Source organism: Paraburkholderia sp. GAS82, assembly GCF_050436285.1.
GTDB classification, from domain to species: Bacteria; Pseudomonadota; Gammaproteobacteria; order Burkholderiales; family Burkholderiaceae; genus Paraburkholderia; species Paraburkholderia phenazinium_B.
The window spans coordinates 57,672-112,966 of sequence record NZ_JBNDLX010000014.1 but is presented as its reverse complement, the minus strand read 5'-3'; the positions used below and the strand labels follow the sequence as shown (position 1 = coordinate 112,966).

Genomic DNA, 55,295 nt, shown 5'->3' with positions numbered 1-55,295 from the left:
CGGACTTCACCCCATTGTCGATCGTGACCCCGGCCTGACTGATCACCACCGCGGCAAGCAGCGAACCGCCCACACCGCCCAACTGGAACTTGCCGAAATTGATCTGGCCGACGTAGTAGCCCACTGCCAGGGAAAGAAACAACGCGATCTCAGGTGACTTATGAAAGATGTTGTGTAGCCAGTCCATCTTGCCCTCGCAATAAATATTGACCGGACTGCCCGGTGTGATGGCCGATGGAAGTCAACGTTGCGGCACTCCCATCTGCGCCCTTGATTGCGCTAGCCATGCGCCAAACCTGCCCCGCGCGTCATACACCGCGCATTCGTGCGATGCGCTTTCGTGCACCGCGCGGCATCAGTTCGACGCGCGGCGTCTGTGCTGCGATTGCTGTCACTGTGGTTATCCGAACTTGCCCGCAAGGCCGACGACCACCGGCCCCATCAACGGCAGCAGAATGTTGGAAAGTGCGTAGGTGATCGTGTAGCCGATCACCGGCGTCGAATTACCGGTGACGCCGACCAGCGCGCTGATGGCCGGCGTGCTGCACTGCTGCCCGGCAATCGCACCGAGCAACATGGGGGCATCCAGTTTGAGAAACATGCGACCGATCCACAGCGACAGCAGCCCAGGAATCAGCACCATCAGGATCCCGACGAACGGCAACGCGACGCCGTATTCGCGAACCAGCTTGATCGCATCCGGCCCAGCTGAAAGACCGACTGCAGCGATAAACGTGGCAAGACCGAAGTCCTTCAGGATCTGCGCGGCGGCGGACGGCAACGAGCCGATCAGCGGATAGCGCGAGCGGATCCAGCCGAACAGCAAACCGGACAGCAGGCAGCCGCCTCCTGTACCCAATGCAACCGAAACACCGCCGATCCGGCCGCCCAGATGTCCGATCGCCATGCCAGCCAGCACGCCCAGTCCGAGATAGACGAAATCCGTTTTCTGGGTAGGCGGCAGCACATAGCCGAGCTGACGCGCACCGCGCGCCACATCCGCCTTCGCGCCAACCAGGGTCAGCACGTCGCCGCGGTTTAGTTCGGTACCGGGTAAGGCAGGAATCCGCGTTTCGAGACGTGTTACCGCGGCGATGTAGACGCCTCGCCCTTGCTCCGGTCCCGCCTGTTCGCGCAGTTGGGCAACGCTTTGACCGTGCACCTCGCGCCGCGTCAACACCACGTCCACCCGCTCGACCGGCAGCGCGCCAAAGCGCGCATCGGCGACCTCCGTGCCGATTGCCGCAGCCGCCGCGACCAGCGCCTCGCGGCGGCCGGCCACCAGCACGAGATCGTCGGCTGCCAGCAGCACACCAGGGGCGATGGCCACACTCGCGCCGTTCCGGTCGACCTGTTCGACTGTCAGATTGGAACCGTAACGCTGTTCGAGCACCCCGATCGACAATCCCGCTGCGGGACCGACGCGAAACGCCCGCCCCACCAAAGCAGGCGCACCCATCCGTTGTCCTTCGTCTAGCGCACCGTCACCGCCGAGCTTGTGCCACACGCGTTCCGCTTCTTCGCGCAAATTGACGCGCAGCAGCAGCGGCGCAAACTGGCTTGTAAACAGCACGACTGTGATCAGGCCAAACAGGTAGCTGACGCTATAGGCGGTCACGATGTTGGCTTGCAGACGCGCCGTTTCGGCGTCGGCAAGACCAAGTTTGGAGATCGCCTCGGAAGCCGTGCCGATCACTGCCGACTCCGTGGCAGCGCCGGCCAGCAACCCGGCGGCGGTACCCGCATCGAGACGCAGCGCGAACACCGCGACCATGATGAGGATCAGCACGGAAACGATTTCGACTATCGACAGCAGTCCATAGCGCCAGCCACGTCCGATGTTGGCGAAAAACTGCGGACCGCCGGTGAAGCCCAGCGCGAAGATGAACAATGCAAAAGCGATATTTTTCAGATCGGGCGCGAGGCGGGCGCCGGTTTGACCCAACAGTAGCGCCACGATCAACGTACCGCAGACACCGCCAAGCTGAATGGGTCCGATCTTGAATGAGCCAATGAAATATCCGAGCGCAAGGCTCGCGAACAACGCGATTTCCGGTTGCGACCTGAGCAATTCGCCGATCATGTTCCGGTTCGTCTCTTTACGGTGAATTCAGAATATTTATGAGAAAAAATAGCCTTGAAATTCTCAAAAGCCCATTTCGGGATATTTTTGAGCCAGGACGAGCTACTACATCAAAGGGGCGCAACATCCACCATTCGATTCAGGTTTTATTGCACCTTCGTGACGGGCCATGAAGACGTTTAACGCCGTCATGCGGCAGCGCGGTGAAGACGTGCAGTAAAGCTCATATTGACGACACGCATCGATTGCCTCGTGAAGTGGCCCAACACCTTATGCAAAGGTTATGGGCATGATTGCACCGTCGAATTGTTTGACTAATTCAGAATAATTCCGCCAATCCCTAATTCATTACAGACAGGTGGCGGAATGTACACACTTCCAAATTCAGCATGCCTTATCAATAAATATTGTAATTTTTTGAAATAGTCAATATTATTTTCAACAGAAGACGCAAGACCAGGATCCCGGGCGATTCCGAGTTGGCCCGCATGCCGCTACGTGGCTCATAACGTGGCCTTCCAACAAATACACGAGGGCGGTTTTCAATGAACCAGATTCATGCAATGCGCGTTTTCGTCAGGGTGGCCGAGACTGAGAGCTTTCGCCGCGCCGCCCAGCAACTCGAGGTGTCGAACGCGCTGGTCACGCGCGCCATCGCCACGCTCGAAGCTCATCTGAAAACCCGGCTCATCAATCGGACCACCCGCAATGTCGCCCTGACCGAGGCCGGCACGCGATACCTCGAAGGATGCCGTGGGCTGCTGGAAGAACTGGACCGTCTGGAAACCGCATTGGGCGATACCCAGGCCGAGCCTGGCGGTACGTTGCGCCTCGTCGCTTCCGGTGCGCTCTCGCTGCTTTCGCTGACACCCTTGCTCGACAGCTTTCGCAGGCTGTATCCGAAGATCAAGGTGCGGCTCACGCTGACCGACCGGCGCGTCGACCTGATTGAAGATGGGTACGACGTCGGTATCGTCACCGGCTTCACGGCACCAAGCCACGATCTGGTCGAACGGCCAATCGGCACGCATTCGCTGGTGGTCTGCGCGGCGCCTGCGTATCTCGCCGAGCACGGCGAGCCGCAACTGCCCGAACAACTGGCATTGCAAGCGTTTGTCGCGCTGCCATCGGAGCAAGGCAGCATCACCTGGCATTTCAGTGGGCCTTCGCATCGCACCGAAGAGATCACACTTCAACCGGTGTATTCCGTCAACAACGCGCAGATGGTGCGGCTTGGGGTGCTGGCCGGTATGGGCATTGCGATCCTGCCATGGCAGATGGTGGCCGACGATCTCGCCGCCGGTACCTTGAAGCGAATCATGGCGGATCATCGCGTGGACGATCCCGACCTCAAGGTGTCGATCGTGTATCCGAACCGGCAGTTCCTGCCGGCGAGGACACGCTCGTTCGTGGAGCATACGCTCCAACATTTCAGCCGTGTGGCGGCAGGCCCGTGGGACCCATCCGACGCCGCAGACGTCGCAGGTATTGCGGACGCCGCCGTCGACGCCTCACGCATGCCGGACACGAATGGCGTATCCATGCCGGAACCGCCAGCACAGACGCCACCACCCATGGCGAAAGAAATGCGCACCGGTCTGCATGCGCCGCGGGGGGCTTAAACTATCGGCATCCCGTCGGTGGAGGCTCCCATGCGCATGATCCTGTTCAGTAGCCGTCAGTACGACAGCGAGACATTTCGCGAAGCGAACACCGCGCATGGCTACGATCTGCACTTTCAGGAGTCGCATCTCGACGCGGAAACCGCCGTGCTGGCAGACGGCTTCGAGGTGGTCTGCCCGTTCGTCAACGACTGTGCCGACGCAGCGGTTCTGGAGCGGCTGCATGCCGGCGGCACGCGCCTGATCGCACTGCGCTCGGCGGGCTTCAATCACGTCGACCTGGCTGCGGCTGAACGCCTGGGCATCACCGTGGTGCGCGTACCGGCCTATTCGCCGTATGCCGTCGCCGAACACGCGGTGGGGCTGATTCTCGCCCTCAACAGGCGCCTGCCGCGCGCCGCAGCGCGAACCCGCGAAGGCGACTTTTCGCTGCATGGGTTGCTCGGTTTCGACCTGCATGGCAAGACGGTCGGCGTGGTCGGCACCGGCATGATCGGCCGGGTGTTCGGGCGCATCATGGCCGGCTTCGGCATGCAGATCCTCGCATACGACCCCGGCACGCCCGCAGAGGATCTGCTGGCGCTTGGCGCGCGCTACGTGCCACTCGATACGCTGCTTGCCGAAGGCGATGTCGTCAGCCTGCACTGTCCGCTGGTGCCAGACACTTACCATCTGATCGACGATAGCGCGCTGGCCAAAATGAAGCGCGGCTCGATGCTGATCAACACGGGCCGGGGCGGCCTCGTTGAAAGCAATGCGCTGGTCGGCGCGCTCAAGAGCGGCCAGCTCGGCAACCTGGGGCTCGACGTCTACGAGGAAGAAGGTGGCCTGTTCTTCGAGGACCATTCCAACCGGCCACTGCAGGACGACGTGCTGGCGCGCCTCCTGATGTTCCCGAACGTGATCGTCACGGCTCACCAGGCGTTCTTCACCCGCGAGGCGATGAACGAGATCGCGCAGACGACACTCGGCAACGTGGCCGCATGGCTCGCCGGTACGCCGCGCAACATGGTGCAGGCGCGCGGCTAGCGCCCTCGCCCATCCATCGCAGTGCGAACCGCCGTGCGCGCGTCGTCCGCGGCGCCGCATACTTCACGCAGCAACGCGACTTCACGCTCGTGAACTTCTACCGGAAACCAGCGTGCGCCCGCTTCGGCCAGATAGCGCGCGCGATGCTGGCCATTGCGGAACGCCACCACTCCCTCGTGTTCCAGTCCGAGCCAACCCATCAGGCCCGGCGCGCGGCGCTTCGAGATGGTCACATATGGCATCTGCGGAATGCGCGGATTGGCGGGATCCAGAAACTCGCGAATGCCACGCACCTTACCGGTATGCCATTCGTTGACGGGTTTCAGCACGTAGTCGGTATTGTCGCGATCGGCGCATTCGAGCAGCTTGCGCGCATCGACGAGCACCACCTGATGACGGGTGCCGTCGGCGACGAACACACGCTTGAGACGGACGTGGTCGTACCACGCATGTTCAGACAGCGGAACGATCCAGATGGGTTCCGCCATGGAGGATTCGAGAGTCGGCGTGGGTGATGACATGGACAATAACAGGTGCAGACTCAATGGGCCGGTGCACCAGCACGCGGCACGCTAAAAAAGCGCTTACGCTACGGGTGCCCTGTGAAGTATATGTGACAACGCCCTGCATTAATCAGTCAGCATGTGGCGTATATGGCGTATTTGGCGAAGACAAATAACAGTGGAGACGGCGATGACTTCAGAACACTTCGGCGACCACGTGCGGATCGAAGCAAACGATGCGGTTGCCACGATCGTGCTCGAGCGGCCCGCGCGCCGCAACGCGGTGGACCGTCCGACTGCGGACGCGTTGCGAGCGGCGTTCGAGCGTTTCGAAGCCGAGTCGGCGTGGCGGGCGGCGGTCCTGTTCGGCGCGGGCGGCACCTTCTGCGCGGGCGCCGACCTCACCGCGCTCGGCGACGAGACCCGTCGCAACGAACTGCACGCCGACGGCAGCGGTCCCGGGCCGATGGGTCCGACCCGCATGGTATTCACCAAGCCCGTGATCGCTGCGATTGCCGGGTACGCCGTCGCTGGCGGCCTCGAACTCGCGGCCATGTGCGACCTGCGGGTGGTCGAAGAGGATGCGGTGCTGGGCGTCTTCTGCAGACGGGTCGGCATTCCGCTGATCGACGGTGGCACGATCCGGCTGCCGCGGCTGATTGGCTTGTCGCGCGCGCTGGATCTGATCCTGACGGGGCGCGCAGTCGGGTCGCAGGAAGCGCTGGCGTTCGGGCTCGCGAATCGGGTAGTGGCAACCGGCACCGCGCGCACCGCTGCCGAAAAGCTTGCCGCGGAACTGGCGACACTTCCCCAGGCCGCATTGTTGGCGGACCGTTGCTCGGCCCTCGAAAACAGCACCCTCGACGATCTGTCCGAGGCCTTCCGCCGCGAGGGCGAGGGAGGATATCAAGCGGTATTCGCAGAGGGAGTAGCGGGCGCGCTGCGCTTTGCCGAGGGCGCCGGACGACATGGCGACGCACTCGAACCCGGCGGCGGCTAACCTCGCCGGCAGCCCTGCGGGGCAACGCCTTCAACGAAAAACAACAACTTGATCGCGCCCCACCTACGCCGTTTTGGCTTAGGTACAATCCCTTACTTGTTTGCCCTGTCTGCGCTCGCGCTCTCACTTCGAAAACGCGCGCCGGCAATGCGTGGAATGCGCAGCCTTCGTACCGATCTCCACATCATGCCTTTGCCTCTGCTCGCCCTTGCTGTTGCCGCGTTTGGAATCGGTACCACGGAATTCGTCATCATGGGCTTGCTGCCCGACGTGGCACGCGACCTCGCCGTCTCGATCCCCGCAGCCGGCATGCTGGTGTCGGCCTATGCGCTCGGCGTGACGATCGGCGCCCCGATCGTCGCCATCGCGGTCGCCAATATGCCGCGCAAAAAGGCCCTGATGAGCCTGATCGGCGTGTTCATCGTCGGCAACCTGCTATGTGCCATGGCGCCCAACTACGGTGTCCTGATGGTCGCGCGCATCGTGACGGCGTTTTGCCATGGCGCCTTCTTCGGGATCGGCTCGGTGGTCGCAGCCGGCCTGGTGGCGCCGAACCGGCGGGCCCAGGCGATCGCCCTGATGTTCACCGGTCTTACGCTCGCCAACGTGCTCGGCGTGCCGCTTGGCACCGCGCTAGGTCAGGCCGTCGGCTGGCGGGCCACGTTCTGGGCTGTAACCGTCATCGGCATGCTGGCCGCCGCAGCGTTGGCCGTGTGCCTGCCCGCAAAGATCGAGATGCAGAAGGCGAGCCTTCTGCGCGAGTTCAGCGTGTTGAAAAACCCTCAAGTGGTGATGGTGCTTGGCATCAGCGTGCTGGCCTCGACAAGCCTCTTTTCCACCTTCACCTACATCACGCCGATCCTCGAAGACGTCACCGGTTTGACGCCGCATGCCGTCACACTGGTGCTGCTGTTGTTTGGCCTCGGGCTGACGGTGGGCAGCACGCTCGGCGGCAAGCTCGCCGACTGGCGCCTGATGCCTTCGCTGGTGGCGTTCCTGCTCGCCATCGTAGTGATCCTGACGATCTTCGCCGGCACGATGCACTCGGCCGTGCCCGCGATGGCCACGATCTTCATGTGGGGTGTGCTTGCCTTTGCGATCGTGCCGCCGCTGCAGATGCTGATTGTCGATCGTGCGAGTCATGCGCCGAACCTCGCTTCCACGCTGAATCAGGGTGCCTTCAATCTGGGCAATGCCACCGGCGCATGGCTCGGCGGCATGGCGATTGGCGCGGGCGCGCCATTGACCACGCTGCCGTGGGTAGGCGTCGCCGCTGCGGTCGGCGCGCTCGGGTTGACGCTGTGGTCGGCTTCGCTGGAGCGGCGTACTCCGCCTGCTGCGGTGGCCGGTTAACCCGCAGCGCGTTTCCTGCTTCTACTCGTGCGTGTGTGCCGGCAGAATTTCCCCGACACACTTGCCGAAGCCCACCCGGTAACCATCGCCCTGGCACCATCCGGCGAGCGTCAGTTCGTCGCCGTCCTCGATGAACGCACGGCTGCCGCCTTCCTTCAGCTCTAGTGGATTCTTGCCGTTCCACGTCAGCTCCAGCAGGCTGCCATACGCGTCTTCGGCTGGTCCGCTGATCGTACCCGAGCCCATCAGGTCGCCCACCCGCGCGTTGCAGCCGGATACAGTGTGGTGCGCCAACTGCTGCGCCATCGTCCAGTACATGTGACGGAAATTGGTACGGGAGATGGTGGTCGCCTGTTGCGCCTGCTGAGGACGTAGCGTGACTTCGAGCGCAATATCGAACGCGTGCGCACCGTCATGCCGCAGATACTCCAGCGGTTGAGGTTCCTGCATCGGTTGTGAAACGCGGAACGGCTCGAGCGCGTCGAGCGTGACGATCCATGGCGAAATGGTCGTGGCGAAAGTCTTGGCGTTGAACGGTCCGAGGGGCACGTATTCCCATTGCTGGATGTCGCGTGCGCTCCAGTCGTTGAGCAGCACCATGCCGAAGATGTGGTCCTCCGCTTCGGCACACGCAATCGGCTCGCCAAGCGCATTGCCGCGACCGACGATAAAGCCGGTTTCCAGTTCGATATCCAGCTTGCGGCACGCACCGAATACCGGGCGCTCCTGGTCGGGCAGCTTGAGCTGACCGTTCGGACGCCGTACCGGCGTACCGCTCACCACCACCGATGAAGCGCGCCCGTTGTAGCCGATCGGCATTTCCGACCAGTTCGGCAGCAACGCATTCTTAGGATCACGGAACATCGAACCGACGTTGGTCGCATGCTCCTTCGACGAGTAGAAATCCGTGTAGCCAGGAATCTGTACCGGCAGATGCAGCGTGGCGTCGGCCTGCGGCACCAGCGCTCGTTCGCGCAAGGCAGCGTCGTCGCGCAGCGTAGCGGTCTCGCGGGCGAGCAGACTGCTCAACTGGATCCGCACGCTGCGCCACGCGTCGCGGCCGAGGGCAATGAAATCGTTGAGCGTGTCGCGAGAGAAAACGTCCTGACCTGCTGCCGCACCCGGCAGACGCAGCAAACCGGCCGCTTGCAGCACCGCCAGGTCGACGATCGTGTCGCCGATCGCCACACCCGCGCGCGGCGCACCCTCGTGCGCGTCGCTGAAAATCCCAAACGGCAGATTCTGGATCGGGAAGTCGCACGCGGGCTCGTTCGCTGCTTCGATCCAGCTTTTGCGCGACGCATCGAGCGTCGCCTGAAGATCGCTCGATACGTTCATCGCTGCTCCGGGTTGAAGTGTTTCTTGAGACCTTGCCAGCACTCGTAGTAATGCGCCTGCAGTTGCGCCGTTTCCAGCGCGAAACGAGTCGGCTTGATCAGCGTGCGGGTTTCGAACATGAAGGCCATCGTGTCGCCAACCCTATGCGGCTTCGAGGTGTCGCTATGCGAGGCCTTCTCGAAGGTATCCGCATCCGGACCATGACCCGACATGCAGTTGTGCAGACTCGCGCCGCCCGGCACAAAGCCCTCGGCCTTTGCGTCATAGACGCCGTGCACCAGCCCCATGAATTCGCTCGCCACATTGCGGTGGAACCAGGGCGGGCGGAAGGTATCTTCCGCAGCGAGCCAGCGGGGCGGAAAAATCACGAAGTCGATCGTGTCGACGCCGGGCGTATCGCTCGGTGAATGCAGCACGAGGAAGATCGACGGATCGGGATGATCGAAGCTGATCGAGCCGATCGTGTTGAAGCGGCGCAGATCGTATTTGTACGGCGCGTAGTTGCCGTGCCACGCGAGCACGTCGAGCGGCGAGTGGCCGATGTCCGCACGCCACAGGTTGCCGTTGAGCTTCGCCACCAGTTCGAAGGCGCCTTCGCGATCTTCATATGCCGCTTGCGGTGTGAGAAAGTCGCGCGGGTTGGCGAGACCGTTCGAACCGATCGGCCCCAGGTCCGGCAGACGCAACAAGGCGCCGAAGTTCTCGCAGATATAGCCGCGCGCTGTGCCGTCCGGCAGCGAAACAGCAAAGCGCACACCACGCGGGATTACAGCGATCTCGAATGGTTCGACGTCGATCAGCCCCAGCTCCGTTGCGATGTGCAGACGCCCTTCCTGCGGCACGATCAGCAGCTCGCCGTCGGCGCTATAGAAGAAGCGGTCCTGCATCGAACGGTTGGCCGCATACAGATGAATCGCGCAGCCGCTCATCGCTTCGGCCGAGCCGTTGCCGGCCATCGTCACCCAGCCGTCGGTGAAATCGGTCGGCTCGGCAGGCATTGGCAGCGGATCCCAGCGCAACTGGTTGGGCGGGGTCGGCGGCACGTCGTGGAAGTTCGCGACCAGACGGTGCGAAGGCAGCGCGGTAAAGGGCTGATGCACCGCCGCCGGACGGATCCGGTACAGCCACGAGCGACGGTTGTGGCTACGAGGCGCGGTAAAGGCCGTGCCCGACAGTTGCTCGGCGTACAAACCGTAGGGCGCCCGCTGCGGCGAATTGCGGCCTTGCGGTAACGCTCCCGGCAGCGCTTCGGTGGCGAACTCGTTGGCAAAGCCCGATTGATAGCCCGGCACGATGTCAGGGCGCGCGCTGTGGTCGACCCGCTGGCCGGCGTGCCCGCTCGCGTGACCGCCGAGAGTCACGTTCGAAGGCTTGTATGTGGGGTTGTTCATGCAGGTTCTCCGTTAAAACTCCGGCCTGTGGCAAGCCGCAAGCCGCTTTTAGACCGCTTCCAGATCGCACTTGCCTTTATCAGGCCACGTTGATGCCCTCTTCGGCTTGTCTTTAGAACGCTTGCGCCGCTGCGCCATCGCGTTGCCGCGTCGCACCGGCCAAGGCAATTACCAGTAACGCCGAGCACAGCACCGGCACGGCGGCCGCATGAAACAGCGCAGCGTTGGACCAGTTAAGCGCAATCAGTTGACCGCCGACGAGCGGCCCGATCACCGAGCCGATTCGTCCGATGCCCAGACTCCAGCCGATGCCCGTCGAGCGTAACGAGGTCGGGTAGAAATGCCCGGCGAGCGCATTGACGGCAGGCTGGCCGCCGAGCACGCAGAAGCCGCCGGCGAACACCACGACCAGCAGCCACGGCAGCGCATGAGCGACCATGCCGATCATGCCGACCGTCAAAGTGGCAGCGACAAAACAGACGAACAGCACGCGTACAAAGCCAAAGCGTTCGATAAACCAGCCGAGCAGTAGCGTCCCCACCACGCCCCCGGTCTGCAGCACGGTCCCGACGATCACCGCTGTGGCAGGCGTATAGCCGGCCTCGTGCATGACGGTAGGCAACCAGTTCGACAGGAAGTACAGATCGATCAGGTTCATGAAGCTGATGGCCCACAGGATCAGCGTCACCGGCGTGCGGCCGGCGCGAAACAGTTCCGCAACGGGCGCGCCGCTCGCGGCCTTTTCGCGCACGACGAGGCGCGTGTCAGCGCCGATGGGCAGACTCGGATCGAACCGGCTGAGCCAGCGCAGGGCGCGTTCGTGACGGCCCTTGAGCACCAGAAATTGCAGCGATTCCGGCAACGCCGCCAGCATCGCGAAGGCAAGCAGCAACGGCACCGTGCCGCCTACCCAGAACACCGCACGCCAGCCGTACGTCGGGATCAACGCCGCGCTGATGAAGCCGCCCAGCGCCGCGCCAAGCGTGAAGCCACACGACACCAGCATCATCCGTTTGACGCGGTGCGCGGTGCTCGAGAATTCGCCGACCAGCGCCATCGCGTTCGGCATGATGCAGCCGAGCCCGAGGCCCGTGACGAAGCGCAGCGCAAGCAAGGCGGGGATCGTCGTCACGAGTGGTGTCGCCAGCATCGCCAATGCGAAGAACAGCGTCGCGCCAATCAGCACTGGCCGCCTTCCAATGCGGTCAGCCAGCACCGACAGCGCTAGCGCCCCTAGCAGCATCCCGAACAGGCTCGCACTGAACACCGGGCCGAGCGCCGCCTTCGACACGTGCCATTCGCCAATCACGCTCGGCGCCACATAGCCCATCGCCTGCGCGTCAAAACCGTCGATCACGAGACACAAGCCGCACAACACGAGCAACATCAACTGAAATGCCGGGTGATGCGTTTCGCCGAGCACGCGCTCCACTTCGATTACGTTGGCAGACCCTGGTTGGGCGTTCATCGAGTCGTCTCCTCGTCCTGACTGCATCGGACTGTTTAGTGGCGCGTACGGCTCCGCAATCTCGGGCGCACATGGCTTCACCATCGCGGCTATCCCGCAATTTACGAATGGTAAAACGAATTACGAATAGTGAAATTAACGTTAACCCTGAATTTCCATACGAACCCCATATGGTTATCAGCAATTAGTTCATGACGCCGTTGTGCGGACTGCTACCATCAATAGATGCGGCCCAGGGCCGCGCTTCGACGCGCCAACGATGCGCCACCACAACCACTCATGATTCCGCAGACTGTCCCCCAACTCGTCGCACGTGCCGCCGAACATCCGTTTCTCGGCGAGTATCTGGCGCTGGGCGAGGGCATCCATCACGACACCGCGGTCGCTCATTTCGACGGGCTCGAACTCGCAAGCGCCTATGAGCCGATCTTCGATATCAGCGTGCACGCGCTGGCCCAGTCGCTCTCTTCCGCGCCGGAGAGCGTGGACCGGTTCGGCGACGAACTCGGATTCCAGGCCGTCACGCGGAGGCTCGACGGCGAGCCCTTCGACCCGCTCGCCCCTTTCGACCGGATCGAAGATGACCCGCAACTGGTCACACTGGATCGCATGTCGCGCGCGCTGCACGCGATCAATTTCTTCGGCGCGCAACGCCACGGGCTGCTGTTTCTGCGCGTCCACGAACGTCTGCTGAAGAGCGTGAAGTACGACCACGGCCGGCACTTCTCGACGGTGCTGGTTTCGTTTGGGCTTAATCCATCGCGGATTGTCATCGAGTTGCCGGCGGCAGCGGTCGCGCACCGCACCTTCCTCGGCTATCTGACGAAGAGTTATCAGCGGTATGGGTTCAAGGTGGCGGGCAATCTGCCGAATGCCGGTCAGATTCTCTCTGTGTCCGACATGGCGCGGCTCGACTTCATCAAGATGGATGCGGGCCTCGCGTTGCGCGATGCGATGGTGAAGCCGCTAGTGGGTTATGCGAACCGGCTGCGGATACCGTTGATCTTCAACCGGGTGGCAACCGAAGCTCAGTTCGATCTGCTGCAACAGTATGACGTGCGCTTCGTGCAGGGACCGCTGTTTGCAGTGCACAGTCATGATGGGGCGGTTTGAGGTTCGGCGGAACGTGTCCTCCTGCTGCGAGGCCTTGGTACGAGGCGAAGGAAGCGCCTTTCGCGATGTCATGACATGACACTTCATGCGGCGATGCCGCGATGCCTCATCAGCCCGTGTCTCCCAGCCGGCGCGCCAGCGCCTTCAGACGCGGCCCGACCGTCTCGCGAAACACCTCTTCCCCCATCGACGAAGCCGGCCCGCTGCAACTCAGCACCATCCAGCGACCCTCGCGCGGCTCGCGAAACGGCACCGCAACCGCATTGACATCGTCGTGCCAGTCGCGAAACGAGTAGCAGCAGCGTTCACGGGAGAACGCTTCAATCTCCTTCTCCGCATCCGCCACCAGCGCGGCGCCCTCCTCGCCGGCCGCATTCTTCAACTCCGCCAGCAAAGCCGTGCGCATATCGAGCGGTTGGACCGCGAGATACGCGCGCCCCATCGAACTGGTCAGCATCGACAGCTTCGACCCGGACGCAAGGCCAAGCGTGAGCGCTGTCTCGCTGCGGATCGTTTCCAGATAGATCATGTCGAGGCCGTCGCGACATCCCAGCGACACCGCTGCCCCCACCTCGCGAGCGAACGTGCGCATGTGCGGCCGGGCAAGTTCGAGCGTGTCGGTACCCGACAGCAGCGCGAAGCCAAGTGACAGCACCCCGGCGTCGAGCGCATATTTGCCTAACGTCTCGTCGAGACGCAGATAGCCCAGCACCGTCAGCGTGTAAGCCAGACGATTGACGGTGGCCTTCGGCAAGCCCGTGCGTTCGACGAAATCTCGGTTGCCGAGCATTGTCTCGCCGGGCCGGAACGCGCGCAGGAGGTCAAGGCCGCGAGCGAGTGCGACGACAAATTTGCGCTCGTCCAGGGGATCGAGGGGAGTAGATGCAGGCATCAGTGGATGATACACTCAGGGCTCATTTGCAAAACATTGTTTCGCATAGCGGAACTCAAGTCAAGCGTTTCAAGTCACTCAAGATTCGATTCAGGAGATACGCATCATGGCCGACGCCGCGCAGTTTCACTGGGAAGACCCGCTGTTGCTCGATCAGCAGCTCACCGAAGAAGAACGCATGGTGCGCGAAGCCGCCGCAGCCTATGCGCAAGACCGGCTGAAGCCGCGCGTGCTGGAAGCGTTCCGGCATGAGAAGACCGACATCGAAATCTTCCGTGAAATGGGCGAACTCGGGCTGCTGGGACCGACCATTCCCGAGGAATACGGCGGCCCAGGCCTCAACTACGTGAGCTACGGGCTGATCGCGCGTGAAGTGGAGCGCGTCGATTCCGGCTACCGCTCGATGATGTCGGTGCAGTCGTCGCTGGTGATGGTGCCCATCTACGAATTCGGCTCGGATGCGCAGAAGGCCAGGTACCTGCCGAAGCTCGCCACCGGCGAGTGGATCGGCTGTTTTGGCTTGACCGAACCGAATCACGGCTCCGATCCGGGCAGCATGGTCACGCGGGCGAAGAAGGTCGACGGCGGCTTCTCACTCTCTGGCGCAAAGATGTGGATCACCAACTCGCCGATCGCGGACGTGTTCGTCGTGTGGGCCAAACTCGAAGAGAACGGCAAGGACGCGATTCGCGGCTTCATTCTGGAGAAAGGTTGGAAAGGCCTGTCCGCGCCGACGATTCACAGCAAGGTGGGCTTGCGCGCCTCGATCACCGGCGAGATCGTCATGGACGAAGTGTTTGTGCCGGAAGAAAACATGCTGCCGAAGGTGAGCGGCCTCAAGGGTCCGTTTACTTGCCTGAACTCGGCGCGCTACGGCATTGCCTGGGGTGCGCTCGGTGCTGCCGAAGCCTGCTGGCATACCGCGCGCCAATATGTGCTGGACCGCAAGCAGTTCGGCCGGCCGCTCGCCGCTAACCAGTTGATCCAGAAGAAGCTCGCCGACATGCAGACCGAAATTACACTCGGGCTGCAAGGCGTGCTGCGCCTCGGTCGTATGAAGGACGAAGGGACCGCGGCGGTCGAAATCACCTCCATCATGAAGCGCAACTCATGCGGCAAATCGCTTGAGATCGCGCGGCTCGCCCGCGACATGCTGGGCGGCAACGGTATCTCCGATGAATTCGGTATCGCACGGCATCTGGTGAACCTCGAAGTTGTAAATACCTACGAAGGTACGCATGACATCCATGCGTTGATTCTCGGTCGCGCGCAGACGGGGATACAGGCGTTCTTCTGACCGTCTTGCGGCGGAGAGGCGAGTTCAGCCCAGTTGATCTCCAAACGTAAAAGGCCAACCGCAAGCGGTTGGCCTTTTACATTGCCGTAGAACTTACGCGACTTGCTTGTTCGGCTGCGGCGTCAAACGCAGATACGGACGTAGTGCCTTGTAGCCCTTCGGGAATTTCTGTTTAATCACTTCCTCGTCCTTCAGCGACGGCACGATCACGACGTCATCGCCCTGCTTCCAGTTACCCGGCGTCGCCACCTGATGGCTGTCGGTAAGCTGCAACGAGTCGATCACGCGCAGCACTTCGTCAAAGTTACGGCCGGTGCTGGCCGGGTACGTAATGATCAGACGCACCTTCTTCTTCGGATCGATCACGAAAAGCGAACGGACCGTGAGCGTCTCGTTTGCGTTCGGATGGATCATGTCGTACAGCTCGGAGACCTTGCGGTCGCCATCGGCAAGAATCGGAAAGCCGACGCTTGCGGCCTGCGTCTCGTTAATGTCCTTGATCCATTCCTTGTGCGATTCCGCGTTGTCGACGGAGAGCGCGATGGTCTTTACATTGCGTTTTTCAAATTCGCTGGCAAGCTTTGCCGTCAACCCAAGCTCGGTGGTGCAAACAGGCGTGAAGTCTGCCGGGTGGGAAAACAGCACGCCCCAGCTATCGCCCAGCCATTCGTGGAACTTGATACGGCCCAGGCTCGATTCCTGTTCGAAGTCCGGTGCGATGTCGCCAAGACGTAGACTCATGATGCATGCTCCTTAGTTTGTTTGGACGGTCCGTTCAGGCTTGCGCCTGCGGTACTCCGCAAATTTAGAGCATACGGGAGCGCGCGTACACCACGAACGAACATCGCGTCACAACTTTATGAGTTTTTGTAATTTCCGGTGGAATAGAGGAAACTTTGCGGGACAGATCAACTCCATCATGATCTGAGGCTAGCCATGCGCGCGCACGAAGCAAAAAAATCGTGCTCGACGGCCCGCGGATCAACCGGGAATGGTTCGTGCGTTAGTCGGCATATGCCTGCTGCGCTCGCCACCTGACGTTTCTTTGGTTACGATTCACGCATGACATACCAAGATGGGAGCTGTAAATGTCGGAAGTCAACAAGGAGAGATTGATGTCGGATATCAAAACCGTCCTCGCGGACGCTGAAGACCTGCTGAAACAGGCCGCGAGCGCCACCGGCGAACGCGCTTCCGAACTGCGTGAAACGGCGCTGACGCGCCTGAAACAGGCCAAGGAAAAGGCCGCTGACGTGCAGGTCGTGGTGGTCGAAAAAGGCAAGAAGGCTGCCCGTGCAACGGATGACTACGTGCACGAGCATCCTTGGGCTTCGATCGGCATCGCCGCGGGCGTTGGTGTTCTGGTCGGCCTGCTGATCAACCGCAAGTAAAAACAGTCGGTACTGCCGGGCGATTTTGCCGGCATGCCGCTGAATCAGGTTGACCGGCGCAGCCATGGCCGGTCCGCTTCTTCTGGCGCATCTCACGCATCTCAGGCAACGCGCTCAAGCCATGACGATCGACAATCAATCGCAGCGCGTGGAGCACAGTCCATTGCGCCGCATCCTCAGTTCCGTGTTTGCGATTTTGCAGACGCGGCTCGAACTGATCGGCATCGAACTCGCCGAGGAAAAAGACCGCCTGCTCGGCGTGCTGTTTCTCGGACTCGCCGCCATGATGCTCGCCACCATGGCATTGATCGCGCTGACGGCGCTGATTGCGATCGCCTTTTGGGACACTTACCGGTGGCAGGCGCTGGCCGGCATTACAGCGGTCTATGCAATCGCGGCGATCGCCTGTGCACTAAAGGCGCGCAGCGGTTTGCACAATGCACCGTTGGTGTTCGAAGCCACGCTCGCCGAGTTCGAAAAGGACCGCGAGATATTTCGCAAACCGTGACATCCTGATCCAGGCCCGGCGACGGCGCGCCAACGCCGTTGGCCTTCCCGACCACCCCTGCTGCCAGACATCATGAGCCCCAGCCACCCCGATACCGCCTTTCGCAGCAAACGCCCGGCCGCCCGCGATCTGAGCGCGCCGCATCTGCGCGCGTTGCGCAAGGAACTGCTGCTGGTACGCGCGGACGTCGAGCGCATGGAACTCGCGCAGGCCACGGTCGACTTGCGTCAGGCGGTGACGCACTTCAGTTGGCTCAAGTTCATCGTGCCGGGCTTTGCCGGCATGCGCTGGGGTAAAGCCCGGACCGCCAGCGCGGGGATTGGCTCGCTGCTGAAGGAATATCCGCTGATCAGCTCGATTGCTTCGATGCTGCTTGCCAAGCCGTTGCGGGCAACGGTCGTGGCGAGCGCGAAGCCGGTGCTCAAGTGGGGCAGTCTTGGGCTGGCGGCGTGGGAAGCGTATCGCATCTGGCAACAGATGAAGAACGAGTCGCGCCGGACGACGGGCGATGTCGTGGGCGAGCGTGCGGATTGAGTCTGGCGTCTGGCGGGCGCGGGCGGCTCGTGACTGGCTGGATCCGGATGGCGGACCTTCAGGACGATGGACTTATCCCGTATTCCAGCAGACGTCTGAGTCTGCCGTTACCACCCCCTCTGCTGTGCGATTGGCCCGTGAGCCGGTTGCATCGAGTATGAAACTCCCGCACGGGTCGTCGCTCATCGGCCCTGTCTCTGTGGGGTTAGCCTCCACCGCGTAGCCACCGTTTGTTTCGTCTGCTGGAAGCGTGCGCAAGCGGTAGACCGCTGTCCCGAAAGGCGGCGCCTGATCCAGACCGGCCGGCAGCGGACTCACCTCGCCGGGGGCGCCGGCTTCGATAAACTGCGCGGCCCGATAAAGCGCCGATGCTGCGTCGACCCGATGCGAACGGGCGACATGTCCGCGATACGACGGCACAGCGTAGACCACCAGTATTGCGGCGATTGCGAGCGCAATGATTAGTTCGAGCAGCGTGAAAGCTCTGGCGGCCCTGAAGGCCGAAGGATGCGCTTTCGAGTTCGCATGTGAATAGTGCTCATTCATACCGTTACTTCTCTAAAACGGGCGTGCGGCGACCCGCCGCCAGTGCCGCTCGATCTTCTCGCCGTCCACGACCAGTTCCAGTTGCAGCCACGTCTGCGTCTCCTGGGTGCGGCCGAATCCCCGTGCGGTTAGCAGATACGCCTTTGCCTCGGGACGCGTTGCCAGTTGCCAGGCTTCCACCAGGCATTGCGGGGGAGCGGCTGAGCCGGGCCACTGTGCAATTGGTGTAAAAGCTCCGGCGGAGAAGGTCGGCTCGAGCTTCCATCCGGTTGGCTCGGCGGCGATTGCGATTCCACCGACGACGGATGCCGCGCCCGACAGAACCGCCCGGGCGCATAAGGTAAGCGCCGAATCGGCGGCGTGGAAGGCTTGCAAGGTCTCCCGAAGGTTGTTCGTGGAGCGCGACGCCGCCAATGAGGCTTCGAACGAGGCGGCCGACGTCACCAGCATCATCGATGAGATCAACAGGACGATTGGCAAGGCTGCGCCGCGCACGCGTTGGGTGGACGCGCCGTGATCGGGCATATGCGAGGCACGGCGTAGGCCGGGAAAGCGCAGCGACGCTTGCGCCAGCGGCCGCTCCACCGACGCCGGGTCGTTTGACTGGCAGGTCGTCATAACGTGTCGCCTTCGTTGTTCCGAAGCGCCACACGCCGCCAGAAGGCCTGCCGCGCGCGCATGTCCGTTCCGATGACACTCGCACCATCGCAATCGACGTAACGCACGCGCCGGCCCTGCGGTGCACCGCGCACCAGCACGCAGAGGTCTACCGCAACGACGTTCGCCCATTGCGCTGTTGCGATCGCAGACGCATCCAGCGCGCTTTGTGCGCCCGCAAGCCAATACCGGATCCGTAGCCGCTCGACGCCCTCCACCAGCGGCTGCGCCGAGCCGGATTTGCCGTTGCCGTCGCAATACAGCTCAAATTCGCTCGTCGAGCCGCTTTGCTTCGCATAGAACCGATTGACGATCAACACACGTCCCGCACCGAATACCGCGTCGCCGATGCTCACCGCCTGGCCGAGACAATCGGTCGACTGCCCGGTCGACGACGGCCACGTCGAAACGTTATCGCCGACATACCGAATCGCAATGCCGTCCGACCGACTGGCCAGCGCTTCGCACGTGGGGTTGTCGTCGGCGCCCGTGGGCCTCGCAGACGAACATCCGAACAGAGTCGGTCGGAGTTGCGGCAAAGGTGCGTCAACGGGAATGAACCCGGTCATCTGGAGCTGCTGGCCGATCACCGTAAGCGCTGCCAGACCCGCTTCGCGCATCTGTAGCGCGTCACCGGCTCCGCCGAACGCTGCCCGTTGCGAGCGATACAGCGAAACGGCGCCAGCGGTCACGACGAGCCCCAGCGCCAGGGCAATCGTCACTTCGACGAGCGTATGGCCGCGCGGAAAAATGGCACGTAGTTTCATTTGACGAACGCCACGGCAGAACACGACAGTCCAGCGGCAACCGGCAGATCGCCGCACGAATCGGGCTTGTCTATCACCCGCACCGATGCGGGCGTCTTGGCCACAGCCGACCATATGACGCGCGCGAACGAGACTCCCTGGCCATGCTCGCTGATCGACGCGTCGCCCTTAGGCAGCAAACTCGCAGCGCGATCGCTCCACTGTCGCAAGGCGGTGTCGCCACCTGCCGGTGCGCGTGCCGCCTCCGCCAAGGCGTCCGACAGAAGCGCGGCGCGTTCCCGCAGTGCGGCAGCACGTGTGTCTCGCGCAATCCATAACTGCGTCGCAATCAGGCCGAGGGCCGTGACTGCTGTCAGCGCAACCGCAAGCATGACCTCGATCAGCGATGCGCCGCGCGACCATCTGGCTTGTGCAGCGATCATGACGTTGCTCCGCATGCGCCGTCGACGATGCGCGGCCGTCCACCCGCAGCGATACGGATGCAGCGCCGCCACGACTGCCCTTGTGTCGCCCGCGAAGGGGCGTGCGGTGCGATGTCGAAGCTACGGAAGCTGCCGATCAACTGACCGGAGGGCGGCGTGAACGTGAGATTCGTCTCGGTCCCGGCAATACTCACCGCAGCCAGTTCGGCCTGCGCACGTAACACCGATGGCGTTCCAGTGCGCTCGACCATCACTGCCCATCCGCATGACCAGTCGGCCAATCCGGTGCGGCAAGCTTGCCCGGAGGCAAGACAGTGCCGCGCCGCGTCGACCCGGCACACAGTCACACGCACACCGCGCCTGACGGCTTCGCTGCGCGCGTATGACAACGTCGAAAGGAGGGCTCGCGCACGCGCATCGACCTGGTCTCGCGTATGCCACGCAACGAACGACGGTGTCGTCATAACCGCGATGACTGCCAGCACGGCAACCACGACCAATGTTTCGATCAACGTAAAACCGCGGGCCACGCGCGGTAAATCTGCATCCTGCATCATCTGCATTCCTCAACTTCAAAAGAATGCGATCAATTTACGCAAGCAGGAGTGCGTCGACAATCTGCCGAACGGCCAGGTAGCGGACGAGCAATGTCACCCGCAACAATGTCGGTATGACGGCTATAGGGAGAATAAAGATGCTATTGCGCGAACAATCAGCGCTTGCGGGTAGGCTTGGGGGGCGTCGCCGCGCGGCGAAACTCTTCGATGACGTCTTCGAATTCAGACACGTCCTCGAAACGCCGGTAGACAGAAGCAAAGCGCACGTAGGCAATCGTGTCGAGCGCACGCAACTCGTTCATCACGAGTTCGCCAAGACGCTCGCTGCGCACTTCGCGCTCGCCACTACCCAGCAGTTGGTATTCAATGCGGGCGACAGCCGCGTCGACCGCGTCCGCCGCAACCGGGCGCTTGCGCAGCGCCAGTTGCATGCTCGCGACGATCTTGCGGCGATCGAATTCGGTGCGGCTGCCATCCTTCTTGACGACCGAGGGCAACGCCAGCTCGACCCGCTCATACGTCGTAAAACGTTTGTCGCAGGCCGGGCAGCGGCGGCGCCGGCGAATCGCGGCGCCGTCCTCGGATACGCGCGAGTCCACGACCTGCGTATCGTCATGCCGGCAGAAGGGGCAGCGCATCGCTTACTTGTAGACCGGGAAGCGCTTGGTCAACTCGGCGACCTGCGTGCGAACGCGTTCGATCGTCGCCGCGTCTTCCGGGTTGTCCAGCAGATCAGCGATCAGGTTACCCACCTGCTCCGCTTCCTTCACGCCAAAACCACGCGTGGTCATGGCAGGAGAACCGAGACGGATACCGCTCGTCACGAACGGCTTTTCCGGATCGTTCGGAATTGCGTTCTTGTTGACGGTAATATGCGCCGCGCCGAGCGCCGCTTCCGCTGCCTTGCCCGTGATGTGCTTCGCACGCAGGTCGACCAGCATGACGTGGCTTTCCGTACGGCCCGAGACGATGCGCAGACCGCGCTTCACGAGCGTTTCGGCCAGCACCCGGGCGTTGTCCACGACCTTCTGCTGGTATTCCTTGAACTCCGGCGACAGCGCTTCCTTGAACGCAACGGCCTTGCCGGCAATCACGTGCATCAGCGGACCACCCTGGATGCCCGGGAAGATTGCCGAGTTGATCGCCTTTTCAAACTCGGCCTTCATCAGGATCACGCCGCCGCGCGGGCCGCGCAGGCTCTTGTGAGTCGTGGTGGTGACGAAGTCCGAATGCGGCACCGGGTTCGGGTAGACACCCGCGGCGATCAGACCGGCGTAGTGCGCCATGTCGACCATCAGGTACGCGCCAACCGATTTGGCGATCTTCGACAGACGCTCGAAGTCGATGCGCAGCGCGAAGGCCGAGGCGCCGGCCACGATCAGCTTCGGCTTGTGTTCCTGAGCGAGCTTCTCAGCCGCGTCGTAGTCGATGTCTTCCGCTTCGTTCAAACCATAGCTGACGACGTTGAACCACTTGCCCGACATGTTGACCGGCGAGCCGTGCGTGAGGTGGCCGCCGTGCGCGAGGCTCATGCCCATGATCGTGTCGCCCGGCTTGAGCATGGCGAAGAACACGCCCTGGTTCGCCTGCGATCCGGAATTCGGCTGCACGTTCGCAGCTTCAGCGCCGAACAGTTCCTTGACGCGGTCGATAGCGAGCTGCTCGACGATGTCCACGTATTCGCAGCCGCCGTAGTAGCGCTTACCCGGATAACCTTCCGCGTACTTGTTGGTGAGCTGCGAGCCTTGCGCGGCCATGACAGCCGGGCTCGTGTAGTTTTCCGACGCGATCAGTTCGATGTGGTCTTCCTGACGGCGGTTTTCCTGCTCGATCGCTTTCCAGAGTTCAGGATCGACGTTGGCGATGGTGCTTTGGGCTCTGTCAAACATACGGGTTCCGTTGAGTGTTTTCAGGTTGACCGGATCGTGCGCCGAATTTCGTGCAGAAAGCGTAGTGGGTACGCGGCGCTGCTGGCGGCTGTGCCAGCCCTGACGTGGCGGATGAAGATAAGCCGCACACGCGAGGCAGGACAGCCACCGGCGGCGCAATTGACTGCGCGCGGATCACGGCTGCCCAGGCGAACGGCAAAACGGCACCCTGCGCTTCACGGTGGGACGCTCCACCTTGAACCTGTTTGGTTCTATCGCCAGTCACGCAGGGATGAGCGCGTTAGTTTATTGGAACCGCCTGGAATAGGCAACCGGCCCGCCGCGTGGCCCGCAGGGGCAAGCGCCCTGCAAACGTCAGACGAAATCCCGCAACGAGCAGGAGCCGTCCCGGCACCCGTGACGCCCGCCGAGGCGGACGGGCCGGCCGCAAATGTCCCACCGGTCTCTCACGCCGCCTCCGCGCGCCTGGAGACACTCCACTGGCGACAAGGGCGTTCTTGCCGCAGCGCCGCATTGCAAGTAGGCTTGGCGACTTTCCCCTCTCCCCATCAGGAAAACGCCATGATCGTCTTCGTCACCGGGGCGTCCGCAGGATTCGGCGCCGCCATCGCCCGCACTTTCGTCAAGGGCGGCCATCGCGTCGTCGCCACCGCGCGCCGTAAAGACCGCCTGCAGGCGCTTGCCGACGAACTGGGCGAGGCGCTTCTGCCGCTCGAACTCGACGTGCGCGACCGCGCCGCCGTTGCCGCCGTCCCCGCTGCGCTGCCGGAGAGCTTTGCGGCGATCGACGTGCTGGTGAACAACGCCGGCCTCGCGCTCGGCCTTGAACCTGCGCAACGCGCGAACCTCGACGACTGGCAAACCATGATCGACACGAACTGCTCCGGGCTCGTGCACGTCACGCATGCATTGCTACCCGGGATGGTCGAGCGCAAATGCGGCCATGTGTTTAACCTAAGTTCGGCGGCGGCAAACTGGCCGTATGCGGGCGGCAACGTCTACGGCGCCACCAAGGCTTTCGTGCGCCAGTTCAGCCTGAACCTGCGCGCCGATCTGGCCGGCACACCGTTGCGCGTAACCGATGTCGAGCCTGGCTTGTGCGGGGGTACCGAGTTTTCCAACGTGCGCTTTCGCGGCGACGACGAGAAGGCGGCCAACGTCTACCAGAACGTGCAGCCGTTGACCGCCGAAGACATCGCCGATGCGATCTACTGGACCGCGACGCGCCCGGCACATGTCAACGTCAACACGATCGAACTGATGCCCGTCGCGCAGTCGTTTGCAGGGTTGTCGGTGCATCGCGGCTAAGGCTGCCTTATCCGGACTGACCCACGAAATAACGTGGGGTTTTGCGTTCCGGGTAAAATGCGCCGCATGAATATGTCCCCCAGCGAGCCCGATGCGGGAATCGGCTTCATCTGGCCGATTCGCGTGTACTACGAAGATACCGATGCTGGCGGCATCGTGTTCTACGCGAATTATTTGAAGTTTTTCGAGCGGGCACGTACCGAATGGCTACGAGCATGCGGCGTCGAGCAGGACCGCCTGGTGCAGGAAACGGGCGCCCTGTTCATCGTACGCAGCACCGCGCTCGACTATCTCGCGCCCGCCCGGCTTGACGATCTCGTCAAAATTGTTAGCCGCCCCGAACGAATTGGCCGCGCGTCGGTCGATTTCTTCCAGGAGGCGTGGCGCGAGGGCACGCTGCTTGCTACGGGGACCATTCGGGTCGGCTGCGTCGACCGGGTAACGCTGCGCCCTGCCGCGATTCCTGCATCTGTCCTCGCCGCATTGCGTCGAGGGGCCGATGTAAGTATGTGCAACGTGTCAACGGACAACGGTTGAACATCGTTGTTACGGGGCCAGTGAACTCGTATCGATCAAGCAACACAAAGCATGGTTCGGCCCGCGGTCTGCCGAAGCTTCCGGTTTCCTCACGGCAAGCTTCGACTGACCTTGCAGCCGGACGCCCCCTTCCGGGACGTTACAGCGAACCTATATGAACACTACACAAGATCTATCGATCATTTCTCTCGTTCTTAATGCGAGTCTGCTGGCGCAGGCAGTGATGGCACTGTTGCTGCTGCTGTCGCTGCTGTCGTGGACTTTCATCTTCCGCAAGTGGTTTGCGATCCGCCGCGCACGCGCGCAGACTGAGCGTTTCGAACGCGATTTCTGGTCCGGCGGCGACCTGCAGGCGCTCTATCAAAGCGCTGCGAACAACCGCCATACGATCGGTGCGCTCGAACGCATCTTCGAGTCCGGCATGCGCGAATTCCTGAAGGGCAAGGAAAAGCGTCTTAACGACCCGGGCCTGATCCTCGACGGCGCCCGCCGCGCGATGCGCGCCGCGTTCCAGCGCGAGATGGATGTGCTCGAAGCCAATCTGGCGTTCCTCGCCTCGGTGGGTTCGGTCAGTCCGTACATCGGTCTCTTCGGCACGGTTTGGGGGATCATGAATGCGTTCCGCGGCCTCGCCAACGTCCAGCAGGCCACGCTCGCCAACGTCGCGCCAGGTATCGCCGAGGCGCTGACCGCAACGGCAATCGGCCTGTTCGCCGCCATTCCGGCGGTGGTGGCCTACAACCGTTACGCGCACGACATCGACCGTCTGGCGATCCGCTTCGAGACCTTCATCGAAGAATTCTCGAACATCCTGCAACGTCAGGCGCACTAAGGAGTCCACGATGGCCGGTTCCTCCAGTCGCTCCTCCAGTATGCGCGGCAGCCGTTCGCGCCGCGCGATGGCCGATATCAACGTCGTGCCGTATATCGACGTGATGCTCGTGCTGCTCGTGATCTTCATGGTGACCGCGCCGCTCGTCGCGCCGTCGATCGTCAATCTGCCTACCGTCGGCGGGGCCGCTCCGCAACAGCAGACACCACCGGTTGTCGTGAATATCCGCGCAGATGGCAACATGAACGTCAAATATAAAGACGACAATGGCGCCATGCAGCAAGAAAGCATGACGCGGGCGGATCTCGATAGCTTCGTCACCGACCGCGAGCAGTCGCACCCGGACCAGCCGGTTGTGATCGCCGCTGACAAGACGGTGAAGTACGAAGCCGTGATGAACGTGATGTCCGACCTGAAGGCTCGCGGCGTCAAGCGCGTTGGCCTGCTCGTCAAATCGCAATGATCCGCAAGAATTCCACTTACCCGCTCCAGCCGCCGCGTGAACGCGGTACCTGGCGAGCGTTCGCGCTCGCGCTGGTGATGCATGCGCTGCTTGCGTTCTTTCTGTACCACGGCATTCAATGGCAGAACAGCACGCCGGCGGGCGCCGAAGCCGAACTGTGGACGGAGGTGCCCGACGTCACGACGCCGCGGCCGCCACCGCCGCCTCCGGTGCCGGTAGCCCCTGCTCCGCCGCTGCCTGATGAACAGGCGGATATTGCGTTGCAGGAAAAGAAACGTCAGCAGCAGGAAGCCGCACGCCAGGCCCAGCTTGCCGAACAGCAGCGACAGCAGCAGCTGCAAGCCCAGCAGGAAGCCGACGCGAAACGTCAGCAACAGCTGGCCGACCAGGCTGCGCAGCTGGCCGCCCAGAAAGCTCAGGCCGCCAAGTTGAAGCAGCAACAGCAGCAGGCTGACAAGCTCAAGCAGCAGCAACTGGCTGATCAGCAAAAGCAGGATCAGTTGAAGCAACAGCAACTGCAGGAGCAGCAACAGCAGGCCCAGGCCGACGCGCAAAAGAAGGCCGATGAGCAGAAGGCGGCGAAGGCGGCTAAAGCGGCGGCCGACGCAGCGCAAGCGAAGAAGCTCGATCAGGAGCGTCGTGCGCGGCTTGCACAGATGCAAGGTATGGCCGGGGGCGAAGGCTCGACGGGCAACGGTCTTGCGAAGAGCGGCACCGGTAGTGGCTCTGGCGGCACGTCGACTTCGCCCGGGTATGCGGACAAGGTCAGACGGCGCGTGCGGCCCAACATCGTTTGGTCGGGTGATACGCAAGGTCTGGAAACCGAAATTTCCGTACGTTGCTCGCCTACGGGCACGCTACTGGACGTGACGGTCACCCGTCCCAGCAGCAATCCCCAGTGGGATGCAGCCGCTGAGCGAGCCGTCAGGGCGTCCGATCCGATGCCGGTCGATGTTGATGGTAAAACGCCGTCGAGCTTCAAGATTACCTTACGCCCGGCTGGTTGATAGCAGGCCCAACGCCCCGTCCAGCGGGGCGTCTCCGGGAACGAATTGAGAGTTTCCCGGTCTGTCTGCTGTCATACCGTGATAGAAATCGTATTTTTTGGGAATCCATACAGCATGACTTTGATGACCAAGCTAGGCCTGCGGACATTGGTGGCGTCGTGCCTGATTGCAGCGGGCGGCGCAGCACACGCCCAACTTAACGTCCTCGTTACGGGCGTCGGAGCTACCCAGTTCCCCATCGCGACGGCGAATTTCGCCAATGAAGCGAACTCGCCGCAACAGGTCAGCACGATCGTGCGCCAGGATCTGCAACGCAGCGGCAAATTCACCAACGTCGACGCCGGCAGCGCGCCCGTTTCGGAAACCGATTCGGTCGATCTGGGCAGCTGGAAGGCCAAGGGCGCCAACGCGTTCGTGGCCGGCAGCGTGAACCACCTGCCGAACGGCCAGTACGAAGTGCGCTTCAAACTGTACGACACGGTCAAGGGCGAAAGCCTTGGTGGCCTCGTGCTGGTGAGCCCCGAAAGCGGCCTGCGGATGAGCGCGCATAAGGTCGCCGACTACATCTATGCGAAGCTGTTGGGCGATCGCGGCGTGTTCGCCACCCGTCTGTCTTACGTCATCAAGACCGGCAACCGCTACCAGTTGCAGATTTCCGATTCGGATGGCCAGGATGCGCACATCGCGCTGTCGAGCCCCGAGCCGATCATCTCGCCCGCCTGGTCGCCTGACGGCACGAAGGTCGCCTACGTGTCCTTCGAAAAGAAAAAGCCGATCGTCTACATCCACGATCTGCCCACGGGCCGTCGCGTGATCGTTTCGGACCAGAAGGGAAATAACAGTGCGCCGGCCTGGTCGCCGGATGGACGCACGTTGGCTGTGGCGCTTTCGCGCACCGGCAACACGCAGATTTTCGCCGTCAATGCGGACGGCAGCGGTCTGCGCCGGCTGACTCAAGGCAGCTCGATCGACACCGAACCGAACTACTCTCCTGACGGACAGTGGATTTATTTCACCAGCGACCGTGGTGGTCAACCGCAGATCTACAAGATGCCGGCCCAGGGCGAAAGCGCCGGCGCGGCCCAGCGGGTCACGTTCACGGGCAGCTACAATACGAGCCCGCGCGTGAGCCCGGACGGCAAGCAGCTCGCCTATATCTCGCGTGTGGGCGGCGCTTTCAAGCTGTATGTTCAGGACTTGCAGTCCGGTTCCGCAACCGGCCTGACCGACACAACACATGACGAATCGCCGAGCTTCGCGGCGAATGGTCAGTACATTCTTTACGCCACACAGGTGAACGGCCGTGGCGTGTTGGCCGCAGTATCGACCGACGGTCGCACTCGGCAGGTCCTGTCCGTTCAGGGCGGCGTCGTTCGCGAGCCGTCCTGGGGCCCGTTTATGCAATAACACACAAGGAGAGTAACAATGATGTCTAAACTTCGTATCGTATTTGCCGCATTGCTGGTCGGTGCACTCGCTGCATGTCATTCGGGCGTCAAGCTCGACGAGAACGCCAATAAGGGCGGCGCTGTCTCAACTCAACCGAACCCGAATGCAGTCGCACAGGTGAACGTCGACGAGCTGAACGATCCGAACAGCCCGCTCGCCAAGCGTAGCATCTACTTCGACTTCGACAGCTACTCGGTCAAGGACGAATACCAGTCGCTGCTGGCACAACACGCGCGTTATCTGAAAGCACATCCGGAACGTCACGTGCTGATCCAGGGCAACACCGACGAACGCGGCACGAGCGAGTACAACCTGGCACTCGGCCAGAAGCGTGCTGAAGCTGTCCGTCGCGCGCTGTCGCTGCTTGGCGTGCCGGATTCGCAAATGGAAGCCGTGAGTCTGGGCAAGGAAAAGCCGCAGGCAACCGGTCATGACGAAGAATCGTGGGCACAAAACCGCCGCGCTGATCTCGTCTACCAACAGTAATAGGTGATGAGCCGTATGACGCAACGTTTCTCCTGGCTGCGCTTTGCTGCAGCCGCCTGCGTGGCGGGCTCGGCCCTGACGGCCGTGCCGGCTCACGCCGGCATGTTCGACGACGACCAGGCCCGTCAGGCGATTCTCGATCTGCGTACCAAGACCGATAGCCTGTCGAGTCAGTTGTCGGCCGCGCAGCGGACCATCCTCGATCAGTCCAACCGCCTCGATCAGCTCAACCAGCAGGTCGCGACGCTTCGCGGACAGAACGAGGACATGGCAAACCAGCTCGCCACAGTGCAAAAGCAGCAGAAGGACTACTACACCGATCTCGACACGCGGCTCAAGAAATTCGAGCCGCAGCAGCAGACCGTGGATGGTGTAGAAGGCACGGTACAGCCTGGCGAGACGGATGCGTTCAATGCGGCCTCAACGCAGTTCCGCAACGGCGACTTCAAAAGTGCGGCGGCCTCCTTCCGCAGCTTCATCGCCAAGTATCCGCAGAGCCCCTATCAGCCGACCGCGCAGTACTGGCTCGGCAACGCACTGTATGCACTGCGTGACTACAAGGGCTCGACGGCTACGTGGGAAGGCGTCGTGAAGAATTACCCGCAGCATCCGCGTGCGCCGGAAGCGCTGCTCGCGATTGCCAACAATCAGCTCGAACAAGGTCAGAAAGCAGCAGCAAAGAAGACCCTCGAGCAGATCGTGGCGCAATACGGCAGCTCGGACGTCGCGCAGTCGGCGCAAGGCAAGTTGTCGCAAATCAAGTAATTTGCAGCTCGCAGCAAACGCGTAGTGTCGAATTAAACGTCACGCGCGCCTCTCGCCGGAAAGCCCGGGGCAGTCGTTGCTCTGGGCTTTTCGTTTTTCCGCGCGACAGCTGCCGGGTTGACAGGCGGCACGCCGTATCGCTATAATTCCGCTTCTCTTTTGGGTCGTTAGCTCAGCTGGTAGAGCAGCGGACTTTTAATCCGTTGGTCACAGGTTCGAATCCCGTACGGCCTACCAAAGAATACAAGGGCTTAGCTTCGGCTAAGCCCTTTTTCTTGCTCCGCAAAAACGCACCTGCTCCGCAAAACCTGTAGCGTCGCGCGCGAACTGGCATCGTTTCGCGCTCCCTTTGGCGCTCTTCGCCTCTCCGGATTTGGCGGAAGTTTCGTCATCAATCAGGCCGGACGCTTCCACGTGGATTTCGATACAACTGCAACCACGTCGTCGGGGACGCCCAAAATCGCCGCCCTGTGAAGTTCGCCAACGCCGTTATAAGCTCGTGAGCTTGCGGCTCGTGTTCCACGATGAGGTCTAGCGCCGTTTGGATACGACTGTCGAACTGTTGCACGGCCAGATCTCGCTGCTCGCGGAGAAGACTACCTAGCAGCCCTCGAAAGGCGCGGAGGATTTCGTACGCGAACGCGACCTCGCCCGCGAGGGGCTCTCCCAACAGGCCGAGCTTCGTGACGTTGGCATCGAAAATCGGACTGGTCGGGGGATCGATTTGCGGCAGGTACTTAGGCTTCCCGTCCGGGCCAGCCCCTTTCACTTTAGGAAAAGTCTCCTTCATCCTTGGAACGGCGCTCATATGCGCTCTCAACTCGCCACAAAGCGCGCTGGCCAAAGCCTTTGCGTCGAGAAAACGTCGGTACTCTTCCGCGAGAAAGTTCGTGCCGTACGCCACTACAAGGACGGTACTGGCACCGACCACTGCAGCCGCCATATCGCTCATTAAGCCCCCGACATCATTGTTTGCGGGGCCTCACCCGCGCCCCGGAACATTTTACCTCCGGTAGAACAAGCCGCCGGTTCGGGAGCTTAGCTCGCTTTTTGTCATCACAAGCTCGCGGCCGGTCTCCGGGTCGCCGTTCGTATTGCTCACCGCATACTCGATGTCGACGCTCATCATGGGGAAGCCATCAAAGCCCCGCCTGACAACCTACCCTACGCTCATTTAAGCCATTCAAATCCGACCCGCACGTGCTCGTACGGAAAAACGACGCAGCCGTGCGAATCCTCGTCAACCACACCTCGTTCCACAAGCACCCTAACGTCCTCGCACACTTCAGCCAGAGGCCGACCAACGGATTCGTGAACTTCAACCGCGTATCGCGGCCCCCGCCCTGCAAGGGCCATCAGTATGTGCCAGCGAGCAGGCGTCAACGTATCCAGCAACGCATGTACCGACTCAAAGGTTATGAATTCGCCCTGGCCCTCGCCCTTCATCGCGGCAACAAATCGAGCATCTGAAACATCATGTGCCTCCACTCCGATATTCACTGTACGCATCGACCCTCCTGAAGAAAAAAGCTTATCGACCACCCTCGCTACATCGACCTGCGGTTACCTAGTGGGACCAACCTTGTCGCCCTTTCGCTCACGAACATAGTGCTCAGTCATCTTTAACGACTTGTGGCCTAACTGCAGTTGCGCCGCTCGAATGTCGCCGGCCGACTCACTCTTATCCGTGCCGGCCTTCGCACGCAGATCCCGAAACTGAAACAAATTCTTTTGCACTCGCGCCGCAAGCCTCGCCCGATCAAAACGAAACCGAAGCGCATCACGCATCAGGCGTTCGCCCCCCTCGTTCACAACAAGCGCATCGCACTTCGCGTTACACGCCGCCTTGCGCGCCCGAATCCGATCAATCACCACCGCCAGTTCACCAGATACCGTGATGCGAAGCTTCTTGCCTCGCTTACCCTGCACAACCCACAGCTCCCCAGCCCGGATATCACTCTCCGCGAATTTCAACGTATCCGCTGGTCTTTGCCCTGTCAGATAGGCCAGATCCATCGCGTCCCGCGTAGGCTCATCGGCCACCTCCCAAACACGCTGGAAAACGTCATCCTCAACGTACACGGTGCGGCCACTCTCCTTATTCCTGCGCACCCCGACACACGGGTTAACGGCATCAGTTATGCCATGCTCTCGAGCGTAATTGAAAATATGGGAAAACAACGCGACTTCGCGATTAGCCCGAACGTGACCTGGCTGAACAGGAACCGACCGCTTCTTCTCGACGTACCACTGCCGCGCCTGTTCGCCTCGCCACGACAAGAATTGCTTTACATGCACCGGCTTAATGTCAGTGAGCAACGCAGGCGGATCATCAAAAAATTTATAGAGGTTCGACAGCTCCAACAAATTGTCCCGCTGCGTACGACGTGACTTAATCGGTAACACCTCGCGAACGTACCGCTCGGCCGCGTATCTGAACGTCACCAGCTCCGCGTGTTTATTTCGCCCTTGAGCCTCCAACTCCGACCACTTGCGGACCGCTTCCACGAAATCCGATCCCAACGGAATCTCCCGCCGAGGCGTACCACCAACATCAAAGTAGTAATACACAGCCCCGCTTCGCTGCGTTCGCGCACGCATACCCGGCGGCAAATTCAGGTTCTTCGACGGACGACGCCCCATATCAACTCGCCAACACTCGCGGTTGCCAAGAGGCACGCACCGAACGCTGCGCAGACACTTCTGGCCTACTCTCAACAGCCGCACGTGCGACAACCGGCTTACCAAGCGCATTCACGAAAAACGCGATCCCCATGCGCCGTAACGCATCAATCTGTTTTGATTTCACTTTTCTACCTGTAAGTACTACTAATTCTTGAGGCGAAAGAAACGTATCTTCCATTGCTAATTCTCCCGCGTCGAAAGCCAGAAACAACCGAGCTCCTGATTCCAATACGCCTGGCAACGATCAAGCGTCGACCCGACCCTAAGAGCGGCATCAAATGCTACCTTGATCGCCTCGGCCGCGTTATCGCAGATCAGATGTGCAATCGGATGCTGCTCAGGAATCGCGACGCCGCGACTGGTCCAATATCGCTTCTCGTTAAGTGCGTGTTCAGCGAAGTCTTTGGTGATGTACTTGCTAAGGTACGACGCTAGCTTATGACGTAAACCCTTCTCTCTAAACGGGTTCCGCACATCGATATTGCCGTTACCGTTTCCTACGATGCTCCACCAAATGGATCGCAACACGCTGTAGTTTTGCCGACCCTTCAGCGCGATATGAAGATGCCACGATCCACGCTTCTGCCGCTCAGCAACCGCAACGTATTGAAACCCCCGAACCTTTCCGAGCCTCCGCCGAAGCGCGTCAAAGTCCTTCTTTAGTCTCGCCTTGTCCAGCACGTTCTCGCGATAAGTCAACGTGATCATACGATCAGCACCAATCGCCTTGCATCTCAGACGCACTTGCTGCTTGGCTCGCTTTGCTGCATCCATAAGGTTCTGCTCAGTATTCTCCGACTCACCGCGCTTCGCCCGAGGCATCAGGCTTAAGCCCTGTGCGCCCATATACCGGTCGAATCGCGTAGCCGTAACCTCAACCTGACCGTCACCAAAATTTCGGCCACGAACCACCCATTCCCGGCGAAACGCCGAGAAATTGCCTATACTATCGTCGTGCATTGCAACTAGTCCTTGTAATGCTGTTGTACGAGCCTCGAACCGTTGCAGCGGTCGAGGCTTTTTTATTGACTCTGGCAATTCACCCGCCTACGTCATCAACACCGAACCGATTCCCCCTAATCAACTTGTTCAACTCATCCGCGTACGTTAAGTGTCCCTGATATAAATCTAGGCGCGCTTCGCGCGCCGGGTCGCACGCGGCAGGCCGCGGCCCACCCGGCGCACACCACGCCGTAACCATTTCCCACAGTCCCACACCACCGACACACAACCCGCGCATGTTTGTCATGGGTTGCGCCATCCTGCGGCCGGCACAACCCACGACAGAGCGTATGGAGGCATAGCTGGCATCAAGGCCAAGCCCTACGGGTCGCTACCGCGAGCCTTGACCCCAGCGCATCCCGTACCGGCTACAAAGCCGAACGCGGACCATCCACGCGTTGAACCTGCAAAACCAACAAGATTTCAGTACGACCCTTAGCTCCCGACTTACCATCGAGGAAATGCGGCAACCAGCCCTCATGAGTGACGGTCTGACTGTTCGAATCCTGCACAAGACCGCCGAGCACCACGACCTCGTTATCGCGCAGCCCCACCGTCGTCGTCAGCTCGCGGGTGTTCTTCGTCGGACTGTTGTTGACGCCCGAAGTCGTCGCCACGAAACTCGACACCTGCTCGTCGAGCTGCAGTTGAACCGAATCGGCTAGGACAATCGGCTCCACCTCGAAAATCACCCCAGCGTCCTGATACACCACAGACTGCACCGGCGTGTTCGATGTCCCCTCGTAGCTCACACTCCCCAACGTCGGCACCTGCTCGCCAACGTTCAAACTAACTTTCTGCCCCGACACCACACGCACGTTCGGATCCGAGACCTCCTTAAATCGCGTATCCGCGTTCAACGCCGATATCGCCACATTCAGAAAATGCGCATCAAACGTCAGTGCGCTCGCATCCGTCGAGGCCGAACCATTTGACACACCGATCTGCCCATCCAGCAGATGCGCCGCTATCGAAAAAGCCGAGTTTGTCGAGTTCGTATCCGACACCTCGTACACCCATCCACGCACCACCACCTGGCCGGGATTAGTATCCAGTTGCGGCAGCAACTTGCGCAACTCGGCAATCTCCGACTCCTTGCCGATAAACACCAGGTCATCGGCAGCCGACACGCTCGACACTGGCAGGGAGTTCGAAGGCGACGTAACAACGGCGCCCGACGCACCGACCGCCGACGCCGCAACAGGTGCAGTAACCGCCGACGCCAGCTCAGGCGAACCCTGCAACGGTGACGCAGACGAGGTGTTGACCGTCCCCTGAAAAAGCGGCTTCACTAGCGCTGACAGATACGACGCAGACCGGAATCGCGGGTGATACACGAACGACTGCCGAGGTTGCTGCTTCAGGTCGGATGCATCCTTCGGCATGACGAAATCAACCCCATCGCGCGTATCGACCTTGAACCCTAGTGAGTCCAGAAACACCTTGACGAACCCATGCAGGTCACCGTCGGCCGAATCGTACTGAAACGACACCACGCGCGAATCGTTAAGCACCTCAGACGATATGACGTGCGGCACGTGCATCGCGTCGTCATACAGTAGATCCACCAGCTGCCCGACGTTCACGAACCGCAGATCGAACGACCCCTTACGGCTCACATGCGGCAGTGGCTGCAACGGCGGCCCCGACGAAGACTGAACCGCAAACGACACTGGCAACGGTGGCAGCGGCAACAACGGCACGGCCGCGTCACCGGCCCAAGCCAACGACGAACAGACCGCAAGTACACATGTGAGCAGGACACGCATCATCGACCACCCAACGCAGGAACGGGCGAAGCACCCGACTTATCCGCACCCGGCACCGACTGGCCAAGCGACCCCGACCACACCGCAGCCCGATCACCATCGACCGATCCCTCAAGCGCAAGCCCATCGCCCTTGAAATCCTTCGCGTCCATCGACCGAACCCGCCCCGAGCCATCGGCCACCAGCACGAACGCACGCCCATCGATCACGTACCGACCCGCAACCCGCCATACCTTCGAACCGGACTTCGAGCTCGATGTGTTGTCAGCAGCAGCACCCGACGCACTGGAAGTCGTCTCCGCAGCCTTGGCTCCGCCCTTCCCCGAGCGCAGATGCTTCACCGTCATCCACGTGAACACACCGGCCACAATCACTGCCACCGGCAGCACAAACAGCGCCTTAGGGATGACCGCTTTCGGCTTCGTATGAACCTCAGCGCTCACGTACAGATTGAACACATCGCGCGGGTATCGCCAGAACGTTTTCACCGCGTCCCTGAATCCGCCACCTGGGTTGTGCACAGAATCCCATTCGTACAACACGGCACGGTTCAGACCGAACAGCCGCCGCACATGGACGTGCCTGCCGACCAGATCGCGCACCGTTTTGCTCATGCGCTGCGGAGCCTGGGTCACCACGAACACATCAATGCCCATGTGACGATGCACGTGCAAGGCTTCAACGTCTGGCGTAGGCTTCGAACCCATCGCCACCGGAGGCCAGATCCGCTGAACTTCGTCAATCACCAGAATGTCGCCGGCCTGTACCACGTTCTGCCAGTTGCGGCACGTGTCGTCATCAAGAATTTCGTGGTCAATCACCAACCCGTTGATACCGTTCACCAGCAACCGCCGCCCCGCCTTCAGCTCACGCCGCAATTGCGAGACCAGATACAGCGACTTGCCGCTCCCCGGCGTCCCCGTGATGAGCGTAATCATTGCAAGAACCACTTCTTGAACGTACCGCCACCAACCATCGCGAGACGCGTCGCGAAAGCCCCCGCGATATAGGAAAAGCCCTGCCAGAAGCCCGCGATAGCCAGCACGTTGACGATGGCCGACGACAGGCCACCCAACGCGTTCGTACACCACGACATTGCCGTATTCAGCGCGAGGTCAAGCCCCGAAACTGTGACAATGCCGACACCCAGCGCAATCAACGCCTGAATGACGAACGGCCCCGCAACCGACACCAACCACGCCGCCCAGCTCATAACCTCACCCCAGCACAGGTCGCTGCCGACCGTTGGACGCTCATCTGACGATCAACATCTTTTTTGGCAAAGAACGCAATAATCAGAAACAACACCACCGCAGCAAAAAAGCTTTTCATGACTTGAACCCCATGACGATGATGAAAGCGGCAGCGAACCCACAGACCGCCACCACGATCGGATTGACGTCCGCCGCGAATGTACATATCGGCGTGTAATCAATCGTCAACGTCTGCCCAAAAACCACGAACGACACCGGAGCCGGACACGTCCCGTTCGTCGGCCCAATGCTCCAGGGCGACAGCGAAATCGAAACCGACGACGAAGGCAAGGTGCCGGCCGTAGCCGTACCCAACGTTGCACAAGCTGACGCCGTAGGGTCCTCGGCACACAGATCCGCCGTATCGCTCGACGTTGACGTGCCAGAGGCGCCTGTTGACCCGGTTCCGGTACCTGTGCCCGTCGAACCCGTCGGCATTGTCGTAACGCCCGTTGTAGTCGTCCCCGGAGCCGTGCCCGAGCTTGTAGCCGGACCAGTGCCATCCGATGCCTGCCCGCTTGAAGGCAACGACCCGACCGAAGAACTAGATCCGCTATTCCCCTGGGAACCGACGCCCGAACCCACACCCAGATCGTCACCAACATCAGGTGCGAACGATGAATTATCCGACTCCCAAGTAGACACGTCGGAAGGCGTAATAGGGTCGGTCGATGGGTACGGCAGACCGGCATAACCAGGTTTAGCGGCCGCCTGCTGCCACAATGCGTTCACCATATCCGCAGTCGTCTGCGGAGCTACCCCCTCCGTCAGCTCGCTCGACGGCGTATCAGCCACGGCACCCCCAACCGTCGCCATACCGGTAAACGGGCCATCGCCCGAAAGCGGAGCAAGAACGTTCTGACACACACCAGACGCGATTTCCACCAACGACACCGACAACGACCCCGCTTGACCCGTATTCGTGTTCTTGTACGCAAGTGTGTACGTCGAATTGCTCTCGGTGAAACTGCTCTGCGTCCACGCCGCTACACCGCCAACATACGGCGCATAGAAATCGTTCAAGCCACTGACAATCGCCTGCGCAACGGCGTTTGGATCGGTACTACAATCCGTCGACGTCACTCCCGGACCTGTCCATACGTTGCTACTCGACCAGTAATCGCCAGACGGCGCAGAACTCTGCGACGGCCCCGTGATCGTCACCGGTGTCGAACTACTGGACCCAAAAGCCCAGCTCCACAGCTTCTCCACGCCCAAAAAAACAGCCGCCTGCGTGATCGCACTCAAGGCCGCACAGCCAATAACTCCCAAAATCCCACCACCGGCGCAAGCCCCGCCCGCCGCCACATCCGTAGCCAGGGCGGAGCCCATCGCACTCAGAGTGGCCGCGATACGACCGTCTGTCGCGGCAACCCCCGACTCAATCGCGTTACCAGTGACTAAGGCCGACATCTCGATCTGAGGCTTGCCGTACGCTATCTCAGTCGACCCGGGCGGCACCGTGCCACTACCAATGATGTTTGCCTGCGACGTCCCATCGAAAATGATGTACGACGTATCCGACGTCCAAGCGATCGTCGTTTGAGCGCAAGCGCCACCCGACCAAACGCAGATGCAAGCGAGAAAAAAGCAGAACAGATAGCGCATCCGTCACTCACAAAAACAGGATCAAGCCGACCGCATAGCACGTCGCAAAGGCCATCCCGACGCATTCGTAGAACCACAGCATCACTCACCCTCCTCAAGGTCAACCACGAAAAAACGCGCCGCCTTCACCACCCATAGCGTCAAAACACCGGCAACCAATACCGCCGCAGCCCACCTGACCCGACTCACGACCCATCCCCACCAGGCGAATCAATGAGACGCCGCAAAAGCCGAAACGCGAACGCCATCGCCATGACGCCCAGCACCGCGCCGCCGACATCAAAGCCAACCTGAAAGCCGCCATCCACCGGGCCATCGCCAGCGACACCAGACGCGACCTGAAGCACCAACGTGTTGCCGCTGGCATCCTCACCGCACGTGGCCGGCCGCCCCCCGACCTCGACGTATGTCACTCCCGTCGTACCGGACTCGCCGCAAACAATCACATCCGACATACGACCTCCGAAAAAAAGGCGCCGAGTCGCGAACTCGACGCCTCCGCCTCAAGCGCAGCGCCGACGATCAGCGAGCGATGAAGCCCTTCAGCAAACGGAACGCGAAGACCACCGTCACCACGCTGAGGACAGCAACGCCAATGTCCTCAACATTGCCCGTCACCGACGTGATCGACGAAACGATCGCCGTATCCGTGATCGCCGTGCCCGAAGCCTGAGCGAAGGCACCGACCGACACCACCGCGAGAGCTGCACCAGTTGCAACACGCTTGACCATCTTGTACATGCCTAACCTCATTCAGAAACGCGGCCCGTTGATTTGGATTCGTCCGAGCGGGCCAGCTTCGAACGAATCGACTTCTTAGGCGGATCGCGCCGCATCAGCGTGCGAGCCACATAATTCATTCCCTTGCAGATCAGGTAGATCGCGAGCAGTACATTCAAAAGCGCTAGCTGCGACGAAACGGGATCCACGGCATACGATGAAAGGCGGTCCATAGCTCACCTAATTCATCGCGAACTAAACGGGGCTTGCACCAGGAGTTGCCTTAGCCTTTGGCATACCGAACGGCACCAGCGACACAATCCGAGGCTCAAGCTTTCCATCCATCGACTGCTGCAGCCCAAACTCAGCCAAATAGTCGCCAGGCTGCGACTCCTTAAGATCCTTGGGCAAGTTGATCTGCCCGACCAAAATTTGCTTCCCTTCGGACGTCTCCTGCTCCAGCACGCACTGCGCGGCGTGTATCTCCCAAGGCAACCCCGTCTTCTTCGAGGTGCCGCCCTTCTGGATAACTTGCAAAATCGTAAGCTTCTGCTTGGACATGGTTTTTCCTCTCTTTCGCTGTAGTAGCCACTAGGGCGTAAAATCGCACACGCGACAAATATGGCACGTAAAATAGATGATAAATCTAATTAACCTAGACAATATATCTCGGTTGACCAGATCATCCATCAGTATTTCTTGATTGTCAAGAGACCATGGCTCATTACGAACGCGACCTGATACAACGCATACGCGGTCCCGAACAAAGTGTTCAAGATCGGCTATGCGCGATCATCGACGCTGAAACGTCGCCAACCCGACGCTGGAAAGAGTTGGAAGACATCAGCGGAATATCCAGACATAGCTGGCAAAAGACGTATGCCGGCGACCAGCGCCCGACAGTCCAAATGCTAGAAGCCACGACGGCCACTTGGCCCCAATACGCTTTCTGGCTAATGACTGGAATCACAGACGCAGCTGCAGGGCACATATGTCCAGCGGGCCTTGATCCGTGGCCCGCCACCCCCGAAGAACTCGCCGCATCCACCAAAGAACCGTGGGAATATTTAATTCGACTCAGAAGAGAGATATACAAAGAGGTGAGAGACGCTCCGAACACATCGCTCGCCAACTTGAACACTTTCGACGTGAAAGAGTGGATCAAGTCGCGACTGCCGAAGGTCGATAAGGCGGCGGAATACGCCGCGCTCGCATGGTTCCGATATCGAACTAGCGTCAAACACAAAGCAGCGCTGTACCAAGCTCTCTATGACCGAGACGTCAAGGCCGATGACGACCAAGCGGAATAAGGACACTCACACGCGCCGGAATTTCGCGGACGCGAAAAACGCCCCGGCTAAAGCGCGCTGAAGAACTCCCGGTGCGCTGAACAACCCCCGTCAGCGCTGAACAACTCCCGGCGCACTGAACAACCCCGCAGCGCCATTACGCCACCACCGTCCGAAAACGCTAGTAAACTAACGGCAACCCCACTAGCGGCATCCAAACCGACATGGCCGAGCCAAAAACACCGCCCCCGCAAGAAAATCCCACCGATAACAAACTGAAGAACTATCCGCTGAAAAACGGCTCAGAGTGGGGCCGCAAAGCTCTGGAAGGGATACGCGAAATGCATCAGAACGAAGACGCAAGAAAGGCAGTAGCCTGCAGACTTTTCTAGATTTGGCCTCACATTCCGCTCCGCAATCCACTCAGGAGCGTTGCTGGGTATGACACCCACAACACCACCGCACGCCAAATTGCGGTGCACGATCCGCCCATAGATCGTTGTTTTTTATCATTTTTAGCTCGGACTTTTAATCCGTTGGTCACAGGTTCGAATCCCGTACGGCCTACCAAGAAAAATCAAAGGGTTACAGGCCTTGGGCCTGTAACCCTTTGTCCGTTTACGGGTTCGTCTAACCCAGTGGCTGCGCGCAATGCGCAGATCGCCAAAACTCGCTTGGGCTGCCGAGGCCGCTTCTCTCTGCAAATCGAAAGGGAGAGTCCGGAGAATCGTTCGACCGGTCCCGGCAAGCCGGCGTAAATCGTCGTCGGGTACCGCTTCGAGATATCCAATCAAACTAGTGCCGCCGCACTATCTCGCACCCACAGCGCTCGTCACCTCACTCTGACAGAAAGCCGGATCCATTCCGTAGGAGCACCCCACTCCAGCGCAGCATATACCTACGCCACCCCGAAAAACCAACTCAATTGGACTCCGAAGTTTCTCGTTTATCGAGACATCAAGACATGTAATGATCGCGCCCGGTGAGCCAACAACGTGTTGCGCAGTGCCCCAGTCAGCATGACACACACAACGGCACAGCTGAAAAACCCGCGCTTTCATTCCGATACCATGAGCAACTTTCTGTTCGATCTGACCGCGAACCTCGTGATCCTCGCAACGCTGCTGGTCGCGTGTCACCTATGCAATCTCGCCCGGCCGGATCTCGCCTTGAACGGCGGCTATGTTTACCTCGTACTGGCGTCGACCGCCCTGGTGTTCGATGCGGCTTTGACCTTTCTGGTATTCGCAGACGCACGGAGTCGTTACGGGCAATTCAGCACGCCCAGCGCATTCGTCGAGCGTGCGAGCGCTTACGCACTTGCCTGTGCACTCGCGCTTTACTGCGCCAGCCGCACGCGAGTCCGCAGGGCGAAGGCCAAGACCGATGACGTACTGGTCATCCGGACTTCGGCCTACACCGAGTCCCATCTGCCAATGTAGTAGCGCATCAGTCGCACCGGCATCGGACCGCCCCGTTCCTCAGGCCTTGATCACACCGGACCAGCCCGGCAGATAACGCGCCTCAGGCTTATGGGCTAGCGCCTTCGCGAGGTCGAGCGCCTTCGCGAAATTCTTCGCGATCTTGCTCGCCGGGACCCGCGGCCGCAGAAAGTCGGCCCACAGGAATTCGCTGAACGGCGTCGCATCTTTCGCATAGCCGCCGGCATTGCGTAGCTCGCCAGCGAGGCTGCGATAGGGGTCGTCCGTCATTTCGGTGATCTCCTTCGGCAGGTGTTCGTATTCGTAACGCGAGCCGTCGGCGCCGAACGGATGGACCCACTGGTTGTGTTCCATCATGCGCCAGAAGATCTCAAAGTCGAGCCAGGAAAGATCTTTCAGCACCATCACCTTCACTTGCTTGACACCCTCTTCGAGCAGCGCCCGTCCGAGGTGATGATGGTCGACGATGTAGTAAAGCTTCTCCGGCCCCAGCACAGCAGGAAACGAGTGCGAGTCGATTGCTGCGCTGCGCTCCTTCTTGTTCAACGTCTTCCAGTGATCGCGCTTCAAGGTGACCTCGCGATAGCCCACCGTCATCTGGGTAGGCCGCAGCGCCGCGAGGTTTGCCGGGATCAAATGAACGTCTCTGTTTGGAACCATGGTCTACCTCATCAAATCGTTAAATCAATTTCAAGGGAAACTTTCGCGGGAAACTCGCGGGAAACAATAGCGCGGATCACGCGCGCCGTTAATACCCGCGAACCATTTCGCATACGGGCAGGAATGGTCCTTGCGCACGCGCGAGCCGTCGGCTATAACTTGCGAAGACCGAGAGTGAAAGGATCTCGCTCCTCATCTGGCATTGCATCTACTGTGTTGAATCGAAGTATTTTCGTCATCAGTCACGCGCAACCGACCCGAGCGAGGCCATCTTGAATCTCGACACCGTACGCATCTTCCTCATGACCCGAGGCATCGACCTCGGCACCAAGGTCCTCGGCGCGATTGTGCTGTGGATCATTGGCCGCTGGGTGATCGGCGTGATCACCGGCCTGCTACGCAAGCTGCTGTCGCGCAATGGACGCGTCGACCCCACCCTCGCGCACTATCTCGGTTCGATCCTCGGCGCCTTGCTGAACCTGCTGCTGATCCTCGCGATCCTGCAGGTGTTCGGAGTCCAGACCACCTCGTTCGCAGCGCTGCTCGCTGGCCTCGGTCTCGCCATCGGCACGGCGTGGGGCGGCCTGCTGGCCCATTTCGCGGCCGGCATCTTCATGCAGGTGCTGCGCCCCTTCAAGGTCGGCGATTTCGTCATGGCCGGCGGCGTTACGGGCACTGTTCAGGAGCTAGGCCTCTTCGGCACCACCATCATCACGCCGGACAACGTCACCACGATCGTCGGCAACAACAAGATCTTCTCCGACACGATCTCCAATTACAGCGTCTTGCCGGTGCGTCGGGTCGAGCTGACGGCGAAGATCGCTAACGGCGTCGATCCGATCGACGCGGCTAATCGACTGCGGGCGGCGATCGTCAAGATTCCTAACGTCGCGGACAGTCCGGCGCCGGATATCGAAGTGCTCTCCTTCACACCGGAAGGTCCGCTGCTATGCGTGCGTCCGTACACGCATACCGACCACTACTGGCAGGTCTACTTCGACACTAACCGGGCCATCATCGAGACCTTCCGCGAAGCGGGCTTCCCGACGCCGGAAACGCCACTCGTGCGTCGCGCCGCGAACTAAGTCCGGCGCGAGCGCTACTCCGGAGCGGGCGCTACTTCTGCTGTCGCGAGCTGGAACCTAGCGGCCACCCGCTTTGGGCGCCGGCTTGCGCAGCATCTTCCACAGTGCACCGAGCAGCACGGGCACAACCGCCGCGCCAATACCGACCAGCACGATCACGTTCAGGTACTGGCGAATGAACGGGATGTTGCCGAAGAAGTACCCAAGCAGCACCAGCAGCAGCACCCAGAACAACGCACCCACGAAGTTGAACAACTGGAAGCGGCTCACGGTCATCTGCGATGCGCCCGCGACGAACGGTGCAAACGTGCGCACCACCGGGATGAAACGTGCAAGCACGATGGTCTTGCCGCCATGCTTTTCGTAGAAGTTGTGGGTCTTTTGCAGCGCTGCCCGATCGAGGAAGCGCTCGAGCAGCGGAATATGCGAGTCGAACACTTTGGGTCCGATCGCCCTGCCGATAAGATAGTTAAGCGTATTGCCCCCGACCGCCGCCACCAGCAGCAGCAGAATCAGCAGGCCGAGGTTCATTTCGCCGCTCGCGCAGAACGCGCCGCCGATAAACAGCAGCGAGTCGCCCGGCAGAAACGGCAGCACCACGAGCCCGGTTTCGCAGAACACGATCAGAAACAGCACCGCATACACCCAGGCGCCGTACTGTTGAATGAAAACCCCCAGAAACTTGTCGATATGCAAGACAAGATTCACGAACTGCAGCAGCGTGTCCAAAAGCGTCCCTTATTGAGCGAGTGGTGCGAGCGGCCGAATGGGCAGGCCGTCGTGCCATGAGATGAAATGGGCAACGATCCGAGGCCCGAAGGCGCCGAAAATTGACCGCGCCATGATACCGAAAGTGCCCGGCTACGATAAAAAAACTGCGGACAGAGACGCACACCGGACGCCGGCAAGCAGGCGGGAGATGAGTCCGCGCTCAGCGGACGTAGCGGGTTACCTGCCGCTTCCCAGCAAGTCGCTATAATTTCGCCATGTCCGAATTCTCCGAAACGCCTGTCGATCCCGCCGCCCAGGCTGTGGCGCCCGTCCTACGTCCGTTGCGGGCCATCCAACCTCTGCCGGACCTGCTGATCAGCCAGATCGCCGCCGGCGAGGTGGTCGAACGGCCGGCGTCGGTCGTTAAGGAGTTGCTGGAGAACGCCGTCGACGCCGGTGCGCAGACGCTGCGTATCCTGCTCGACGAAGGCGGCGTCAAACGCATCTCGATCACCGACGACGGCTGCGGCATCCCGGAAGGCGAACTCACGCTCGCCCTGATGCGCCACGCCACCAGCAAGATCCGCACGCTCGCCGAACTCGAAGCCGTCGGTACGCTCGGGTTTCGTGGCGAAGCGCTGGCGTCGATTGCGTCGGTGTCGGAGCTGTTCATCACCAGCCGCACGGCCGAAGCGCGGCACGCGATGCGCATCGAAGCGCAAACCGGCGTGCTGAGCCCAGCGGCCGGTACACAGGGTACGACGATCGAAGTACGCGAGCTGTACTTCAACACGCCCGCGCGCCGAAAATTCCTGAAGAGCGAGCAGACCGAACTCGGCCACTGCCTCGAAATGATCCGCCGCACCGCACTGGCGCGGCCAGACGTAGCGATTTCGGTGCTGCACAACGGCCGCGCGGTCGAACACTGGAACGCCAGCGATCCGGCCACTCGCGTCAGCAAGATCATGGGCGAGACCTTCGCCACGGCTCATCTGCCGCTCGACGAATCGGCCGGACCGCTGGCGGTCTATGGCTGCGCCGGCCTGCCCACCGCCAGCCGCGGCCGGGCCGATCAGCAATACTTCTTCGTCAACGGTCGCTTCGTACGCGACAAGCTGCTGACGCACGCCGTACGCGCCGCTTACGAAGACGTGCTGCACGGCGATCGCTACCCGTCGTATGTGCTGTTTCTCGACCTGCCCCCTGAGGGCGTCGATGTGAACGTGCACCCGTCGAAAATCGAAGTTCGTTTCCGCGATTCGCGCTCGATCCACCAGTTCGTCTTCCACGCCGTGCAGCGGGCGCTGGCACGGCATGCAGGAGCGTCGCCGGAGACCACCGCGGGTGGTCATGCTGCGCATCTTGAGCCGGTGTTGGGTGGTTCGGGGCCGTTTGGAGCCGCAGCAGGCGGTGGTGGCTTAGGTGCGGGCGCCGGCGGGAGCGCCGGTGGCGGCCTTGGCGCTAGCAGCGCAGGGTACGGAGCGAATGGCTTGGGCGGTAGCGCCGGCGGGAGCAGCAACATCGGCGGTAATGGTTTTGGAGCCCAGGCGGGCAACACGTGGCTGCGTCAGGCACGCATGACTCAAGGCACGCTGCCGGTCGCTCAACCGCTTGCGCTCTACGACGCATTATTCGGCGGCCGCAAGGACAACGGCGTCGGGACAGCGCAGGGCACGACCACGCTGGAAGCACGCGATTCCGGTGCGGATACGCCATCGTTCTTCGCCCCGCCGTCAGCCGGCAACGCGGCATTTCACAGCGCGGATGAACAACCACTTGGTTTCGCTCTTGGCCAGATCCATGGCATCTATGTGCTGGCGCAGAACGCCCAGGGGCTGGTGATCGTCGACATGCACGCGGCGCACGAACGGATCCTGTACGAGCAGTTCAAGAATGCGCTGGCCGACCGGGCGATTGCGGTGCAGCCGTTGCTGATTCCGTTGTCGATGCAGGCCGACCCGGTCGAAATCGGCACGGTGGAGGAAGAGCGCGAGACGCTCGATGCACTCGGCTTCGATCTGGCGGTGCTGTCGCCGACGACACTCGCGATCCGCGCGGTCCCGGCGCTGCTCAAGGACGCCGACCTCCAGGCGTTGGCCCGGGCGGTGCTGACCGATCTGCACGCATACGGCGGCTCGCGGGTCCTGACCGAGCGTCAGCACGAACTGCTTGGTACCTTGGCCTGTCACCACGCGGTGCGCGCGAACCGGCGTCTGACGCTGGATGAAATGAACGCGCTGCTGCGCCAGATGGAAGCAACCGAGCGCGCGGACCAGTGCAACCACGGACGCCCGACGTGGTATCAGCTGACGCTATCGGACCTCGATCGACTGTTCATGCGCGGTCAATGACTCTGCGCGCCGCCAAGTTAATACCGCAGCCGCAGGCGCTGCGGGTCCGCCATTCATGACGCAACGCCCTGTCACTCCGATTGTCTGCCTGCTGGGCCCGACGGCCTCCGGCAAGACCGCCGCTGCGCTGGCACTGGCCGCGCGACATCCGGTGGAAATCATCAGCGTGGATTCGGCGCTGGTGTACCGCGAGATGGACATCGGCACGGCAAAGCCAACGGCGGAAGAGCGCGAGCGCGTACCGCACCATCTGATTGACATCGTCGATCCCGCCGATGCCTACTCCGCCGCCCAATTCCGCACGGATACGTTGCGACTGGTGGGTGAGATTACGGCGCGTGGGCGGGTACCGTTGCTGGTGGGCGGCACGATGCTGTACTACAAGGCGTTGACACAGGGTTTGAACGACCTGCCGGGGGCTGATGCCGAAGTGCGGGCCGCGCTCGATGCGCAGGCGTTGCGTGACGGCTGGCCGGCTTTGCATGCGCGGCTGGCTGAGGTGGATCCGGTCACAGCTGCCCGGCTAGCACCGAATGATTCGCAGCGGATCCAGCGGGCGCTGGAGGTGTTCACGTTGACGGGGCGGCCGATGTCCGAGTTGTTGGCTGCGCCTTCTCAGGTTGACGATTTGGCGTTGCCGTGGCGTTTTGTACCGGTGGCGCTGGAGCCTTCAGATCGCAGTGTTTTACATGCACGCATTGCTGAGCGGTTTGATGCCATGCTGGCTGCCGGGTTTATTGATGAAGTGGAGCGGCTGCGGGCGCGGGGGGATTTGCATCCGGGGTTGGCGTCGATGCGGTGTGTGGGGTATCGGCAGGCGTGGGAATATCTCGATGGTGTTGGGGATTTTGCTTCCATGCGGGATAAGGGGGTTTTTGCTACCCGGCAGTTGTGTAAGCGGCAGCTTACCTGGCTGCGGGGGATGAGTGAACGGGTCGTTGTGGATTGCTGTGCGGGGGATTCGGTTGAGCAGGTTTTGGGGGTTGTTGAGGGGGTGATTGGGCGGTGATTTTTTTGCCGCCTAAGGCGGAGGGTTTGCCTGCGGCGCCTTGGTTTTTTTTCTTTTGGGGTTGCCCTCTCCTTGCATTCTTATCGGTTTGCTTGTGTTGCCCCTGTGCGGGGCGACGCTAATGGACCACCAGGAATGCAAGGAAAGGCCCAAGCAGCAAGAACAACCACCAAAGCGCCGCGCAGGCCAAAAAAATCAAACAACCACAGTCTGCGCCTCACCCTCAGCACTATTACGCACAGAGCCAATCTTCCAAACCTGCTCGCCGGCGGCAGCCAAAAGACCAATAGCCTTATCTGCATCCTGAGCAGCAACCACAACAACCATCCCGATCCCGCAGTTGAACACGCGGTGCATTTCTGCGTCAGCCACACCACCGTGCTTCTGCAACCACGAGAACAGCGGCGGCAACGGCCAGGCCCGATGATCGAGCTCAGCAGTCAACCCATCCCGCAAAACTCGCGGAATATTTTCGACGAGCCCACCGCCGGTGATATGCGCCATTCCCTTCACGGCAACCTGCTCCATCAGCGAAAGCAGCGGCTTCACATAGATATGCGTAGGCGCCATCAACGCATCGGCCAGGGAACGGCCGTCAAAGTCCGCCGACAGATCCGGCTGCGCCCGCTCAATGATCTTGCGCACCAGCGAGAATCCATTCGAATGAATTCCGCTCGAAGCCAGACCCAGCACCACGTCGCCCGGGGTAATCGTGCTGCCGTCGATAATCTTGCTTTTCTCGACCGCGCCAACCGCAAACCCGGCCAGATCGTATTCGCCATCCGGATACATGCCCGGCATTTCCGCGGTTTCACCGCCGATCAACGCGCAGCCAGCCAGTTCGCAACCTTGTGCGATGCCCTTCACGACCGTCGATGCCGTGCCGACGTCCAGCTTGCCGCAGGCGAAGTAGTCGAGGAAGAACAGCGGCTCGGCGCCCTGCACCAGAATATCGTTGACGCTCATCGCCACCAGATCCTGACCAACCGTGTCATGCTTGTTCAGGTGAAACGCCAGCTTCAGCTTCGTGCCGACGCCGTCCGTGCCCGAGACGAGTACCGGTTCGCGGTATTTTTTCGGCACCTCGAAGAGCGCGCCAAACCCGCCGATGCCGCCCAGCACACCGTCACGCAACGTCTTTTTGGCAAAGGGCTTGATCGCGTCGACAAGGGCGTCGCCCGCGTCAATGTCCACGCCGGCGTCGCGATACGACAGACCTTGAGCGTCAGGGGCGGATTTCGGTTGATTCATGGGGAGGAGCAAGAAGGTCGGTAAAATGCGATTTTACCCGATGCCGATCCAGAGTTGGCGCTTCAGCGCCTACTCTGGTCCCATACAGGGTTGCCGACCCCGAGTTGGCGCTTCAGCGCTTACTCTGGTCCCATACAGGGTTGCCGGCCACCTGGCCGGACATATTCACCCGCGTCGTACCTCAGGAAATCCATTTTGCAGCAGAACTCCTCGATTCTGACACCGTATCAGCGCCGCGCCTTCATCTGGGTCGCTATCGCGCTCGGCCTCGGCATCCTGCTCTGGCTGCTCAGCCCGGTGCTCACGCCGTTCCTGCTCGGCGCCATTCTCGCCTACATCCTCCAGCCTGGCGTCGCGTGGCTGGTGCGCCGGCGCGTGCCGCGCGCCCTCGCCGCCCTGCTGATGATGCTGGTCTTCACCGTGCTCCTCACCATCATGATCCTGCTGGTGCTGGTCGTGATCCAGAAGGAAGGTCCGCAGCTCAAACTGCAGGTACCCGTGCTGTTCACGCACGTCAGCGCCTGGCTGCAACCCAAACTGGCCCTGCTCGGCCTCGCCGATTCGCTCGACTTCGCCAGCATCCGCGATCTCGTGATGAATCAGCTCGAAGGCAGCGCGCAAACCGTCGCCCTCTACGCATGGACCTCGATCCGCACCAGCGGTAACGTCATGATGACCGTGATCGGCAACGTCGTGATGGTGCCGTTGGTCCTGTTCTACCTGTTGTACGACTGGAACCGCATGCTCGAGCGCGCCGAGGGCTTCGTGCCGCGCCGCTGGCTCGAAAAGACCGTGCAGCTTGCCCGCGACATGGATCGGATGCTCTCCCAGTACCTGCGCGGCCAGCTGCTCGTGATGGCCGTGCTGGCCGTCTTCTACGCGATCGCACTAACCATCGCCGGCTTCGAGATCGCGCTGCCGATCGGCATTTTCACCGGCGTCGCGGTCTTTATTCCGTACATCGGCTATGCCACCGGCCTCGCTCTGGCGCTGATCGCCGCGCTGCTGCAGTTCGGCGACTGGTATGGCTTCGGCGCGGTTGCGGTGATTTACGGCGTCGGGCAGATTCTCGAGAGCTTCTTCCTGACGCCACGCCTCGTCGGCGAACGCATCGGCATGCATCCGCTCGCCGTGATCTTCGCCTTGCTGGCGTTCGGCCAGCTATTCGGCTTCTTCGGTGTGTTGCTGGCGCTGCCCGTTAGCGCGATCTTGTCGGTGGCCCTGCGCGAATTGCGGCAAGGCTATCTGTCGAGCACGCTTTACAAGAACTGACGATCCCTGGCTAACTGACCCAAGCGCTCAACGGCTACCCGCGGTTCTCATTACCGGTTTCTACTACTGTGCTTCGTCAACTGACGCTCGATCTCGGCACCCCGCCGCCCTCGACATTCGACAACTTCTTCGCCGGCTCCAACGCAGAGCTGGTCACGCGGCTGCGCGGGCTGGAAAGTGCGCTCGCAGCCGGACCCGTGGCTGATCGCTCGTTCTACATCTGGGGCGAGGCGGGCAGCGGCCGCACCCATCTGCTGCAGGCGCTGGTCCACGAGGCACAGCCCGGGCACGCGTGCTTTGCAAGCCCCCAGAGCAGTCTCGCTGCGTTTGCCTTCGACCCGCGCGTGGCGCTCTACGCCATCGACGATTGCGACGGCCTGTCCGGCGCCCAGCAGATCGCCGCGTTCAACCTCTTCAACGAAGTGCGTGCGCATCCCACCAGCGCTTTGGTGGCGGCCGGCAATGCTGCGCCGATCGGCCTCGCGGTACGTGAAGACCTGCGCACGCGCCTCGGCTGGGGTCTGGTGTTTCACCTCGCGCCGCTGCCCGACGACGTCAAGGCTGCCGTGCTCAAGCACGCCGCGCGCGAACGCGGTATCGCGCTCGCCGACGACGTGCCGGCCTACCTGCTCACTCACTTCCGGCGCGATATGCCCAGCCTGATGGCCTTGCTGGACGCGCTCGATCGCTTCTCGCTCGAACAGAAACGGGCGGTCACCCTGCCGCTGCTGCGCGCCATGCTGGCATCCCCGGCGGACACCGAAGAGTCGAGAACGGCAACCGTTGCAGCCGCTTCAAGTAAAATAGGCCCCCATGGCTAATCTCGCACTCTTCGATCTCGACCACACGCTCATCCCCACCGACAGCGACCACGAATGGGGCCGCTTCATGGTGAAGCACGGCATGGTCGACGCCGAAAACTTCGCACGTGAAAACGACCGTTTCTATGCCGACTACAAGGCCGGCAAGCTCGACATTCACGCCTATCTCGTCGCCATGCTGACGCCGCTCGCGAAGTACTCGCGCGCGCAGCTCGCCGAGTATCACCAGATGTACATGCACGAAGTGATCAAGCCCACCATCGTGCCGGTCGCGCTCGAACTGGTGCGCCAGCATCGCGACGCGGGCGACCTGTGCTGTATGGTCACCGCCACCAACGAATTCATCACCGGCCCGATTGCCGCCGTGTTCGGTGTCGACAAACTGATCGCCTGCGAAGCGGAAACCGTGGACGGCCAGCCGCACTCGGACTACACCGGCCGTCCCACCGGCACACCCAGCTACAAGGAAGGCAAGATCGTCCGTACCGAGGCGTGGCTCGCTTCGCTCGGCAAGACATGGTCGGACTTCGAGCGCAGCTATTTCTATAGCGATTCGCATAACGACATCCCGCTGCTCCAAAAGGTCACTGACCCGATTGCGACCAATCCGGACGACACGCTGCGCGCTCATGCGCAAGCACACGGCTGGCGCATCCTCGAACTCTTTCAACCCACGTGATCAAAAAATTTATCCGTAAGCTGTTCGGACAGGATCCGGCACCCGCTGACAACACCGCCCCCTCCGAAGCAGACGAAGCGTCCCGCGCCCCGGCAAAAACCGGCCATAGCGACGCCAGCAGCACTACCTCTACGGCCAGACCGCGCCGCAAACCGGCGGCGTCACGCGACACCACCAAGGCCGCACCCGAGCCCGACGTGCCGGTGATCATTCCCGCTGACGTTCACGGCATCAACCCGGCGCTGATCTCGAGGAACGCTATCCGCGTCACCGAGGGGCTGCAGCAGGCCGGCCACCGGGCATTTATCGTCGGCGGCGCCGTACGCGACCTGCTGCTCGGCATCGCGCCGAAAGACTTCGACGTCGCCACCGACGCCACGCCCGAGCAGGTGCAGAAGCTGTTCCGCCGCGCGCGCATCATCGGCCGGCGATTTCAGATCGTGCACGTGCAGTTCGGTCAGGAAATCATCGAAACCTCGACGTTCCGCGCCCTGGTCGATCCTCCCGCCGCCGACGCCGCCCCGCCGCGGCGCCTGAAGCGCGACGAACTCGACCGCCGCACCCACGCAGTCGACGCCAGCGGCCGCGTGCTGCGCGACAACGTCTGGGGCGAGCAGCACGAAGACGCCACCCGCCGCGACTTTACGATCAACGCGATGTACTACGATCCGGCCACGCAAACCGTGCTGGACTATCACAACGGCATGGCCGATATGCGCGCCCGCCTCCTGCGCATGATCGGCGATCCGGCCACCCGTTACCGCGAAGATCCGGTACGTATGCTGCGCGTGGTGCGTTTTGCCGCCAAGCTCGGCTTCGAGATCGAAGACACGACTCGCGCGCCGATCAAGGAAATGGCGGATCTGATCAACAACGTGCCGGCTGCGCGTCTGTTCGACGAAATGCTCAAGCTGATGCTGTCGGGCTATGCACTTGCCTGTCTGCAGCGCCTGCGCCAGGAAGGCCTGCATCATGGCCTGCTGCCGCTGCTCGACGTAGTGCTCGAGCAGCCGCACGGCGAGAAATTCATCACGCTCGCGCTCACCAACACGGATAACCGTGTGCGCGCCGGCAAGCCGGTTTCGCCCGGCTTCCTGTTCGCTACCCTGCTGTGGCACGACGTGCAGCAGCGCTGGCAGGCGTTCGAGGCAAACGGCGAATATCCGGTGCCTGCGCTGCACCGGGCGATGGACGAAGTGCTCGACATGCAGACCGAGAAACTCGCCATCCACAAGCGTTTCTCGTCGGATATGCGTGAGATCTGGGGCCTGCAGTTGCGCCTCGAAAAACGCTCGGGCCGCAGCGCGCTGAAGCTGATGGAACACCAAAGATTTAGAGCGGGGTATGATTTCCTCCTGTTGCGCTGCGAATCGGGCGAACTCGAAGAGTCGGTCGGTGCGTGGTGGACGGAGTTCATCGAAGGAGACGCCGTCGCGCGCGAGACATTGCTCACGCAAGGCGGGAAGGACCGGAGCCCCAAAAAACGCCGGAGGCGCAGCAGTGGCGCCAGAAACCGCAAACCGGGCGACGGAATGGAGGGCGGTGCGACCGTGGAGCGCGCAGCAGACGACGTGAGTCACGAAGGCTCACACGAAGACTGACGCGGCCATGTTGCTCGCCGTCGAACGATAGTCGCAGGAAGTTATGCCATGACGGTTGCTTATCTCGGCCTCGGCGCGAATCTCGGGGATGCGCGCCAGACCCTGAAAGACGCGGTAGTGTGTCTCGCCCAACAGCACACCATCACCGTGCTCGCCAAGTCGAGCCTGTATCGCACTGCGCCCATCGACGCGGGCGGTGACGACTACTACAACTGCGTCGTGAAGCTCGATACCACGCTGCCGGTCCGGCATCTTCTGGCGCTGTGCCACAAGATCGAACTGCACTTCGGCCGCGAACGGCCGTTTCGGAACGCCCCCCGCACGCTCGATCTCGACATTCTGCTGTTCGGCGACTACTCGATCGAGGAACCGGATCTGATCGTGCCGCATCCGCGTCTGATCGAGCGCGCGTTCGCACTGGTGCCGCTCGTCGAAGTCGACCCTGACTTGACGATTCCACAACACGGTCGCGCCGACGCGTTTCTCGCGGCCGTTGCCGATCAGCGTATCGAAAAGATGAAGTCACCCTGTCAGTGTCCGGTGCTCAATGCGTTGAGCGGCGGCAGTGATAGCGAAGCCGGCACTAGCGGCAAATCCACCAAAGGCGGCTGCTCATGAGCACGTCTCCGCTGACGGTCACCGCCCCCCAGCTACGCCCGCCGTTTCGCTATATCGCGATTGAAGGGCCGATCGGGGTTGGCAAGACCTCGCTGGCACGACGCCTCGCGGAACGATGGTCAATGCAACCAGTGTTCGAGCGGCCACAGGACAATCCGTTTCTCGAACGCTTCTATCGCGACAACGGGCGTTACGCGCTGGCCGCGCAACTGCACTTTGCCCTTCAGCGGGCCCAACAGGCGCAGGAGGTTGCGGCAGCGTACGCGGCGGGCACAGCGCTGATCGCCGATTTCATGACGGAGAAAAACGAGATCTTCGCCCGGTTGACACTGCCTGAAGACGAATGGCAGTTGTATCGCGCACTCGCAAAGCAGATCGATGCACAGACTCCGCGCGGAACCACCGCGGGAAGTCCGGGCACTGCCCCATCGCCGGATTTTGTGGTGTACCTGCAGGCCAGCCCGGAAGTGCTGTTTGCGCGGATCCAGAAACGCGCGATCCCAATGGAGCTGCAGATCTCGAACGCGTACCTGCACTCCCTATGCGACGCGTATAACGACTTCTTCTATCACTACGACCGCACGCCGGTGCTGACGGTCAACGCCGAACACCTGAATCCGCTCGACTCGGACGCGGACCTTGCGCTGCTCGTCGAACGCATCGAGACGATGCGCGGGCGCAAGGAATTCTTTGTCAAAGGCACGTCGCTCTGAGCGACGGTGCCCTCCTCCTTTTCCAACGGAACACCCCATGAGCTATTTGCAGGAAACGAGTAGGAACGCCATTACCGTTCCGAAACTGCAGGCAATGCGCGACGCGGGCGAAAAGATCGCCATGCTCACCTGTTACGACGCGAGCTTTGCGGCGCTGCTGGACCGCGCGGGCATCGACGTGCTGCTGATCGGCGATTCGTTAGGGAATGTGCTGCAAGGCCAGACGACGACGCTGCCGGTCACGCTCGGAGAGATCGCGTATCACACGGCCTGCGTTGCGCGGGCACGCCCGTCAGCGCTGGTCGTCGCCGATCTGCCGTTCGGCACCTACGGCACACCTGAGACGGCCTTCGCCAGCTCCGTGGAGTTGATGCGCGCGGGCGCCCAGATGATCAAGCTGGAAGGTGGCGAATGGCTCGCCGACACGGTGCGCTTCCTGGTGGAGCGGGCCATTCCGGTATGTGCGCATATTGGCCTCACGCCACAGTCGGTGCACGCATTCGGCGGCTTCAAGGTGCAGGGCAAGACGGAAGCCGGCGCAAGCCAGTTGCTACGCGATGCGCTCGCTATTCAGGACGCGGGTGCTCAACTGGTCGTGATCGAGGCAGTCCCGACTCAGCTCGGCACCGAAGCCACCAGGCAGTTGCGGATTCCGACCATCGGCATTGGTGCGGGGGTGGAATGCTCGGGGCAGGTGCTCGTGCTACACGACATGCTCGGGATTTTCCCCGGCAAGCGTCCGCGATTCGTCAAAGATTTCATGCAGGGACAGCCGAGCATTTTCGCGGCCGTCGAAGCGTATGTGCGCGCGGTGAAGGACAGCTCGTTCCCCGGCCCGGAACATACGTTTTGAGATTGGTGTGTCGGGCGGTTTGGGACCCGTCCGATTTTTGTTGAATGCCTGGACGTCTATCTTCTTCGGTCCATTTACGCGGCTCCGCCGCAAACCGAAGAGAAACGTCCATGAGCCCCATTTGCCTGATCAACGTCGCGGGAATCCGCGATCACGCTTTGCACCTCACTGACATGCCGCGATCCACGTGGCATGTACGCCTGATCGACTGGGTGGCGCGCCTGTTGCGCATCTGCTGCGCTTGAATGACGCTTGTCTCAGCGCCGCGCTACTTCCCTTACACGCAGCGCGACCTGCTTTGGCGGAGCGGCCGCCTAACCTACCTGCTACCGTACACCAACCTCGCGAGCCTGTCGTCGTGGCCGGAATCCTACCCTGCGACACGCGCCGGTAAGGCGCCCCGCAGCGCGTTGCATATAAGAAGCGCCTCTGCATTCAATACGTCAGCGCGCGTCAGGACACGCTCCTGCGCATCCAACTCCGCATCTTCAAGCAGCACTCCTCGCATCACCCCAGGCAACACGCCTGACGATAACGGCGGCGTCCACCAGCGCCCATCCAGCTTCACGAATACATTCGAACGGCCGCCTTCAGTCAACTCGCCGCGCTCGTTGAAAAACAGCGTGTCGAACGCGCCCAGGGCCTCGGCGTTGCGCCAGCCGCGGTCGTATTCCGCCCGGCGCGTGGTTTTGTGAT

61 protein-coding genes, 1 tRNA gene and 1 riboswitch (2 of these 63 cut by a window edge) are annotated in these 55,295 nt (G+C 61.5%); of the genes, 30 read left to right on the top strand and 32 right to left on the bottom strand.

Translation table 11 applies throughout. From position 1 onward, the window contains the following. Nucleotides 1-187, bottom strand: partial view of an aspartate-alanine antiporter gene (gene aspT, locus P3T17_RS33645; protein WP_429411183.1) — the beginning only. 1,499 nt of this gene lie to the left of the window's left edge; 187 of the gene's 1,686 nt are visible here — the first part of the coding sequence; its start codon is at nt 185-187; the stop codon falls past the left edge of the window. A gap of 213 nt (nt 188-400) precedes the next feature. Further along, a complete protein-coding gene (aspT, locus tag P3T17_RS33640; RefSeq protein WP_429411181.1) occupies nt 401-2,083 on the bottom strand; it encodes an aspartate-alanine antiporter in 1,683 nt (560 codons plus the stop codon). 545 nt (nt 2,084-2,628) lie between these two features. Between aspT (P3T17_RS33640) and P3T17_RS33635 the strand changes: the two genes are divergently transcribed. Together P3T17_RS33635 and P3T17_RS33630 are read left to right on the top strand one after the other, a co-directional pair. Further along, the gene (locus P3T17_RS33635; protein WP_074265773.1) at nt 2,629-3,705 is read left to right on the top strand and encodes a LysR family transcriptional regulator; all 1,077 of its coding nucleotides are present in this window, start codon (nt 2,629-2,631) and stop codon (nt 3,703-3,705) included. 30 nt (nt 3,706-3,735) lie between these two features. After that, nucleotides 3,736-4,734, top strand: a complete 999-nt coding sequence (locus P3T17_RS33630; protein ID WP_429411178.1) for a 2-hydroxyacid dehydrogenase — start codon at nt 3,736-3,738, stop codon at nt 4,732-4,734. On the opposite strand, the gene P3T17_RS33625 is transcribed toward P3T17_RS33630, so the two are convergent. Continuing rightward, on the bottom strand, nt 4,731-5,222 hold the full coding sequence (locus P3T17_RS33625) for a plasmid fertility inhibition factor family protein (RefSeq protein ID WP_367946958.1): 492 nt from the start codon (nt 5,220-5,222) through the stop codon (nt 4,731-4,733). The two genes, P3T17_RS33630 and P3T17_RS33625, sit on opposite strands and share 4 nt — an antisense overlap. A gap of 205 nt (nt 5,223-5,427) precedes the next feature. Between P3T17_RS33625 and P3T17_RS33620 the strand changes: the two genes are divergently transcribed. Both P3T17_RS33620 and P3T17_RS33615 read left to right on the top strand, forming a co-directional pair. Beyond that, complete coding sequence (locus P3T17_RS33620; RefSeq protein ID WP_429411176.1) at nt 5,428-6,237, top strand: crotonase/enoyl-CoA hydratase family protein; 810 nt, start codon at nt 5,428-5,430, stop codon at nt 6,235-6,237. Nucleotides 6,238-6,423: 186 nt separating this feature from the next. Then, nucleotides 6,424-7,590 (top strand): MFS transporter, encoded by a 1,167-nt coding sequence (locus tag P3T17_RS33615; RefSeq protein WP_429286529.1) that lies wholly within the window; start codon nt 6,424-6,426, stop codon nt 7,588-7,590. A 21-nt stretch (nt 7,591-7,611) separates the two neighbouring features. Here P3T17_RS33615 and fahA read toward each other — a convergent pair whose 3' ends face one another. From fahA to P3T17_RS33600, 3 genes are all read right to left on the bottom strand, one after another. After that, complete coding sequence (gene fahA, locus P3T17_RS33610; protein ID WP_429411174.1) at nt 7,612-8,928, bottom strand: fumarylacetoacetase; 1,317 nt, start codon at nt 8,926-8,928, stop codon at nt 7,612-7,614. Further along, nucleotides 8,925-10,319 (bottom strand): homogentisate 1,2-dioxygenase, encoded by a 1,395-nt coding sequence (gene hmgA / locus P3T17_RS33605; RefSeq protein WP_429411172.1) that lies wholly within the window; start codon nt 10,317-10,319, stop codon nt 8,925-8,927. Before hmgA ends, fahA begins: the two co-directional genes overlap by 4 nt. 112 nt (nt 10,320-10,431) lie before the next feature. Next, entirely contained in the window at nt 10,432-11,787 is a 1,356-nt protein-coding gene (locus P3T17_RS33600) for an MFS transporter (protein ID WP_429411170.1), read from the bottom strand. Between the two features lie 279 nt (nt 11,788-12,066). Here P3T17_RS33600 and P3T17_RS33595 point away from each other — a divergent pair, with 279 nt between their 5' ends. After that, nucleotides 12,067-12,900 (top strand): EAL domain-containing protein, encoded by an 834-nt coding sequence (locus P3T17_RS33595; protein WP_429286533.1) that lies wholly within the window; start codon nt 12,067-12,069, stop codon nt 12,898-12,900. Between the two features lie 109 nt (nt 12,901-13,009). On the opposite strand, the gene P3T17_RS33590 is transcribed toward P3T17_RS33595, so the two are convergent. Further along, nucleotides 13,010-13,795, bottom strand: coding sequence for an IclR family transcriptional regulator (locus P3T17_RS33590; RefSeq protein WP_174567536.1), 786 nt, complete (start codon nt 13,793-13,795; stop codon nt 13,010-13,012). Nucleotides 13,796-13,898: 103 nt separating this feature from the next. Between P3T17_RS33590 and P3T17_RS33585 the strand changes: the two genes are divergently transcribed. Further along, a complete protein-coding gene (locus P3T17_RS33585; protein ID WP_429411167.1) occupies nt 13,899-15,089 on the top strand; it encodes an acyl-CoA dehydrogenase in 1,191 nt (396 codons plus the stop codon). 93 nt (nt 15,090-15,182) lie between these two features. On the opposite strand, the gene P3T17_RS33580 is transcribed toward P3T17_RS33585, so the two are convergent. Next, entirely contained in the window at nt 15,183-15,830 is a 648-nt protein-coding gene (locus tag P3T17_RS33580) for a peroxiredoxin (RefSeq protein WP_429411165.1), read from the bottom strand. Nucleotides 15,831-16,177: 347 nt separating this feature from the next. Between P3T17_RS33580 and P3T17_RS33575 the strand changes: the two genes are divergently transcribed. The 3 genes from P3T17_RS33575 (at nt 16,178) to P3T17_RS33565 (ending at nt 17,522) form a co-directional block, all read left to right on the top strand. Next, a complete protein-coding gene (locus P3T17_RS33575) occupies nt 16,178-16,480 on the top strand; it encodes a DUF883 family protein (protein WP_008919742.1) in 303 nt (100 codons plus the stop codon). Nucleotides 16,481-16,601: 121 nt separating this feature from the next. Further along, on the top strand, nt 16,602-16,988 hold the full coding sequence (locus P3T17_RS33570) for a phage holin family protein (protein WP_429286676.1): 387 nt from the start codon (nt 16,602-16,604) through the stop codon (nt 16,986-16,988). 72 nt (nt 16,989-17,060) lie between these two features. Then, on the top strand, nt 17,061-17,522 hold the full coding sequence (locus P3T17_RS33565; protein WP_429411163.1) for a DUF3318 domain-containing protein: 462 nt from the start codon (nt 17,061-17,063) through the stop codon (nt 17,520-17,522). Between the two features lie 72 nt (nt 17,523-17,594). Here the strand turns inward: P3T17_RS33565 and P3T17_RS33560 are convergent, their stop codons facing one another. The 7 genes from P3T17_RS33560 to glyA form a co-directional block, all read right to left on the bottom strand. Next, nucleotides 17,595-18,068, bottom strand: a complete 474-nt coding sequence (locus tag P3T17_RS33560) for a type IV pilin protein (RefSeq protein ID WP_429411161.1) — start codon at nt 18,066-18,068, stop codon at nt 17,595-17,597. A gap of 12 nt (nt 18,069-18,080) precedes the next feature. Further along, entirely contained in the window at nt 18,081-18,686 is a 606-nt protein-coding gene (locus P3T17_RS33555) for a pilus assembly PilX family protein (protein ID WP_429411159.1), read from the bottom strand. Next, on the bottom strand, nt 18,683-19,492 hold the full coding sequence (locus P3T17_RS33550) for a PilW family protein (RefSeq protein ID WP_429411156.1): 810 nt from the start codon (nt 19,490-19,492) through the stop codon (nt 18,683-18,685). Before P3T17_RS33550 ends, P3T17_RS33555 begins: the two co-directional genes overlap by 4 nt. Next, nucleotides 19,489-19,914 (bottom strand): type IV pilus modification PilV family protein, encoded by a 426-nt coding sequence (locus P3T17_RS33545; protein WP_429411154.1) that lies wholly within the window; start codon nt 19,912-19,914, stop codon nt 19,489-19,491. Before P3T17_RS33545 ends, P3T17_RS33550 begins: the two co-directional genes overlap by 4 nt. Then, the gene (locus P3T17_RS33540) at nt 19,911-20,477 is read right to left on the bottom strand and encodes a GspH/FimT family pseudopilin (protein WP_429411152.1); all 567 of its coding nucleotides are present in this window, start codon (nt 20,475-20,477) and stop codon (nt 19,911-19,913) included. The genes P3T17_RS33545 and P3T17_RS33540 overlap by 4 nt, the downstream gene beginning before the upstream one ends. A gap of 149 nt (nt 20,478-20,626) precedes the next feature. Beyond that, entirely contained in the window at nt 20,627-21,109 is a 483-nt protein-coding gene (gene nrdR / locus P3T17_RS33535; protein WP_074265786.1) for a transcriptional regulator NrdR, read from the bottom strand. A gap of 3 nt (nt 21,110-21,112) precedes the next feature. Further along, nucleotides 21,113-22,360: a serine hydroxymethyltransferase gene (gene glyA / locus P3T17_RS33530; RefSeq protein WP_074265787.1), complete on the bottom strand. Its 1,248-nt coding sequence runs from the start codon at nt 22,358-22,360 to the stop codon at nt 21,113-21,115. A gap of 175 nt (nt 22,361-22,535) precedes the next feature. Beyond that, nucleotides 22,536-22,635: riboswitch (ZMP/ZTP riboswitch) on the bottom strand. A gap of 286 nt (nt 22,636-22,921) precedes the next feature. Here glyA and ydfG point away from each other — a divergent pair. The 9 genes from ydfG to P3T17_RS33485 all read left to right on the top strand — a co-directional run bounded on the left by ydfG (nt 22,922) and on the right by P3T17_RS33485 (nt 29,444). Further along, on the top strand, nt 22,922-23,668 hold the full coding sequence (gene ydfG / locus P3T17_RS33525) for a bifunctional NADP-dependent 3-hydroxy acid dehydrogenase/3-hydroxypropionate dehydrogenase YdfG (protein WP_429286540.1): 747 nt from the start codon (nt 22,922-22,924) through the stop codon (nt 23,666-23,668). Between the two features lie 57 nt (nt 23,669-23,725). Continuing rightward, complete coding sequence (gene ybgC / locus P3T17_RS33520) at nt 23,726-24,205, top strand: tol-pal system-associated acyl-CoA thioesterase (protein ID WP_074265789.1); 480 nt, start codon at nt 23,726-23,728, stop codon at nt 24,203-24,205. A 154-nt stretch (nt 24,206-24,359) separates the two neighbouring features. After that, nucleotides 24,360-25,037 (top strand): protein TolQ, encoded by a 678-nt coding sequence (gene tolQ / locus P3T17_RS33515; protein ID WP_074265790.1) that lies wholly within the window; start codon nt 24,360-24,362, stop codon nt 25,035-25,037. A gap of 10 nt (nt 25,038-25,047) precedes the next feature. Beyond that, nucleotides 25,048-25,500: a protein TolR gene (gene tolR / locus P3T17_RS33510; protein ID WP_074265791.1), complete on the top strand. Its 453-nt coding sequence runs from the start codon at nt 25,048-25,050 to the stop codon at nt 25,498-25,500. Continuing rightward, nucleotides 25,497-26,507, top strand: a complete 1,011-nt coding sequence (tolA, locus tag P3T17_RS33505) for a cell envelope integrity protein TolA (protein ID WP_074265792.1) — start codon at nt 25,497-25,499, stop codon at nt 26,505-26,507. Before tolR ends, tolA begins: the two co-directional genes overlap by 4 nt. Before the next feature lie 114 nt (nt 26,508-26,621). Continuing rightward, nucleotides 26,622-27,914, top strand: coding sequence for a Tol-Pal system beta propeller repeat protein TolB (tolB, locus tag P3T17_RS33500; RefSeq protein ID WP_074265793.1), 1,293 nt, complete (start codon nt 26,622-26,624; stop codon nt 27,912-27,914). An 18-nt stretch (nt 27,915-27,932) separates the two neighbouring features. Then, nucleotides 27,933-28,442, top strand: coding sequence for a peptidoglycan-associated lipoprotein Pal (gene pal / locus P3T17_RS33495; RefSeq protein ID WP_074265794.1), 510 nt, complete (start codon nt 27,933-27,935; stop codon nt 28,440-28,442). A gap of 15 nt (nt 28,443-28,457) precedes the next feature. Beyond that, nucleotides 28,458-29,207: a tol-pal system protein YbgF gene (gene ybgF, locus P3T17_RS33490; protein WP_074265795.1), complete on the top strand. Its 750-nt coding sequence runs from the start codon at nt 28,458-28,460 to the stop codon at nt 29,205-29,207. Nucleotides 29,208-29,368: 161 nt separating this feature from the next. Next, nucleotides 29,369-29,444, top strand: a tRNA-Lys gene (locus tag P3T17_RS33485). A gap of 154 nt (nt 29,445-29,598) precedes the next feature. On the opposite strand, the gene P3T17_RS33480 is transcribed toward P3T17_RS33485, so the two are convergent. From P3T17_RS33480 to P3T17_RS33420, 13 genes are all read right to left on the bottom strand, one after another. Then, a complete protein-coding gene (locus P3T17_RS33480; protein ID WP_133892907.1) occupies nt 29,599-30,159 on the bottom strand; it encodes a hypothetical protein in 561 nt (186 codons plus the stop codon). A 218-nt stretch (nt 30,160-30,377) separates the two neighbouring features. After that, a complete protein-coding gene (locus P3T17_RS33475; RefSeq protein WP_429411148.1) occupies nt 30,378-30,716 on the bottom strand; it encodes a transcriptional regulator in 339 nt (112 codons plus the stop codon). A gap of 54 nt (nt 30,717-30,770) precedes the next feature. Beyond that, nucleotides 30,771-31,778, bottom strand: coding sequence for a tyrosine-type recombinase/integrase (locus tag P3T17_RS33470; protein WP_429411146.1), 1,008 nt, complete (start codon nt 31,776-31,778; stop codon nt 30,771-30,773). 73 nt (nt 31,779-31,851) lie between these two features. Beyond that, entirely contained in the window at nt 31,852-32,070 is a 219-nt protein-coding gene (locus P3T17_RS33465; protein WP_429411144.1) for a DUF4224 domain-containing protein, read from the bottom strand. A 2-nt stretch (nt 32,071-32,072) separates the two neighbouring features. Then, the gene (locus tag P3T17_RS33460) at nt 32,073-32,852 is read right to left on the bottom strand and encodes a rolling circle replication-associated protein (protein ID WP_429411141.1); all 780 of its coding nucleotides are present in this window, start codon (nt 32,850-32,852) and stop codon (nt 32,073-32,075) included. A gap of 410 nt (nt 32,853-33,262) precedes the next feature. Next, a complete protein-coding gene (locus tag P3T17_RS33455) occupies nt 33,263-34,597 on the bottom strand; it encodes a type II secretion system protein GspD (RefSeq protein WP_429411139.1) in 1,335 nt (444 codons plus the stop codon). Between the two features lie 65 nt (nt 34,598-34,662). After that, a complete protein-coding gene (locus tag P3T17_RS33450) occupies nt 34,663-35,601 on the bottom strand; it encodes a zonular occludens toxin domain-containing protein (RefSeq protein WP_429411137.1) in 939 nt (312 codons plus the stop codon). After that, nucleotides 35,598-35,876, bottom strand: coding sequence for a DUF2523 family protein (locus tag P3T17_RS33445; protein WP_429411135.1), 279 nt, complete (start codon nt 35,874-35,876; stop codon nt 35,598-35,600). Before P3T17_RS33445 ends, P3T17_RS33450 begins: the two co-directional genes overlap by 4 nt. Beyond that, nucleotides 35,873-35,995: a hypothetical protein gene (locus P3T17_RS33440; protein WP_429411133.1), complete on the bottom strand. Its 123-nt coding sequence runs from the start codon at nt 35,993-35,995 to the stop codon at nt 35,873-35,875. Before P3T17_RS33440 ends, P3T17_RS33445 begins: the two co-directional genes overlap by 4 nt. After that, nucleotides 35,992-36,939: a virulence factor TspB C-terminal domain-related protein gene (locus P3T17_RS33435; protein WP_429411131.1), complete on the bottom strand. Its 948-nt coding sequence runs from the start codon at nt 36,937-36,939 to the stop codon at nt 35,992-35,994. The genes P3T17_RS33440 and P3T17_RS33435 overlap by 4 nt, the downstream gene beginning before the upstream one ends. Before the next feature lie 770 nt (nt 36,940-37,709). Continuing rightward, on the bottom strand, nt 37,710-37,979 hold the full coding sequence (locus tag P3T17_RS33430) for a hypothetical protein (RefSeq protein ID WP_429411129.1): 270 nt from the start codon (nt 37,977-37,979) through the stop codon (nt 37,710-37,712). Nucleotides 37,980-38,046: 67 nt separating this feature from the next. Beyond that, nucleotides 38,047-38,265 (bottom strand): major capsid protein, encoded by a 219-nt coding sequence (locus P3T17_RS33425; protein WP_429411127.1) that lies wholly within the window; start codon nt 38,263-38,265, stop codon nt 38,047-38,049. Between the two features lie 234 nt (nt 38,266-38,499). After that, nucleotides 38,500-38,805, bottom strand: a complete 306-nt coding sequence (locus tag P3T17_RS33420; protein ID WP_429411125.1) for a cellulose synthase — start codon at nt 38,803-38,805, stop codon at nt 38,500-38,502. A 155-nt stretch (nt 38,806-38,960) separates the two neighbouring features. Here P3T17_RS33420 and P3T17_RS33415 point away from each other — a divergent pair, with 155 nt between their 5' ends. Both P3T17_RS33415 and P3T17_RS33410 read left to right on the top strand, forming a co-directional pair. Beyond that, a complete protein-coding gene (locus tag P3T17_RS33415; protein ID WP_429411123.1) occupies nt 38,961-39,554 on the top strand; it encodes a hypothetical protein in 594 nt (197 codons plus the stop codon). Between the two features lie 998 nt (nt 39,555-40,552). After that, the gene (locus P3T17_RS33410; RefSeq protein WP_429411121.1) at nt 40,553-40,975 is read left to right on the top strand and encodes a hypothetical protein; all 423 of its coding nucleotides are present in this window, start codon (nt 40,553-40,555) and stop codon (nt 40,973-40,975) included. 39 nt (nt 40,976-41,014) lie between these two features. On the opposite strand, the gene P3T17_RS33405 is transcribed toward P3T17_RS33410, so the two are convergent. Then, a complete protein-coding gene (locus P3T17_RS33405; protein ID WP_074265797.1) occupies nt 41,015-41,635 on the bottom strand; it encodes a ParB-like protein in 621 nt (206 codons plus the stop codon). A gap of 272 nt (nt 41,636-41,907) precedes the next feature. Between P3T17_RS33405 and P3T17_RS33400 the strand changes: the two genes are divergently transcribed. Continuing rightward, complete coding sequence (locus tag P3T17_RS33400; protein WP_074265798.1) at nt 41,908-42,720, top strand: mechanosensitive ion channel family protein; 813 nt, start codon at nt 41,908-41,910, stop codon at nt 42,718-42,720. 57 nt (nt 42,721-42,777) lie between these two features. On the opposite strand, the gene P3T17_RS33395 is transcribed toward P3T17_RS33400, so the two are convergent. Beyond that, nucleotides 42,778-43,449 carry a VTT domain-containing protein gene (locus P3T17_RS33395; protein WP_074265799.1) on the bottom strand — a complete coding sequence of 224 codons (672 nt, stop codon included), beginning with the start codon at nt 43,447-43,449 and terminating at the stop codon, nt 42,778-42,780. A 257-nt stretch (nt 43,450-43,706) separates the two neighbouring features. Here P3T17_RS33395 and mutL point away from each other — a divergent pair, with 257 nt between their 5' ends. Both mutL and miaA read left to right on the top strand, forming a co-directional pair. After that, on the top strand, nt 43,707-45,782 hold the full coding sequence (gene mutL, locus P3T17_RS33390; protein WP_074265800.1) for a DNA mismatch repair endonuclease MutL: 2,076 nt from the start codon (nt 43,707-43,709) through the stop codon (nt 45,780-45,782). A 55-nt stretch (nt 45,783-45,837) separates the two neighbouring features. Further along, on the top strand, nt 45,838-46,791 hold the full coding sequence (gene miaA / locus P3T17_RS33385; protein WP_429411119.1) for a tRNA (adenosine(37)-N6)-dimethylallyltransferase MiaA: 954 nt from the start codon (nt 45,838-45,840) through the stop codon (nt 46,789-46,791). Nucleotides 46,792-46,986: 195 nt separating this feature from the next. On the opposite strand, the gene purM is transcribed toward miaA, so the two are convergent. Further along, entirely contained in the window at nt 46,987-48,042 is a 1,056-nt protein-coding gene (gene purM, locus P3T17_RS33380; RefSeq protein WP_074265802.1) for a phosphoribosylformylglycinamidine cyclo-ligase, read from the bottom strand. A 195-nt stretch (nt 48,043-48,237) separates the two neighbouring features. Here purM and P3T17_RS33375 point away from each other — a divergent pair, with 195 nt between their 5' ends. The 7 genes from P3T17_RS33375 (at nt 48,238) to panB (ending at nt 54,599) form a co-directional block, all read left to right on the top strand. Then, entirely contained in the window at nt 48,238-49,314 is a 1,077-nt protein-coding gene (locus P3T17_RS33375; RefSeq protein ID WP_429286550.1) for an AI-2E family transporter, read from the top strand. Between the two features lie 68 nt (nt 49,315-49,382). Then, nucleotides 49,383-50,135 carry a DnaA regulatory inactivator Hda gene (gene hda / locus P3T17_RS33370; protein WP_074265804.1) on the top strand — a complete coding sequence of 251 codons (753 nt, stop codon included), beginning with the start codon at nt 49,383-49,385 and terminating at the stop codon, nt 50,133-50,135. Beyond that, nucleotides 50,128-50,814, top strand: a complete 687-nt coding sequence (locus tag P3T17_RS33365) for an HAD family hydrolase (protein ID WP_074265805.1) — start codon at nt 50,128-50,130, stop codon at nt 50,812-50,814. Before hda ends, P3T17_RS33365 begins: the two co-directional genes overlap by 8 nt. Beyond that, nucleotides 50,811-52,415, top strand: a complete 1,605-nt coding sequence (pcnB, locus tag P3T17_RS33360) for a polynucleotide adenylyltransferase PcnB (protein WP_429286551.1) — start codon at nt 50,811-50,813, stop codon at nt 52,413-52,415. Before P3T17_RS33365 ends, pcnB begins: the two co-directional genes overlap by 4 nt. Before the next feature lie 48 nt (nt 52,416-52,463). Continuing rightward, nucleotides 52,464-53,033 (top strand): 2-amino-4-hydroxy-6-hydroxymethyldihydropteridine diphosphokinase, encoded by a 570-nt coding sequence (gene folK, locus P3T17_RS33355; protein ID WP_074265807.1) that lies wholly within the window; start codon nt 52,464-52,466, stop codon nt 53,031-53,033. Beyond that, on the top strand, nt 53,030-53,746 hold the full coding sequence (locus P3T17_RS33350) for a deoxynucleoside kinase (RefSeq protein WP_429411117.1): 717 nt from the start codon (nt 53,030-53,032) through the stop codon (nt 53,744-53,746). Before folK ends, P3T17_RS33350 begins: the two co-directional genes overlap by 4 nt. A 37-nt stretch (nt 53,747-53,783) precedes the next feature. Next, nucleotides 53,784-54,599 carry a 3-methyl-2-oxobutanoate hydroxymethyltransferase gene (gene panB, locus P3T17_RS33345; protein WP_429411115.1) on the top strand — a complete coding sequence of 272 codons (816 nt, stop codon included), beginning with the start codon at nt 53,784-53,786 and terminating at the stop codon, nt 54,597-54,599. Between the two features lie 370 nt (nt 54,600-54,969). Here panB and P3T17_RS33340 read toward each other — a convergent pair whose 3' ends face one another. After that, nucleotides 54,970-55,295, bottom strand: partial view of a chorismate-binding protein gene (locus P3T17_RS33340; protein WP_429411113.1) — the end only. The gene runs 1,681 nt beyond the window's last position; 326 of the gene's 2,007 nt are visible here — the last part of the coding sequence; its start codon lies beyond the right edge, outside the window; its stop codon occupies nt 54,970-54,972.

Bases quoted from the DNA above. Each gene is read 5' to 3' on its own strand.
- panB (WP_429411115.1), top strand. From the start codon at position 53,784: ATGAGCTATTTGCAGGAAACGAGTAGGAACGCCATTACCGTTCCGAAA.
- P3T17_RS33540 (WP_429411152.1), bottom strand. From the start codon at position 20,477: ATGCAGATGATGCAGGATGCAGATTTACCGCGCGTGGCCCGCGGTTTT.
- P3T17_RS33620 (WP_429411176.1), top strand. From the start codon at position 5,428: ATGACTTCAGAACACTTCGGCGACCACGTGCGGATCGAAGCAAACGAT.
- aspT (WP_429411181.1), bottom strand. From the start codon at position 2,083: ATGATCGGCGAATTGCTCAGGTCGCAACCGGAAATCGCGTTGTTCGCG.
- P3T17_RS33630 (WP_429411178.1), top strand. From the start codon at position 3,736: ATGCGCATGATCCTGTTCAGTAGCCGTCAGTACGACAGCGAGACATTT.
- tolR (WP_074265791.1), top strand. From the start codon at position 25,048: ATGGCCGGTTCCTCCAGTCGCTCCTCCAGTATGCGCGGCAGCCGTTCG.
- P3T17_RS33415 (WP_429411123.1), top strand. From the start codon at position 38,961: ATGGCTCATTACGAACGCGACCTGATACAACGCATACGCGGTCCCGAA.
- P3T17_RS33445 (WP_429411135.1), bottom strand. From the start codon at position 35,876: ATGAGCTGGGCGGCGTGGTTGGTGTCGGTTGCGGGGCCGTTCGTCATT.
- miaA (WP_429411119.1), top strand. From the start codon at position 45,838: ATGACGCAACGCCCTGTCACTCCGATTGTCTGCCTGCTGGGCCCGACG.
- P3T17_RS33420 (WP_429411125.1), bottom strand. From the start codon at position 38,805: ATGTCCAAGCAGAAGCTTACGATTTTGCAAGTTATCCAGAAGGGCGGC.
- P3T17_RS33405 (WP_074265797.1), bottom strand. From the start codon at position 41,635: ATGGTTCCAAACAGAGACGTTCATTTGATCCCGGCAAACCTCGCGGCG.
- P3T17_RS33575 (WP_008919742.1), top strand. From the start codon at position 16,178: ATGTCGGAAGTCAACAAGGAGAGATTGATGTCGGATATCAAAACCGTC.
- P3T17_RS33600 (WP_429411170.1), bottom strand. From the start codon at position 11,787: ATGAACGCCCAACCAGGGTCTGCCAACGTAATCGAAGTGGAGCGCGTG.
- mutL (WP_074265800.1), top strand. From the start codon at position 43,707: ATGTCCGAATTCTCCGAAACGCCTGTCGATCCCGCCGCCCAGGCTGTG.
- tolQ (WP_074265790.1), top strand. From the start codon at position 24,360: ATGAACACTACACAAGATCTATCGATCATTTCTCTCGTTCTTAATGCG.
- P3T17_RS33570 (WP_429286676.1), top strand. From the start codon at position 16,602: ATGACGATCGACAATCAATCGCAGCGCGTGGAGCACAGTCCATTGCGC.
- ybgC (WP_074265789.1), top strand. From the start codon at position 23,726: ATGCGCCGCATGAATATGTCCCCCAGCGAGCCCGATGCGGGAATCGGC.
- nrdR (WP_074265786.1), bottom strand. From the start codon at position 21,109: ATGCGCTGCCCCTTCTGCCGGCATGACGATACGCAGGTCGTGGACTCG.
- P3T17_RS33565 (WP_429411163.1), top strand. From the start codon at position 17,061: ATGAGCCCCAGCCACCCCGATACCGCCTTTCGCAGCAAACGCCCGGCC.
- P3T17_RS33425 (WP_429411127.1), bottom strand. From the start codon at position 38,265: ATGTACAAGATGGTCAAGCGTGTTGCAACTGGTGCAGCTCTCGCGGTG.
- P3T17_RS33560 (WP_429411161.1), bottom strand. From the start codon at position 18,068: ATGAATGAGCACTATTCACATGCGAACTCGAAAGCGCATCCTTCGGCC.
- P3T17_RS33365 (WP_074265805.1), top strand. From the start codon at position 50,128: ATGGCTAATCTCGCACTCTTCGATCTCGACCACACGCTCATCCCCACC.
- P3T17_RS33550 (WP_429411156.1), bottom strand. From the start codon at position 19,492: ATGAAACTACGTGCCATTTTTCCGCGCGGCCATACGCTCGTCGAAGTG.
- P3T17_RS33595 (WP_429286533.1), top strand. From the start codon at position 12,067: ATGATTCCGCAGACTGTCCCCCAACTCGTCGCACGTGCCGCCGAACAT.
- P3T17_RS33585 (WP_429411167.1), top strand. From the start codon at position 13,899: ATGGCCGACGCCGCGCAGTTTCACTGGGAAGACCCGCTGTTGCTCGAT.
- P3T17_RS33475 (WP_429411148.1), bottom strand. From the start codon at position 30,716: ATGCGTACAGTGAATATCGGAGTGGAGGCACATGATGTTTCAGATGCT.
- pal (WP_074265794.1), top strand. From the start codon at position 27,933: ATGATGTCTAAACTTCGTATCGTATTTGCCGCATTGCTGGTCGGTGCA.
- tolB (WP_074265793.1), top strand. From the start codon at position 26,622: ATGACTTTGATGACCAAGCTAGGCCTGCGGACATTGGTGGCGTCGTGC.
- fahA (WP_429411174.1), bottom strand. From the start codon at position 8,928: ATGAACGTATCGAGCGATCTTCAGGCGACGCTCGATGCGTCGCGCAAA.
- P3T17_RS33615 (WP_429286529.1), top strand. From the start codon at position 6,424: ATGCCTTTGCCTCTGCTCGCCCTTGCTGTTGCCGCGTTTGGAATCGGT.
- P3T17_RS33580 (WP_429411165.1), bottom strand. From the start codon at position 15,830: ATGAGTCTACGTCTTGGCGACATCGCACCGGACTTCGAACAGGAATCG.
- P3T17_RS33635 (WP_074265773.1), top strand. From the start codon at position 2,629: ATGAACCAGATTCATGCAATGCGCGTTTTCGTCAGGGTGGCCGAGACT.
- hmgA (WP_429411172.1), bottom strand. From the start codon at position 10,319: ATGAACAACCCCACATACAAGCCTTCGAACGTGACTCTCGGCGGTCAC.
- purM (WP_074265802.1), bottom strand. From the start codon at position 48,042: ATGAATCAACCGAAATCCGCCCCTGACGCTCAAGGTCTGTCGTATCGC.
- P3T17_RS33545 (WP_429411154.1), bottom strand. From the start codon at position 19,914: ATGATCGCTGCACAAGCCAGATGGTCGCGCGGCGCATCGCTGATCGAG.
- tolA (WP_074265792.1), top strand. From the start codon at position 25,497: ATGATCCGCAAGAATTCCACTTACCCGCTCCAGCCGCCGCGTGAACGC.
- P3T17_RS33450 (WP_429411137.1), bottom strand. From the start codon at position 35,601: ATGATTACGCTCATCACGGGGACGCCGGGGAGCGGCAAGTCGCTGTAT.
- P3T17_RS33555 (WP_429411159.1), bottom strand. From the start codon at position 18,686: ATGACGACCTGCCAGTCAAACGACCCGGCGTCGGTGGAGCGGCCGCTG.
- P3T17_RS33440 (WP_429411133.1), bottom strand. From the start codon at position 35,995: ATGAAAAGCTTTTTTGCTGCGGTGGTGTTGTTTCTGATTATTGCGTTC.
- P3T17_RS33480 (WP_133892907.1), bottom strand. From the start codon at position 30,159: ATGAGCGATATGGCGGCTGCAGTGGTCGGTGCCAGTACCGTCCTTGTA.
- folK (WP_074265807.1), top strand. From the start codon at position 52,464: ATGACGGTTGCTTATCTCGGCCTCGGCGCGAATCTCGGGGATGCGCGC.
- glyA (WP_074265787.1), bottom strand. From the start codon at position 22,360: ATGTTTGACAGAGCCCAAAGCACCATCGCCAACGTCGATCCTGAACTC.
- P3T17_RS33625 (WP_367946958.1), bottom strand. From the start codon at position 5,222: ATGGCGGAACCCATCTGGATCGTTCCGCTGTCTGAACATGCGTGGTAC.
- P3T17_RS33410 (WP_429411121.1), top strand. From the start codon at position 40,553: ATGACACACACAACGGCACAGCTGAAAAACCCGCGCTTTCATTCCGAT.
- ybgF (WP_074265795.1), top strand. From the start codon at position 28,458: ATGACGCAACGTTTCTCCTGGCTGCGCTTTGCTGCAGCCGCCTGCGTG.
- P3T17_RS33350 (WP_429411117.1), top strand. From the start codon at position 53,030: ATGAGCACGTCTCCGCTGACGGTCACCGCCCCCCAGCTACGCCCGCCG.
- P3T17_RS33460 (WP_429411141.1), bottom strand. From the start codon at position 32,852: ATGCACGACGATAGTATAGGCAATTTCTCGGCGTTTCGCCGGGAATGG.
- P3T17_RS33465 (WP_429411144.1), bottom strand. From the start codon at position 32,070: ATGGAAGATACGTTTCTTTCGCCTCAAGAATTAGTAGTACTTACAGGT.
- ydfG (WP_429286540.1), top strand. From the start codon at position 22,922: ATGATCGTCTTCGTCACCGGGGCGTCCGCAGGATTCGGCGCCGCCATC.
- P3T17_RS33430 (WP_429411129.1), bottom strand. From the start codon at position 37,979: ATGTCGGATGTGATTGTTTGCGGCGAGTCCGGTACGACGGGAGTGACA.